The sequence below is a fragment of the Janthinobacterium sp. ROICE36 genome (genome assembly GCF_002869965.1).
Lineage (GTDB): Bacteria > Pseudomonadota > Gammaproteobacteria > Burkholderiales > Burkholderiaceae_D > Janthinobacterium.
In genome coordinates, this window is record NZ_PEBS01000008.1 from 56006 (window position 1) to 113676 (window position 57671).

General features: G+C 61.9%; 47 protein-coding genes and 1 pseudogene (2 of these 48 running past the window's edge). 16 read left to right on the plus strand and 32 right to left on the minus strand.

Annotated features, from left to right (window positions below):
* From CSZ94_RS05260 to CSZ94_RS05315, 12 genes are all read right to left on the minus strand, one after another.
* Positions 1-127 carry the 5' portion of a TonB-dependent receptor family protein gene (locus CSZ94_RS05260; RefSeq protein ID WP_258000787.1) on the minus strand. Its footprint begins 1985 nt before the window's first position, so the window shows 127 of its 2112 coding nt (coding positions 1-127); the start codon lies at positions 125-127; its stop codon lies off the left edge, out of view.
* Positions 128-204: 77 nt separating this feature from the next.
* A complete protein-coding gene (locus CSZ94_RS05265; protein WP_258000788.1) occupies positions 205-606 on the minus strand; it encodes a DUF2946 domain-containing protein in 402 nt (133 codons plus the stop codon).
* A gap of 47 nt (positions 607-653) precedes the next feature.
* Positions 654-1259: a PqiC family protein gene (locus CSZ94_RS05270; protein ID WP_258000789.1), complete on the minus strand. Its 606-nt coding sequence runs from the start codon at positions 1257-1259 to the stop codon at positions 654-656.
* Positions 1256-2884, minus strand: a complete 1629-nt coding sequence (locus CSZ94_RS05275; RefSeq protein ID WP_102120542.1) for a PqiB family protein — start codon at positions 2882-2884, stop codon at positions 1256-1258. The genes CSZ94_RS05270 and CSZ94_RS05275 overlap by 4 nt, the downstream gene beginning before the upstream one ends.
* Positions 2877-4208 (minus strand): paraquat-inducible protein A, encoded by a 1332-nt coding sequence (locus CSZ94_RS05280; protein WP_102120599.1) that lies wholly within the window; start codon positions 4206-4208, stop codon positions 2877-2879. Before CSZ94_RS05280 ends, CSZ94_RS05275 begins: the two co-directional genes overlap by 8 nt.
* 92 nt (positions 4209-4300) lie before the next feature.
* On the minus strand, positions 4301-5653 hold the full coding sequence (locus CSZ94_RS05285; RefSeq protein ID WP_102120543.1) for an amidase: 1353 nt from the start codon (positions 5651-5653) through the stop codon (positions 4301-4303).
* Between the two features lie 4 nt (positions 5654-5657).
* Positions 5658-6335, minus strand: a complete 678-nt coding sequence (locus CSZ94_RS05290; protein WP_102120544.1) for a DUF2848 domain-containing protein — start codon at positions 6333-6335, stop codon at positions 5658-5660.
* A 4-nt stretch (positions 6336-6339) separates the two neighbouring features.
* A complete protein-coding gene (locus CSZ94_RS05295; RefSeq protein WP_102120545.1) occupies positions 6340-7674 on the minus strand; it encodes an MFS transporter in 1335 nt (444 codons plus the stop codon).
* A 108-nt stretch (positions 7675-7782) separates the two neighbouring features.
* Positions 7783-8457 carry a DUF4286 family protein gene (locus CSZ94_RS05300; RefSeq protein WP_102120546.1) on the minus strand — a complete coding sequence of 225 codons (675 nt, stop codon included), beginning with the start codon at positions 8455-8457 and terminating at the stop codon, positions 7783-7785.
* A 132-nt stretch (positions 8458-8589) separates the two neighbouring features.
* Positions 8590-9516 (minus strand): LysR family transcriptional regulator, encoded by a 927-nt coding sequence (locus CSZ94_RS05305; protein ID WP_102120547.1) that lies wholly within the window; start codon positions 9514-9516, stop codon positions 8590-8592.
* An 86-nt stretch (positions 9517-9602) separates the two neighbouring features.
* Complete coding sequence (locus CSZ94_RS05310) at positions 9603-10838, minus strand: M20/M25/M40 family metallo-hydrolase (RefSeq protein WP_102120548.1); 1236 nt, start codon at positions 10836-10838, stop codon at positions 9603-9605.
* Entirely contained in the window at positions 10835-12061 is a 1227-nt protein-coding gene (locus CSZ94_RS05315; RefSeq protein WP_102120549.1) for a urate hydroxylase PuuD, read from the minus strand. Before CSZ94_RS05315 ends, CSZ94_RS05310 begins: the two co-directional genes overlap by 4 nt.
* 131 nt (positions 12062-12192) lie before the next feature.
* On the opposite strand from CSZ94_RS05315, the gene CSZ94_RS05320 reads away from it, so the two are divergent.
* Complete coding sequence (locus CSZ94_RS05320; RefSeq protein WP_102120550.1) at positions 12193-13131, plus strand: LysR family transcriptional regulator; 939 nt, start codon at positions 12193-12195, stop codon at positions 13129-13131.
* Between the two features lie 73 nt (positions 13132-13204).
* The gene (locus tag CSZ94_RS05325) at positions 13205-14959 is read left to right on the plus strand and encodes an allantoate amidohydrolase (RefSeq protein ID WP_102120551.1); all 1755 of its coding nucleotides are present in this window, start codon (positions 13205-13207) and stop codon (positions 14957-14959) included.
* Between the two features lie 22 nt (positions 14960-14981).
* Here the strand turns inward: CSZ94_RS05325 and CSZ94_RS05330 are convergent, their stop codons facing one another.
* From CSZ94_RS05330 to CSZ94_RS05360, 7 genes are all read right to left on the minus strand, one after another.
* Positions 14982-16229: a Zn-dependent hydrolase gene (locus CSZ94_RS05330; protein WP_102120552.1), complete on the minus strand. Its 1248-nt coding sequence runs from the start codon at positions 16227-16229 to the stop codon at positions 14982-14984.
* 15 nt (positions 16230-16244) lie between these two features.
* Positions 16245-17636 (minus strand): dihydropyrimidinase, encoded by a 1392-nt coding sequence (gene hydA / locus CSZ94_RS05335; protein ID WP_102120553.1) that lies wholly within the window; start codon positions 17634-17636, stop codon positions 16245-16247.
* Positions 17637-17657: 21 nt separating this feature from the next.
* The gene (locus tag CSZ94_RS05340; protein WP_102120554.1) at positions 17658-19142 is read right to left on the minus strand and encodes an NCS1 family nucleobase:cation symporter-1; all 1485 of its coding nucleotides are present in this window, start codon (positions 19140-19142) and stop codon (positions 17658-17660) included.
* 123 nt (positions 19143-19265) lie between these two features.
* Positions 19266-20546 carry an NAD-dependent dihydropyrimidine dehydrogenase subunit PreA gene (gene preA / locus CSZ94_RS05345; protein WP_219725974.1) on the minus strand — a complete coding sequence of 427 codons (1281 nt, stop codon included), beginning with the start codon at positions 20544-20546 and terminating at the stop codon, positions 19266-19268.
* Positions 20546-21913: an NAD(P)-dependent oxidoreductase gene (locus tag CSZ94_RS05350; RefSeq protein WP_102120556.1), complete on the minus strand. Its 1368-nt coding sequence runs from the start codon at positions 21911-21913 to the stop codon at positions 20546-20548. Before CSZ94_RS05350 ends, preA begins: the two co-directional genes overlap by 1 nt.
* Before the next feature lie 47 nt (positions 21914-21960).
* On the minus strand, positions 21961-23463 hold the full coding sequence (locus CSZ94_RS05355) for a CoA-acylating methylmalonate-semialdehyde dehydrogenase (protein WP_102120557.1): 1503 nt from the start codon (positions 23461-23463) through the stop codon (positions 21961-21963).
* 9 nt (positions 23464-23472) lie between these two features.
* On the minus strand, positions 23473-24789 hold the full coding sequence (locus CSZ94_RS05360) for an aspartate aminotransferase family protein (RefSeq protein ID WP_102120558.1): 1317 nt from the start codon (positions 24787-24789) through the stop codon (positions 23473-23475).
* A 199-nt stretch (positions 24790-24988) separates the two neighbouring features.
* Here CSZ94_RS05360 and CSZ94_RS05365 point away from each other — a divergent pair, with 199 nt between their 5' ends.
* The 6 genes from CSZ94_RS05365 to CSZ94_RS05390 all read left to right on the plus strand — a co-directional run bounded on the left by CSZ94_RS05365 (position 24989) and on the right by CSZ94_RS05390 (position 29906).
* A complete protein-coding gene (locus CSZ94_RS05365; protein ID WP_102120559.1) occupies positions 24989-26446 on the plus strand; it encodes an aminotransferase-like domain-containing protein in 1458 nt (485 codons plus the stop codon).
* A gap of 10 nt (positions 26447-26456) precedes the next feature.
* The gene (locus CSZ94_RS05370) at positions 26457-27134 is read left to right on the plus strand and encodes a TetR/AcrR family transcriptional regulator (protein ID WP_102120560.1); all 678 of its coding nucleotides are present in this window, start codon (positions 26457-26459) and stop codon (positions 27132-27134) included.
* A 91-nt stretch (positions 27135-27225) separates the two neighbouring features.
* Positions 27226-27741, plus strand: a complete 516-nt coding sequence (locus CSZ94_RS05375) for a hypothetical protein (protein WP_102120561.1) — start codon at positions 27226-27228, stop codon at positions 27739-27741.
* Positions 27742-27878: 137 nt separating this feature from the next.
* Positions 27879-28148: a hypothetical protein gene (locus tag CSZ94_RS05380; protein WP_102120562.1), complete on the plus strand. Its 270-nt coding sequence runs from the start codon at positions 27879-27881 to the stop codon at positions 28146-28148.
* Positions 28149-28308: 160 nt separating this feature from the next.
* Positions 28309-28731: a VOC family protein gene (locus CSZ94_RS05385; protein ID WP_102120563.1), complete on the plus strand. Its 423-nt coding sequence runs from the start codon at positions 28309-28311 to the stop codon at positions 28729-28731.
* An 11-nt stretch (positions 28732-28742) separates the two neighbouring features.
* Positions 28743-29906 (plus strand): dipeptidase, encoded by a 1164-nt coding sequence (locus tag CSZ94_RS05390; protein ID WP_102120564.1) that lies wholly within the window; start codon positions 28743-28745, stop codon positions 29904-29906.
* Between the two features lies 1 nt (position 29907).
* Here the strand turns inward: CSZ94_RS05390 and CSZ94_RS05395 are convergent, their stop codons facing one another.
* The 7 genes from CSZ94_RS05395 to xapA all read right to left on the minus strand — a co-directional run bounded on the left by CSZ94_RS05395 (position 29908) and on the right by xapA (position 38519).
* A complete protein-coding gene (locus CSZ94_RS05395; RefSeq protein WP_102120565.1) occupies positions 29908-31119 on the minus strand; it encodes a nucleoside deaminase in 1212 nt (403 codons plus the stop codon).
* A 10-nt stretch (positions 31120-31129) separates the two neighbouring features.
* Entirely contained in the window at positions 31130-31537 is a 408-nt protein-coding gene (locus CSZ94_RS05400; protein WP_102120566.1) for a cytidine deaminase, read from the minus strand.
* An 82-nt stretch (positions 31538-31619) separates the two neighbouring features.
* Positions 31620-32942, minus strand: a complete 1323-nt coding sequence (gene deoA, locus CSZ94_RS05405; RefSeq protein WP_102120567.1) for a thymidine phosphorylase — start codon at positions 32940-32942, stop codon at positions 31620-31622.
* A 75-nt stretch (positions 32943-33017) separates the two neighbouring features.
* Positions 33018-35399: an aldehyde dehydrogenase family protein gene (locus CSZ94_RS05410; protein WP_374703559.1), complete on the minus strand. Its 2382-nt coding sequence runs from the start codon at positions 35397-35399 to the stop codon at positions 33018-33020.
* Positions 35400-35411: 12 nt separating this feature from the next.
* On the minus strand, positions 35412-36371 hold the full coding sequence (deoC, locus tag CSZ94_RS05415; RefSeq protein WP_046685481.1) for a deoxyribose-phosphate aldolase: 960 nt from the start codon (positions 36369-36371) through the stop codon (positions 35412-35414).
* Positions 36368-37561, minus strand: coding sequence for a phosphopentomutase (locus CSZ94_RS05420; RefSeq protein WP_102120569.1), 1194 nt, complete (start codon positions 37559-37561; stop codon positions 36368-36370). Before CSZ94_RS05420 ends, deoC begins: the two co-directional genes overlap by 4 nt.
* Before the next feature lie 118 nt (positions 37562-37679).
* Complete coding sequence (gene xapA / locus CSZ94_RS05425; protein ID WP_102120570.1) at positions 37680-38519, minus strand: xanthosine phosphorylase; 840 nt, start codon at positions 38517-38519, stop codon at positions 37680-37682.
* Between the two features lie 389 nt (positions 38520-38908).
* On the opposite strand from xapA, the gene CSZ94_RS05430 reads away from it, so the two are divergent.
* The 7 genes from CSZ94_RS05430 (at position 38909) to CSZ94_RS05460 (ending at position 47041) form a co-directional block, all read left to right on the plus strand.
* Positions 38909-40066 carry a carbohydrate kinase gene (locus CSZ94_RS05430; protein WP_102120571.1) on the plus strand — a complete coding sequence of 386 codons (1158 nt, stop codon included), beginning with the start codon at positions 38909-38911 and terminating at the stop codon, positions 40064-40066.
* Positions 40067-40069: 3 nt separating this feature from the next.
* Positions 40070-40999, plus strand: coding sequence for a pseudouridine-5'-phosphate glycosidase (locus CSZ94_RS05435; RefSeq protein ID WP_102120572.1), 930 nt, complete (start codon positions 40070-40072; stop codon positions 40997-40999).
* 85 nt (positions 41000-41084) lie between these two features.
* Positions 41085-41987 (plus strand): LysR family transcriptional regulator, encoded by a 903-nt coding sequence (locus tag CSZ94_RS05440; protein WP_102120573.1) that lies wholly within the window; start codon positions 41085-41087, stop codon positions 41985-41987.
* 395 nt (positions 41988-42382) lie between these two features.
* A complete protein-coding gene (locus CSZ94_RS05445) occupies positions 42383-43378 on the plus strand; it encodes a BMP family lipoprotein (RefSeq protein ID WP_102120574.1) in 996 nt (331 codons plus the stop codon).
* An 81-nt stretch (positions 43379-43459) separates the two neighbouring features.
* On the plus strand, positions 43460-44989 hold the full coding sequence (locus tag CSZ94_RS05450) for an ABC transporter ATP-binding protein (RefSeq protein ID WP_102120575.1): 1530 nt from the start codon (positions 43460-43462) through the stop codon (positions 44987-44989).
* Positions 44986-46065 (plus strand): ABC transporter permease, encoded by a 1080-nt coding sequence (locus tag CSZ94_RS05455; RefSeq protein ID WP_102120576.1) that lies wholly within the window; start codon positions 44986-44988, stop codon positions 46063-46065. The genes CSZ94_RS05450 and CSZ94_RS05455 overlap by 4 nt, the downstream gene beginning before the upstream one ends.
* Before the next feature lie 4 nt (positions 46066-46069).
* Positions 46070-47041 carry an ABC transporter permease gene (locus CSZ94_RS05460; RefSeq protein WP_086145100.1) on the plus strand — a complete coding sequence of 324 codons (972 nt, stop codon included), beginning with the start codon at positions 46070-46072 and terminating at the stop codon, positions 47039-47041.
* Between the two features lie 420 nt (positions 47042-47461).
* On the opposite strand, the pseudogene CSZ94_RS29250 reads toward CSZ94_RS05460, so the two are convergent.
* Positions 47462-48046, minus strand: a pseudogene (locus CSZ94_RS29250) (NUDIX domain-containing protein); the annotation flags it as partial.
* Positions 48047-48121: 75 nt separating this feature from the next.
* Between CSZ94_RS29250 and CSZ94_RS05470 the strand changes: the two are divergent.
* On the plus strand, positions 48122-48886 hold the full coding sequence (locus CSZ94_RS05470) for a DeoR/GlpR family DNA-binding transcription regulator (RefSeq protein ID WP_102120578.1): 765 nt from the start codon (positions 48122-48124) through the stop codon (positions 48884-48886).
* A 36-nt stretch (positions 48887-48922) separates the two neighbouring features.
* Here CSZ94_RS05470 and CSZ94_RS05475 read toward each other — a convergent pair whose 3' ends face one another.
* The 5 genes from CSZ94_RS05475 to CSZ94_RS05495 all read right to left on the minus strand — a co-directional run.
* Positions 48923-49990, minus strand: a complete 1068-nt coding sequence (locus tag CSZ94_RS05475; protein WP_102120579.1) for a S1/P1 nuclease — start codon at positions 49988-49990, stop codon at positions 48923-48925.
* A gap of 14 nt (positions 49991-50004) precedes the next feature.
* Positions 50005-51234 carry a phospholipase D-like domain-containing protein gene (locus CSZ94_RS05480; protein WP_102120580.1) on the minus strand — a complete coding sequence of 410 codons (1230 nt, stop codon included), beginning with the start codon at positions 51232-51234 and terminating at the stop codon, positions 50005-50007.
* 18 nt (positions 51235-51252) lie between these two features.
* On the minus strand, positions 51253-52962 hold the full coding sequence (locus CSZ94_RS05485) for a bifunctional metallophosphatase/5'-nucleotidase (RefSeq protein WP_258000790.1): 1710 nt from the start codon (positions 52960-52962) through the stop codon (positions 51253-51255).
* A 114-nt stretch (positions 52963-53076) separates the two neighbouring features.
* Positions 53077-56487, minus strand: a complete 3411-nt coding sequence (locus CSZ94_RS05490; protein WP_102120581.1) for a TonB-dependent receptor — start codon at positions 56485-56487, stop codon at positions 53077-53079.
* 789 nt (positions 56488-57276) lie between these two features.
* Positions 57277-57671 carry the 3' portion of an adenosine deaminase family protein gene (locus tag CSZ94_RS05495; RefSeq protein ID WP_102120582.1) on the minus strand. Its footprint extends 1093 nt past the window's final position, so the window shows 395 of its 1488 coding nt (coding positions 1094-1488); the start codon falls outside the window, past its right edge; its stop codon occupies positions 57277-57279.

Sequence of the window (57671 nt, forward strand, 5' to 3'; positions counted from 1 at the left end):
CGGACAACCACGCTTGCGCGCGTGAGCCGGAAACGACGACGGTGTCGATGGCATGATCGGATTGCGCCTGCGCGCAGGGATAGGCCAGGGTGATGGCCACGGCCAGCACCAATAATTTCTTGTTCATGTGATTCTCGTTTAAGTGTGCGGATGCCGCCCGTCATGCCGCAAGGCAAACAGGGCAGGCATATAAAATGCAAAAACTTAAATGAGGGTGGGCGGCGCGCGCGACTGCGCTGTGGACCAGATGAACAGTGGGGATGGCGACTGGTAGTACAGGGCCGGAAAAATGGCCGTGCCGCTGGCGACGGGCAGCGGCAGCACGGGACTGGCCGGCGGCAGGCCGACGGAACCCGCATGCGTGGAACAGAAGGCGCAATGCTCCATCTGCATGGCCTTGCCGCCGGACTTGCCATCGGCGGCACCATCATCGTCAACCTGGACGAAACGGATGCCGGCCACCGAACAGATTTCGGCCCAGCCGGAGCCGGACTCCTGCTTGGCATTGGCGACGGCCTGGGAAATCGATGGCGCGAGCGCCGCCAGCAGGATCGCGAAACAGGCGATCCAGGCGGCAAAGCGGCGCGTGAACAAGGTCATTCCCATGGCCGCATTTTACCAGCGGCCGTCGGGACTGGGTAGCGAAAAGGGGCTCAGGCGGCCGGACAGGCAGCGTTGCCGTTGTCAAAAGCACGCACCACACTCGCCGTATCGGCGGCGATGCGGCCGACGGCGCGGCGGTGGCCGAGTACCAATTCATCGTAGCCTGCGCCCACCTTTTCATTGGCAACAGTGCGGCAAGTGACCACCTTGTTGCTGGCCAGCTGGCGCACGCTCCACACGGCATCGATCAGCGCATACTGGCCCATCACGGACTCGAAGCGCTGCACATTGGTGCTGATGCGGTACACGGGCAGCTTGTCCGGATGCGGCGTGCGGAACACATCGATGGCGCCCAGGTCGTTCGTCACTGCCGTCGACAGGGCCTGGCCAATCTCGCCGGCCAGCGGCCCCGCCCAGCGCTGCTGCTCCAGCAATTCGATGCGTCCCGACGGCGCCGTCACAACAAACTGGTTGCGGCTTACCTGTTGCGGCACGCTGACGGCCAGCACCTCGACATAATATTTGACGGGTTTGAGCGGCTGCGCGTCGGCACCGCCGCTGAGCGTATAGAAATGCTCGGGCTGGGGCGTGGAGCAGGCGCCCAGCAGGACGGTCGCCAGCAGCGCGGCGAAGGTTGCAAGGACAGTCTTCATCATTTTTCATCTCCTTTTTTACCGCGGATGAGGGACTCGGGATGACGTTCCAGGTAATCCGACAGGGCATTCAACGATTGCAGGGTTTGCGTCAGCTGCTGCAAGGCCTGGCGCACGTCAGACTGCAGCGGCGAATCCTTTTGCAGCACCTGTTCGGCCGTGCCGAAGGTCTGTTTCGCCGCAGTCAGGGTATCGCGCATTTCCGGCACCACCTGGCCATCGAGCTGCTTGAACAGGGTATTGGCCTGCTTGATGGTGGCGTTCAAATTGTTGCCGATCTCCGCGTACGGCACTTGATCGAGCTTGCGGGCGATGCTGGCGATCTGCGTCTGCAGTTCATCCAGGGTATTGGGCACGGTGGGCACTTCCAGCGGATATCTGTTCAAGTCCAGCACCACCTTCGGCGCTTTCGGGAAGAAGTCCAGCGCGATATACAGCTGGCTGGTGAGCAGGTTGCCCGTACGTAGCTGGGCGCGCAAGCCACGGCTGACCATGCGTTCGAGCAGCTGGTGGCCAGCCGAGCCTTCCGCATCGTCGATGGCCGTCTTGAAGCGCATGCCCAGGCGGGCAGGATACAGACTGACGGTGACGGGCATGCGGAAGTTCTTTTTCACGGGGTCGAACTCGATACCCACCGAGCGCACCTCGCCCAACACGATGCCGCGGAAATCCACCGTGGCGCCAGGCTGCAATCCGCGCAGGGACTGGTCGAAATAGAACACGGTGGTAATGGCTTCCCCATCGGGCTCGCGCATGGCGCTGGCCTCGTCGGCCGCCAAACGGAAATTGGTATCGGCCGGCGCAGGCTCCTCGAGCTTGCGGCCATTTTCCGCCTCGAAGGCGATACCGCCCACCAGCATGGCGGCCAGCGACTGCGTGTTCAGCTTGAAGCCGTTGGAATCGAGGCGCACGTCGACGCCGCTGGCATGCCACCAGCGCGCATTCTTGCCGACGAATTGGTCATACGGCGCATTCACGAACACCGACATGGTGATGCCATTGCCATCCTTGTCCAGCGCGAAGCTGACCACCTTGCCCACGCGCAAGCGGTGGAAAAACAGGGGAGAACCTACGTCGACGGAACCGAGGCTGTCCGCATGCAGGGTGTACAGCTTGCCCTTCTGGTCACCCGCCACGGCGGGCGGATTCTCCATGCCGACGAAGTTGTCCTTCTTCTGCTCCGACTTGCCCGTATCGACGCCGATGTAGGCGCCCGACAGCAAGGTACCCAGGCCCGTCACGCCACTGGCGCCGATCTGCGGACGCACCACCCAGAAGCGCGATTCGGCGGTGGCGAAACGGCGCGCCTCCTTGCTCATGTCGATCGTCACCAGCACCTTGCTCAAGTCGTCGCCGAGGGTGATGGCACGCACCTGGCCGATGTCGACATCCTTGTACTTGACCTTGGTCTTGCCCGGCTCCAGACCTTCGGCGCTCTTGAAGCTGACCGTTACCGTGGGGCCCTGGTCGAGGACGGACTTGGCCGCCAGGCCGGCGCCGATCAGCGCGGCCAGCAGCGGAATGAGCCACACCAGCGATGGCAGCCAACGGCTACCCTGTTCCACATCGGGTTCCGGCAATGGACGGCCACCCGTTTCGGCAAGGTCGCCTGCTTCTTTGTCAGACATGCTGTTCTCCAATCACTGTATTGTTTCCGGTATTTGCCACCACCACGGGTTCTTCCTCTCCCGGCACCTGCTCATCGACGGGGTCCCAGATCAGGCGCGGATCAAACTGCATCGCCGCCAGCATGGTCAGCACCACCACGGCGCCGAAGGCCAGCGCGCCGGGGCCTGCCGTGATCACGGCCAGCGACTTGAAACGCACCAGCGCGACCGTCAGGGTAACGACAAAGATGTCGAGCATGGACCAGCGGCCGATGAATTCGACCATGCGGTACAAGATGGTGCGCTGGCGCGGCCGCCAGCGCGAACGCCGCTGCGCGGTAAAGGCCAGCAGCGCCAGCACGCCCAGCTTGAGCATGGGCACGACCACGCTGGCGATGAAAATGATGATGGCCAGGCCTTTCGAGCCGCTGGTCCAGAACAGCACCACGCCGCTCATGATGGTGTCATTTTGCGCGCCAAACAGCGTGTACGTGACCATCACGGGCAGCAGGTTGGCGGGAATGTAGAGGATCATGGCGGCGATCAGCAAGGCCCAGGTGCGGTTGATGCTGTCCGGTTTGCGTACGTGCAGGGCCGTGCCGCAGCGCACGCACGCCAGGTGCTTGCCCTTGCCCAGAGGCGGCGCCACCAAGCCGCAAGCGTGACAGGGCACCACCTTCTCGCCGGGCGCGAAGGCCTTGTAGCGGATGCCGGGCAGCGCTTGACGGGTCAGGTCGTCGCCCAGGTTCCACAGGGCCTTGGGATCGAACGAAACGACGATGGCCAGCATCAGGGTCAGCGCGCCAAACGCGAACAGGCCCGGTTGCGGCAGCACCGTGGCAAGGCTGGTCATCTTCACGACGGTGATCAGGATGCCGATCATCAGCACCTCGGTCATGCCCCACTCGCGCGCCGTCTGCACGGCGCGCAGCACGCGGTTAAAGCCGGGCACCTTGACGCCGCCACGCAGGCCCAGCGCCACATACAGCAGGGAGCCCAGTTCGATGGCCGGGAAGAGGATGGTAAACAGGAACACCATGGTCGCCACCACCTGCATCTGCTCGGACCACAGCACGCGGATGGCGCCGAGCAGGGTGGCGCTGGAAGTGAGACCATTGACGTCGAGTTCGACGATGGGAAAAAACTGCGCGATCAGGAAGACCAGGGCGGCGCCCAGGGTCAGGGCAACCACCTTGGTCAGTTCGGCCGATGCGCCTCGCGCGTGGGCAGCCCGGTATAGCACCGAGCGGCAACGCAGGCAGCGCGCCTTCTCGCGGGGGCGCAGCGGACGTTTGCGGTACAGCACGCCGCAGTCGTGACAACTAATCAGCTCGTATCGGTGCACAGTGTGAAGTTTGCCGGCGCGCAAGCCCGACTATCCCATATTAATGCTAGCAATCATGACAGAGTTGGCATTTTCCTGCACCGTGGCACTATTTATTGTTGAGCGCCCAATAAGGCCTCGACCGCCCGGCCAATTTGCAGCACCCTGACATCCGCGTCCGCCAGGCCGCAAACGCCCAGTCCCACGGGCAATACGCCCTCGGCGTGGCAGGGCAGCGACAGCGCGCAGCCATTGAGAAAGTTGATCACGCTGGCATTGCGCAACACCAGGCCATTCGTGGCGAAGAAGGTGGCGTCGTCCGCTTCCAGCGGGGCGACTTCCGGTGCGAGAATAGCCACGCTGGGCATCAGCCACGCGTCGTATGGCGCCAGACGCCGCTCGGCAACGGCGATCAGGCGCGCGCGCGCATCGAGCAAGTCGAGGTAGTCCGCCGCGCCCTGCTGCTGGCCACGGCGGATGCGCGCCGCCACGCGCTGGTCGTATTGCGCGCCCTTCTCTTCAAGCAACACCCTGTGCCAGTGCCACGCTTCCGCCGCCACCAGGCCACCACCGCCATTGATACCCGGCAGCTCCAGCAATTCGGGGAAATCGAACTGCTCTACCCAGGCGCCAGCTTGCCGCAGCTTGTCCAGCGCGGCATCGAAAGCCTGCTGCACCTGCGGCTCCAGGTGCGTGCCGACGTAGTCAAGGGTAAAACCGAAGCGCAAGCCTTTCAGGGCTGGCGCCTGCGCGCCGATGTCATGGCCAGACAGCGCTGCGTACAGAATGGCGCAGCAATCGACGCTGTGGGCAATGGGCCCGGCCGAGTCGAGAGAGCGCGACAAAGGCAGCGCGCCGGCCAGCGACACGGAAGCGGCCGTCGGCTTGAACCCGGTCAAACCGCAAAAGGCGGACGGGATGCGGATCGAGCCGCCCGTGTCCGTGCCCAGCGCGCCGGCCGCCATCGTCAAGGCCACCGTCACGGCGCCGCCCGAGGTGGAGCCGCCCGCCACGCGTGCGCGGTCGTGCGGGTTGCGCGGCGTGCCGTAATGGGGATTCAAGCCCAGGCCGGAAAACGCGAATTCGCTCATGTTGGTGCGACCCAGCAGGATGGCGCCGGCCGCGCGCAGGCGCGCCACGGCACCGGCATCCGCATCGGCGGGCGGCGTGTCGGCCATCGCCAGCGAGGCGGCGCTGCTGACCTGCCCCCTGACGTCGAACAAGTCCTTGATCGAGATGGGTACGCCGGCCAGTGGCGAAGGCACCCAGCCGGCCGCGCGCGCAGCGTCGCTGGCACGCGCCTCCATCAGCGCCTGTTCGCCATCGAGGCTGACATAGGCATGGCCGCCCTGCACCCGGTGCGCCTCGGCGCGTGCCAGCATGCGCTGCGTCAGTTCCACGCTGGTGATGCGGCCGGCGGCCAGGTCGGCCGCCAGTTCGCGGATGGTCTTGCTCAGCTTGCTCATTGTCTTATCCTTCCACGGGCAGGGTTTGCACGGCATAGCGGTGCTGCAGGCGGCGCTGCAAGGCTGGATCATACAGCTCCAACTCGAACGCGTCGCCATGGCCCATCTCGCCGATGATCGGCTGCGTGCCGCAGAACATGGCGCTGCCCACGGGCAGGGTCGCTTGCCCCGTGTAGCGCAGGATCAGCTCTTGCGGCGACAGCATGCGGGTCACGGGGCCGTCCTGGTACAGGGCAGGCACGCCATCGCGCTCGCGCCAGGAACGCATCTGCAGCTGATCCCAGTGGCCGGCCACGTCGGCATAGCGCCACAGGGTATCGCCCACGGGCTTGCCGCACATCTGCTTGGACACCGTCACGCCATAGCTTTCCAGCTTGCGGTCCGTATGGTCGGAACCTATCCCCACCAGCAAGCCGTATTCGGTGGAAAACAGCACGAATTCGGCCTCGCCGGACGAATCCGTGCCCGGCACTTCGATGGCGGCATCGCTGGACAGCAGCGCCGCCGCCACGCGGTAAAACGTCGGCACGCTTTTCGGTCGCGCCACGCCGATGGCTTCCAGTTCGGCGATATGGTGTTCGACCATCGCCATGTCGCGGCCCGTCCAGCCGGCGATGATGAGGTGATCGATGTCGAAGGTAACGGGGCCGTGGCCTGCCAGTTGAAAACGCAATGTCGTCATGATGTTATTCCTCAAGGGGGCTGCGGCCTGTTTCGCGCGCCGCAAAGACTGCCGCGCCGGTGTTCAAGAGAGCTACCGCCACATATAGCGAGACGGCCATGGTGCTGTTGTACGAGCGGTACAGGCTGGCGATGACGAGGGGCGCGAAGCCGCCGCCGATGACGCCGGCCAGGGTGTAGGCCAGCGAGGACCCCGCATAGCGCACCTTGGTGGGGAATTGCTCGATGACGAAAGCCGCTTGCGGGCCATACATGATGGCGTGGATGACCAGACCCACGACGACGGCCGTGACGATGGCGGCAGGGCTGGCCGTATCCAACAAGGTGAAGAAGGCAAACGCCCATACGAGACCCAGGATGGCGCCCAGCGCATACACGGGGCGACGGCCAATCTTGTCCGACAGGGCGCCAAACAAGGGCACCGACAGCGCATTGCAAGCCGTGCCGATCATGATGGCGGTAAGCGCCAGGGTCGAGGACAGGTGCAGCACGGTGGTCACATAGGTGAGGGTGAACACCACCACCAGCGCATACAGCACGTCCGAGCCGATGCGCACGCCGCCGGCGATCAACAGACGGCGCCAATAGATGCGCAGCACGTCGCCGATCGGCGCTTCGGCCTTCGCATCCTGCTGGTCAAGCTCCTTGAACAGCGGGGTTTCCTCGATGCCGCTGCGTATCCACATGCCGAAGGCCACCAGCAGCAGGCTGGCGATGAATGGCATGCGCCAGCCCCAGTCCATGAACGCCTCATGCGGCAGCAGATAGGTGATCAGGCCGATGCAGCCCGTCGCCAGCAGGGTGCCGAACGACGGCCCCACCTGCGTCCACGAGGCGTTGCGTCCACGCTTGTCGGGCGCGCCGTGTTCGACGGAGATCAGCACGGCGCCTGCCCATTCGCCACCCAGCGCGATGCCCTGCACGAAGCGCAGCGCCACCAGCAGGACCGGGCTCCAGATGCCGGCCGTGGCATATGTGGGCAAGAGGCCCATCAGGCCCGTCGTCACGCCCATCAGCATCAGGGTAACCACCAGCACCCAGCGGCGTCCCAGCTTGTCGCCCAGGTGGCCGAAGATCACGCCGCCGATGGGGCGCGAGATATAACCGACCGCATACGTGGAAAAGGCCAGGATGGTGCCCGTTAGCGGATCGAATGAGGGGAAGAACAGATGGTTGAAGATCAGGGCGGCCATGGTGTTGTAGACGGTGAAGTCATACCATTCCAGGGTCGTGCCAACCATGCTGGCCGTGGCCAGGCGGCCCGTCTTGGGTTTTTCGGCCGGTGCGTCCGCGTGCGCGCTGATGTGCGTACGACCTTGCGCGTTGGTGTGTGTAGTCATTGTCTACCTCTCTCGTCAGTTTTTTTTCAGGCCCGGCGCAGGATGCTATGCCCTGCGCCGTGGCCCGTGTCTCGTGTTATCCGTGCCGGCAAGATGCGCGTGCCCGCCTCAGGCGGCGTGCAGGTCCGCCTCGCGCAGTTGCCAGGACAGCTGCAAGATGGCCGCCTGTTTCCCGTCGAGCCCCAGTGCCGCGCTGGCGGCATTGGCGGCCGCCACGGCGGCGCTTTCGGACGAGGCATCGATCAGGAAGATCGGATCGAGCACGCGCCCCTCCTTCTGTTCCGCCGGCAGGGGGCTGGACAGCTTCGCGTCGGGCGTCAGCAAGCGCGTGGCAATCACGCCGTCGATCTGCAGCAATGTCGTCCCCAGCGCCGCCAGGCCAGCTACCGCCTGCGCGTCCTGGCCGATGGCTTGCCCCCCCAGGCGCAGCACGGCCAGCCAGGCGCCCGTGCCCATGCCCGTTTCCGCCTCGATGGCGCAGACGCGGCGCATCGGGTCGAGCATGCGCTGCAGATTCGTCACCGACCATGGCGTCTGCTGGCCGAAGGCCTTGAAGTAGTCTGGTGTCTGGAAGGCGCCCAGCGAGTCGGTGCGGTACAGGCCCAGGTATTTACGCGGACCGCGCACGCGCTGATAGCGCGTGCCGCTGACAAAACCGGGAATGCGCACGCGCTCTTCCACATGTTCGCGGTCGTACCAGCGGTTGAAATCGAGTTCGTGCTCCGGGTCGGCGCTGGTCCAGACAAACAGGATGCCGGGCAAAGTGGTGGTGGACGTCGTCATGATGGTTCCGTTTGCGTTGTAAGTGGGTGCCAACCCAGAATAGGTGGCACGCCATCACTTGGCAAACGGGTTATTCTGAACGCGACTGATAAGTTTTTCTTGTGGGTCGCGGTGACAACGGCAATTTAATTGTCACGTGCGCGCACCGGCGCCATATTCCTCGCCCAAGCCCACGGTAAACCTGGCCGCTTCCTCGCACGCCAGCATGGCCACCAGCTGGATCGCCTCCGTGGTGATGTCTTCGCTGTAGCTGATGACGATGCGCTGCGGTGCCAGGGCGCTGGCGCAGGGTATCAGGGCGATGTTGCCCTGCTCGATTTCCTCGCGCAGGGGCGCCAGCGGCAGCACGGCGATGCCGAAGCCCTCTTTTACCAGGCGCACGATGGCGGAGATCGAGCTGACGCAGTGCACCCTGCCCAACTGCACGCCCTCGTCTTGGCACAGCGCCTTCAATGCGGAATGCGGCTGCGAGCCACGGTTCATGGTGATGATCGGGTGTTGCGCCAGTTGCGCCACCGTGAACGGCACACCCGTGTCGGGCCAGTCGGCCTTTCTGCCCGCCCAGCCCATGGCGATGGCGCCGCTGCCCGTGCTGCGGATATGGTCGCCCGTCAGCATGTCCGTCTGCAGCGCGATATCGAGCTCGCCCTGCCGCAGCTGTTCGTGCAGGCGGCGCGTCGATTCCGACGTCAATTGAATCTCGATGCCCGGATAGCGCTCCTGCACGCGCTGCAGGAACGGGATCAGCCAGGTATGCACGATGGTTTCGATGACGCCGATGCGCACCTCGCCCGTGATCTGCGCGGGCGAGGAATTGGCCGCATACATATCGCGGCACAGTTCCAGCATGCGTTCGGCGTACAAGAGCAGGTTGCGCCCGGCGAAAGTCAGGCGAATTTCACGCGCGTCGCGGTCGAACAAACGCTTGCCGAAATCCTGCTCCAGCGAGGCGATGCGGTTGGAAATGGCCGCCTGCGTGATATGCAGCTTGTCGGCCGCCGTGCGGAAGCTGCCCAGCCGCGCAGCCCAGACAAACGCTTCGAGAAAACGGGTATTCAATTTGGCTCTTCAATCAATGGGGACTCTTCTTCACAATTTCATGTCCGTCCCATTGTAAGCCAAAGCGCCCGGCCCTATTTTTCGCTTTATTTCTCGCCCAGGAAGTCCAGCAGGGTCAGTGCGACGATCTTGCTGGCCTTGCGCAAGTCGTCCAGCGCCAGGCGCTCATCGGCCTTCTTCGCGTTCGACTCGGGCACCGTGCGCGGGCCGGCGCCATACAGCACGGCAGGGATACCCCGTTCACCATACAGGCGCGCATCCGCATACAGGGGCGTGCCGACGGCGGGAATCGTCTCGCCCAGAATCGCTTGCGCATTCTTTTGCAGGCTCACGACCAGCTGCTCGGAGCCGGGCAAGGGCCGCAGCGCGTGCGACAGCAGCAGGCGGCGGATCTCGATGCGGATGCCAGGTTCGCCCCGCACGGCGTCTTCGATCAGCGCGCGCACCTGCGCTTCCACCGCCACCGGGTCTTCTTCCGGGATCATGCGGCGATCCATCTTCATGACCACCTTGCCCGGCACCACATTGGTATTCGTGCCACCATCGATACGCCCCACCAGCATGGTGGGCGAGTCGATGCCGGCCACTTTGGACTTGATCTTTTTCAGCTCCGGCAACTGGCCATAGATGGCGTTGAGGATCTTGTTGGCCGCCTGCAGGGCATCATGCCCCGTCTCCGGCATGGAACCGTGGCCCGACTTGCCGTGCACGGTGATTTCCAGCTGCAGGCAGGCGTTGTGCGCGGTGACGATGCCGTAGCTGAAACCGGCGGCAATGACGAAATCGGGCTTCGTCAGATTTTGCTCCAGCAGCCAGCCCGGTCCCAGCAAGCCGCCGAATTCTTCGTCATACGTAAAGTGCAGTTCCAGCTGGCCTTTCAAGGGAACACCCAGCGCTTCGAGCGCGCGCACGGCAAATACATAGGTGGCGAAATCGCCTTTTGAGACGGCCGTCGCGCGGCCATACATATAGCCGCCGTCGATCTGGCCGCCATACGGCGGATAGGTCCAGTTATCGCCAGGCGGCACCACGTCGCCATGCGCATTCAGCGCCACCGTCGGCCCGCCCGCCGCATACGGCCGGCGCACGATCAGGTTGGTGATGCTCTGCATGCCGTACGCTTGCACCTGATCGTTTGGGACCGCGTGTTTTTCCGCCTGCCAGCCATATGCCTGCAACAGCTGCGCCACCAGCTCCGCATGGGGCGCGTTGTTGCCGGGTGGCGTATCCGTCGGCTGCTGCACCACCTTCTGTAAGAATGCCACTTCCTCGTCGAAGTGATCGTCGATCCAGGCCGTGAGCCGTTCTGCGTGCCTTGTCATTTTGCTCCTTGCATGGTCTGTTGTAGCCAGGCGCCCAGTTCACTGCGCTCGGCGTCGGTCATATTGGTCAGGTTCCCGATCGGCATGGCTTTGAGCTCGATGGCCTGCTTGTAGATTTGCGCCGCGTGCTGGCGAATTTCCGTTTCATTATCCAGCATCATGCCGGCCGGCGCCGTGGCGAAGCCCGGTTGCGTGGGCTGTGCCGAATGGCACGTGGCGCAGCGCTGGGCGATGATGGCATGCGCGCGCTGGAACTGCGCGGCAGGGTCCACCGCAGGCGCGGCCGCCACGGGCGCTTTCGGCGCGATGGCCACTGCGACGGCCAGCAGCAGGGCCACGCCGATGGCCGGATAGCGCCACTCGACCCGGCCATTGTGGCGCAGATTGAAGAAGTGGCGAATGAAGACGCCGGCCGCCATGATCAGCGCCAGCACCAGCCAGGCATGGTCGTTGCGGTAGGTCATCGCATAGTGGTTGCTGATCATGATGAACAGCACGGGCAAGGTAAAGTAATTGTTATGCACGCTGCGCTGCTTGGCCTTCAGGCCGTGCCTGGGGTCGGGCAGCTTGCCGGCCGCCATGGCTTCGACCATCTTGCGCTGGCCGGGAATGATCAGCATCAGCACATTGGCCACCATGATGGTACCTATCATGGCACCCACGTGGATGTAGGCGGCGCGCCCGCTGAGCAAATGCGTGAGCACATACGCGGCGCCGACGATCAGCGCGAACACCGTCACGCCGAACCACAGCTCATATTGGGCCAGCTTGGAGCGGCACAGCAGGTCGTACACGGTCCAGCCGATGACGAGGGTGGCGATGCCGATGCCGACGGCCTGCCCGCTGCTGATGTCAGCCACGGCCTTGTCGATCATCATGGCCTGGGCATTGAAATAATACGCGATGGTCAAGAGCGCAAAACCGGACAACCAGGTCGAATATGCTTCCCACTTGAACCAGTGCAGTACCTTTGGCAGTTCGGCGGGCGCCACCAGGTATTTTTGCGGGTTGTAGAAGCCGCCGCCATGCACGGCCCACAATTGCCCCGAGACGCCCTTCTTCTCCAGCTCGGAGCCAGGCGCGGGCGGGCGGATCGAGTTGTCGAGCCAGACAAAATAAAAGGAAGCACCAATCCAGGCGATGCCCGTGATGACGTGCAGCCAGCGGACGATCAGGTTCAGCCACTCCAGGCCGTACGGAATCAAGTAGGCAAATACTTCCATAAATTTCCTCTAGTCAGACCGAACCCATATTCGTGCCAATCTACACAAGATAAACGGATTTATCGCCCATCACATGAAAAATATCGTATATTTGACATATTCAAATCGATATACAACAGAGCCGCCGCCACATGTCCAGCCTGCCACAACACCTCGACCTGCACCTGATCCGCATCCTCTATCTGCTGCTGGTGGAAAAGAATGTCTCGCGCGTGGCGCTCAAACTCAATCAGCCGCAACCCTCGATTTCCGCCTCCCTGCGCAAGCTGCGCGAACTGACGGGCGACCCGCTGCTGGTGCGCGGCGCGCGCGGCATGGTGCCCACCCAGCATGGCGAAAGCCTGCTCAATCCGGCCAAGCGCATCCTCGACCAGACGGAAAGCCTGTTCGTCAAGAAGACGCCGTTCGTGGCGCAGGAAGAGGCGCGCACCTTCCATATCGCCGCGCCCGACTACCTGGACAGCCAGTTCCTGCCCAATGTGGTGGCCCAGCTGCGCCGCGGTTCGCCGAAGAGCCGCGTTGTGCTGCATAGCCTGGGACCGGGCATCGACCATATCCGCCAACTCTCCGATGAAGGGCTGGACCTGGTCATCGCCAACTGGGACGAGCCGCCCGCCCACCTGCACATCTCGAAACTGTTCGAAGACCCCATCATCTGCGCCATGCATGCGGAAAACGCCTATGCGCGGCGCACGGCCAGCGACGCCATGACCCTCGACGATTATCTGAGCCTGCCCCACGTGGCGCCGTCGCAGATGATGCCCGGCTACCACGGCGTGATCGATTCCTTCCTCGAAAGGAAAAACCTGCAGCGCAACGTGGTGGTCGAATCGGCGTATTTCGGCCTGATCCCCTACATGCTGACACAAACGGACCTGGTGCTCACCACGGGTCGGCAGTTCATGCGCTTCTATGAAAAAACCCTACCGCTGAAAACGTATACCGTGCCCTTGAAATTCCCGCCCATGCGCTTTTACCAGCTGTGGCACCAGCGCGTGCACCAGGCGCCCGAACACAAATGGCTGCGCGACCAGGTCAGCGCGGCTGCCAAGGCGCTGGTGCAGCGATAGCCGCTATCAGCACGCGCATATAATGGAGGCAGGCACGGGGCGCTATCATCACCGCTTGCATGATCGGAAAACCATGACCACCCTTTCAGACCTGAACGCCGGCAGCCAGGCCGATTTTATCGCGCACCTGCACGGCATCTATGAACACTCGCCCTGGATCGCCCAGCGCGCGGCCCCCGCCCGGCCGTTCGGCAGCCTGACGGCACTCAAGGCGGAACTGCAGCGCGTGCTGGCGCAAGCCTCGCCCGAAGAGCAGCTGGGGTTGATACGCGCCCACCCGGAGCTGGCCGGCAAGGCCGCTGTCGCGGGACAGCTGACGGCCGAGTCGACGCGCGAACAGGCCAAGTCCGGCCTGAACCTGTGCAGTCCTGATGAATTTATCACGCTGCAGCGCCTCAACAGCGAGTACAACGCCAAATTCGGCTTTCCCTTCATCCTGGCCGTCAAGGGCCCGACGGGCGAAGGCCTGACGCGCCAGGACATCATCGCCACGTTTGCCCGGCGCCTGAAAAACCGCCACGCCGATGAAGTGGCCGAATCGCTGCGCCAGATCAAGCGCATCGCCGAGCTGCGCCTGAACGAGCTGTTCGATGTGCGCCTGGACTTCGGCCCGACCATCATGCAGCAGGCCGAAACCTTGGCTGACTGGAGCGACAGCGATTACAACCTGACCTGCGCCTACCTGACGCCGGCGCACCGGAAAACGGCCGCGCAGCTGGCCAACTGGATGCGGGAGGCGGGCATGCAGGTGCACATCGATGCCGTCGGCAATGTCGTCGGCCGTTATTTGTCTGACGTACCCGACGCGAAAACCCTGATGACGGGATCGCATTACGACACGGTGCGCAACGGTGGCAAGTACGACGGCCGCCTGGGCATCGTGCTGCCGATCGCCGTCGTTCGCCATCTGCACGAACGGGGCGAAAAGCTGCCCTTCCACGTCGAAATCGTCGGCTTCGCCGAAGAGGAAGGCGTGCGCTTCAAGAGCACCTTCCTGGGCAGCACGGCCGTCACGGGCAAGTTCGACTTGTCGCTGCTGGAACAATGCGACACAGATGGCGTGAGCATGCGCGAGGCGCTGGCCGCCGCCGGCCATGAAGCTGCTGCCATCGGCGCCATCGCGCGCGATCCCGCCGACTTGCTCGGTTATGTGGAAGTGCATATCGAGCAGGGCCCCGTACTGCTGGAGCGCGACCTGCCGCTGGGGATCGTCACGGCAATTGCCGGCAGCTCGCGTTACCTGGTGACTCTTGGCGGCGTGGCCAGCCATGCGGGCACCACACCCATGAATATGCGCAAGGATGCCGCCAGCGCGGCGGCCGAAATCATCCTGTTGGTGGAGCAGCGCTGCAACCAGGGCGTAGCGCTGGTGGGCACCGTGGGCCAGCTGCAGGTGCCCAACGGTTCCGTCAACGTGATCGCCGGCGCCTGCACCCTGTCGCTCGACATCCGCGCAGCCAGCGATGCGGTACGCCAGGCCGCCGTCGACGACATCCTCGATGGCATCGCCGGCATCTGCGCGCGGCGCCAGATCGACTACCAGCTGGAACTGCTGCTGTCGGCGATTGCGGCGCCGTGCGCTCCATGGCTGATGGCGCAGCTGGCGCAGGCCGTGGAATCCGTCGGCATCGAACCATACGCGCTGCTGTCGGGCGCCGGCCACGACGCCATGGCCATGGCCGCCATCACCGACGTGGCCATGCTGTTTACCCGCTGCGGCAATGGCGGCATCAGCCACAACCCGCTGGAAACCATGACGGCAGACGACGCCGACATCGCGGCGCGCGCGCTGCTGGCGTTTTTGCGCAACTTCCAGCCCAAGCCCTGAGTGAGGGACGTGGGCTGGTGACCTATACGGCCACGGCCCGTTCCAGCATCGCGTGCAACAGCACATTGCAGCCCGCTTCCAGGTGCTCGGGCTTGGCGTCTTCGATTTCATTGTGGCTGATGCCGTCCTTGCACGGCACGAAGATCATGCCGGCCGGCGCCAACCGGGCCGCGTAGATGGCGTCGTGACCGGCGCCGGAGACCACATCCATCACGGAATAACCAAGCTTTGCGGTGGCATTGCGCACGGCGCCAACGCAGTCGGGGTGGAACGGGCATGGCGGGTAATAGGAAACCCGTTCAAGAGATATCTCCAGTCCTGTGCCGGTGCGCGTGGCGTCGATGAAAGCCGTGATCTCGCCATGCATGGTGTTGAGCAGTTCATCGTTCACATTGCGCAGGTCGATGCTGAACTTGACTTCACCAGGAATCACGTTGCGGCTGTTCGGGAAAACCTGCACCATGCCCACCGTGCCGCGCCCATACGGCGGATAGCGGTTGGCGATGGCGACGACCTCCTGCATGATGGTGGTGGCCACCTGCAGCGCATCCTTGCGCAGGCCCATGGGCGTGGGTCCCGCATGCGCTTCCATGCCCGTCACCACGCAGTCGTACCACGACAACCCCATGACAGCCGGCACCACGCCGATGACCTTGTCGGCATCTTCCAGCACGGGGCCCTGCTCGATATGCGTTTCAAAGTAGGCGCCGATGGGATGCTCGCCCGGCACCTGATCGCCCTTGTATCCGATGCGCGCCAGCTCCTCGCCCACCGTTTTTCCTTCCGTATCCTTGGCCGCATACGCGGTTTCGAGCGAGAAGGCGCCACAAAAGACGCCCGAGCCCATCATCACGGGCACGAAGCGCGAACCTTCCTCGTTGGTCCAGAAGGCCACCTCGATGGGCGATCGCGTCTTGATATTGAGGTCGTTCAGGGTGCGCACCACTTCCAGGCCCGCCAGCACACCGTAATTGCCATCGAACTTGCCGCCCGTAGGTTGCGTGTCGATATGACTGCCCGTCATCACGGGCGGCAGGGTATTGTCTACGCCGTCGCGGCGCATGAAGACATTGCCGATCTGGTCGATGGTGATGCTCATTCCCGCGTCCGTGCCCCAACGCACCACCAGGTCGCGGCCCTGTTTGTCCAGGTCCGTCAGGGCCAGGCGCTCGACGCCGCCTTTCACTGTCGCGCCGATCTGTGCCAGCTCCATCAGGGCTGCCCACAGTCGTTCGCCATTGATGCGTAGATCATCCCGTATATCATCCATTACTGTCTCCTGACTTCATGCGGTGGTGGCGGAAAAGGCGGGCCGTTCGATATAACGCCCGGACCCTTCGACAGCCATCAGCTGGCCCTGGTGGAACACCACCTTGCCGGCGGCAATCGTGGTGCGGGGGATGCCGCGCACGGTGCGCCCTTCGAAGACATTGAAGCCCCCTTTGGCGAACTGCGTGGCGGCGGAAATGGTGCGCGTGGCCTGCGGGTCCCACAGCACGATGTCGGCATCGCTGCCTGCGGCGATGAGGCCCTTGCGCGGATATATATTGAAGATCTGCGCCGCATTGGTCGACGATACCTTGACAAATTCGGAGGGTGTCAGCATGCCGGAATTAACGCCCGCATCCCACACCACGGCCATGCGCTCCTCGACGCCGCCGCAGCCGTTCGGGATACGCGTGAAGTCGTCCTTGCCTGCCGCCTTCTGCTCCGCGCAAAAGGTGCAATGGTCGGTGGCCGTCGTATGCAGGTTGCCGCTTTGCAGACCGTGCCATAGCGCCGCCTGATGGTGCTTGCCACGAAACGGCGGGCTCATGACGTGGCCCGCCACATAACCGAAATCATCGCTCTGGTAGACGCTGTCGTCGATCACCAGATGGCCCGCCAGCGCTTCGCCATACACGCGCTGGCCATTCGCGCGCGCCCGCGTGATGGCGTCCAGCGACTCGGCGCACGAGACGTGCACGATGTACACGGGGGTATTCAAAACATTGGCGATGGCGATGGCGCGGTTGGCCGCTTCCGCCTCCACGGCGGGAGGACGCGACAAGGGATGCGCCTGCGGCCCGGTAATGCCCTTCTTCAGCAAGGCTTGCTGCAATTGAAAAACCAGCTCGCCGTTTTCCGCATGCACGGTGGGCAACGCGCCCAGCTCCAGCGAGCGGGAAAAGCTTTTCACCAGCGTTTCATCATCGGCCATGATGGCGTTTTTATACGCCATGAAGTGCTTGAAGCTGTTCACGCCATGTTCGCGCACGAGGATGCCCATCTCTTCATGTACCTGTTCGCTCCACCAGGTGATCGCCACGTGGAAGGTGTAGTCGCCGGCCGCCTTGAGCGACCACTCTCGCCACTGGTGATAGGCCTCGATCAGCGACTGCTTGGGTGCCGGAATGACGAAGTCCATGATGGTGGTGGTGCCACCCGCCAGTCCCGCCGCCGTCCCCGTGAAAAAATCGTCGGACGTGACGGTACCCATGAAGGGCAAATTCATGTGCGTGTGCGTATCGATCCCGCCCGGCATCACGTACAGACCACCCGCGTCGATCACGGTGGCGCCGACCGGTACCAAAAGATTCTCGCCGACGGCGGCGATGGTGTCGCCCTCGATCAGCACATCGGCGCGGAACGCGCGGTCGGCGTTGACGACGGTACCGCCACGTATCAATGTAGTCATCTTGTCTCCTCCTCGAAAAGATCAGGACTGCGGTGCCTGCTGCATGTGCGCCACCGCCTTGCCCTTCATCATGACGCCGTAGACGACTGCGGCGATGGCCACGCCCACGAACCAGGCGTAGGTGTAAATGGTTTTAAAGCCTTCGGCCACGCCGGGAAACGCCGTGGGAAAGGCCGCGTTCAGGAAACCCGGGATATTCGGCAGCACCGCGATAACAAAGGCGATCAGCGCCGCCATGTTCCAGCCATTGCCATACGAGTAGACGCCATCGTCGCGGTACAGTTGTTTGACGTCGAGCTGCGTCTTGCGCACAAAATAATAGTCGACGATGAGGATGCCGGCGATGGGGCCCAGCAAGGCCGAGTAGCCGATCAGCCACGTGAATATATAGCCCTGCGTCGATTCGAGCACCTTCCACGGCATCATGACGATGGCGATGAAGGCTGTGATATAGCCGCCCATCTTGTACGAAATCTGCTTCGGCGCCAGCGAGGAAAAGTCGTAGGCCGGCCCCACCAGGTTGGCCGCCAGGTTGACGCTGACCGTGTCGATCAGCAGGATGATCAGGGCGATCAGCACGGCGGCGCCCGTCATGCGGCTGGCCAGGTCGACCGGGTCCCAGATGGCCTTGCCGTACATGACCACGGAGCCTGCAGTGACGATGACAGCCAGCATGGCGAGCAATCCCATGGGCACGGGCAAGCCGATGGACTGGCCGATCACCTGGTCGCGCTGCGTCTTGGCGAAGCGCGTGAAGTCGGGGATGTTCAAGGCCAGGGTGGCCCAGAAACCCACCATGGCCGTCAACGATGGCCAGAAGACGCTCCAGAACTGGCCCGCTTTTTTGCCACCCGCGATGAATTGCGATGGCTGGTCCAGCAGGCTGGCCACGCCGCCAGCCTTGCTGTGCACCCAGTACAGCAGCACGAAGCAGATGAGGATTTTCAGCGGCGCCGTATAGGTTTCGAGTTTGCGAATCGACTCCATGCCGTGCAGGATGTAATAGAACTGGATGGCCCAGAAAGCCAGGAAGCACAGCAACTGGCTGCCGTTGATGCCCAGGCCCGCGATCTTCTCGCCGCCCAGTTCATGCCCCATCAACACGCCCATCAGGGTATAGATCATCTGCCCGCCGAACCAAGTCTGGATGCCGTACCAGCCGCAGGCGACGATGGCGCGCATCAGTGCCGGCAAGCGCGCGCCCATGGTGCCGAACGAGGCGCGCGCCAGCACCGCATACGGAATGCCGTACTTGGTGCCCGCATGGCCGATCAGCAGCATGGGCAAGAGCACGATGGCGTTGGCGAGAAATACCGTGAGTACGGCCTGGTAACCGGACATGCCACTATCGATCAGGCTGGCCGACAGGGTGTAGGCGGGAATGCACATCACCATGCCCACCCATAGCGCGGCGAAGTGATACCAACGCCAGGTGCGCTGCGCCGCAGTGGTGGGCGCAAGGTCTTCATTCCAGAGTTGCGTGTTGCCTGAATAGTCGTGGTTCACAGGTATGCTCCATCGGTTGGGAGGGGATCGGTTTTATGGAAACGGCGGCAGCCTAGCTTACCGCAAAGGCCCGCCGCTGTTTGCAAAATAAACACACGCAAGATACATGCCTTGATGCGTGCCCTAAACCGTCTCCGCCAATGCCCGTGGATTCCTGGGATCCTGCGTCCAGTTCATGTAGGGCTTGCCCGTGACCTGCGGCACCATCGTGATGCAGCCCTGCACCGGACAGGTGATTTCGCACAGATTGCAACCCACGCATTCCTCCTTGATCACCTCATATGTGCGGGTTCCGGCAGCGTCGATCAGTTGCGCAATCGACTGGTGCGAGGTGTCTTCGCAAGCCACATAACACTTGCCGCATTTGATGCAGTCGTCCTGATTAATGTGCGCGATGACCTGGTAATTCATGTCCAGATATTTCCAGTCCGTCGTGTTGGCCACGGCCTTGCCGGAAAAATCGCTGATGCGTGCATAGCCCTTTTCATCCATCCAGCGCGACAGGCCATCCTTCATCTCTTCGACGATGCGGAAACCATGCAGCATGGCGGCGGTGCACACCTGCACGCAGCCGGCGCCCAGGGCGATGAATTCGGCGGCGTCGCGCCAGTTGCCGATGCCGCCGATGCCGGAAATGGGCAGACCGCGCGTCTGCCGATCGCGGGCGATTTCCGCCACCATGTTCAGGGCGATCGGTTTCACCGCAGACCCGCAATAGCCGCCGTGCGTGCTGGCGCCACCCACGATGGGCAAGGCCACCATGCGGTCAAGATCCAGCGAGGTGATCGAGTTGATGGTGTTGATCAGCGAGACGGCATCGGCGCCGCCAGCCTTGGCCGCGCGCGCCGGCATGCGCACGTCCGTGATGTTGGGCGTGAGCTTGACGATGACGGGTAATTTGCTGTGTTTCTTGCACCAGGCGGTGACCATCTGCACATACTCGGGAACCTGGCCAACGGCCGCGCCCATGCCCCGCTCCGGCATGCCATGCGGGCAGCCGAAATTGAGTTCGATGCCATCCGCTCCTGTCGCTTCCACCTTCGGCAAAATGTCGGCCCAATAGTGTTCTTCGCACGGCAGCATCAGGGAGACGATCATGGCGCGGTCCGGCCAGTCCTTTTTCACCTGCGTGATTTCGCGCAGATTGATCTCCAGCGAGCGGTCGGTAATGAGCTCGATGTTATTGAAGCCCACCACTTCGCGGTTCTTGCCATACAGGGCGGAATAACGCGACGAAACGTTGACGGCGGCCGGGTCTTCGCCCAGGGTTTTCCACACCACGCCGCCCCACCCCGCTTCGAATGCGCGCACCACGTTATAGGCCTTGTCGGTGGGTGGCGCAGAGGCCAGCCAAAAAGGATTCGGCGCCTTGATGCCGCAAAATTCGATGCTGAGATCAGCCATTATGCAGCCTCCACTTTATTCAAAAAATCGGAATGGATGGCCAGTGCGGCCAGCTTGCCATGCTGAACGGCTTGCACCGTCAAGTCCTGTCCCTGCGCCACGCAGTCGCCACCCGCGTAGATGCCCGGCAGCACGGTGCGAAAGCCCGCATCGACGGCGATCTTGTCGCCTTCGCGTTTCAACAGTGACGCCATCGGGTCAAGCAGCACGTCGGTATCGAGGCTCTGGCCGATGGCCTTGAAGATGGCGTCGGCCGCCACGTCGAACGTTTCACCCGTCCCCGCCAGCTGCGTGCCCTGCATGCGCGTTTTCTCGAAGCGCATGCCGGCCACCTTGCCTGCCGTATCCAGCAGCACCTGCTGTGGCTGGGCCCACGTCAGCATGCGTACCTGATTCGCCTTGGCGATCTCCTGTTCGTGCTGGGTGGCCGTCATGGCGTCGAAACCACGCCGGTACACGAGGGTGACTTCCTCGGCGCCCAAACGGCCAATCTGCACGGCCATGTCGATGGCCGTATTGCCGGCGCCGATGACGATGGCGCGCTTGGGCACGGGCAGCGCGGCCAGGTCGTCCGCCTGGCGCAGCGCGCTGATATAGTCGACCGCGGCCAGCAAGCCCGGTGCATCCTCACCCGTCAGGCCCAGCTTGCGGCTGGCGCCCAGGCCCAGGCCGAGGAAGACGGCATCGTACTGCGCGTGCAAGTCGCGCAGTTGCAGGTTCTCGCCCAACACCTGGCGACATCGGATTTCAATGCCGCCTATGTCCAACAAAAATTCGACCTCCTTCTGGGCGAAATCGTCCGTCAGCTTGTACTTGGCGATGCCGTATTCATTCAGGCCGCCGGCCTTGCCTTCCTTTTCAAAGATCACCACGTCGTGGCCCAGCATGGCCAGACGGTGCGCGCACGACAGGCCCGCCGGCCCCGCGCCGACGATGGCTATCGTCTTGCCTGTGCTTGCCGCCCGTTTGAACGGATGTTGTGCGAAATGCATGTGGTCGACGGCGTAGCGCTGCAAGAGGCCGATTTTCACCGGCTGGCCTTCGGCGTCGTGGTTGCGCACGCAGACATCCTCGCACAGGATTTCCGTGGGGCAGACGCGGGCGCAGCTGCCGCCCAGGATATTCTGTTTCAGGATGCCTGCGGCGGCACCGTTGATGTTCTTGTCGTGGATATTGCGGATGAAGCTGGCCACGTCGATTTCCGACGGACAGATGCGGCTGCACGGCGCGTCGTAGCAATACAGGCAGCGGGCGCTTTCGATGGCTGCCTGGCGCGCCGTCAGGGGCGGCGCCAGGTCCGTGAAATGGCCCGCCAGCTCCTCGCTGGGCAGGGTGGCATGCGGCAAAAAATTCAATGACTCGATCATCGCGTTTTCCTTCTTTTATGCTGCGGTGGACTTTGTGTGAGAAACCGTCACTTCATCTGGGGAAAAGCAAATTCCACACCAGCGCTAGCCGTATTCGGCCAGCGCTGCATCACGGCCTTGTGGCGCGTGTAGAAACGCACGCCTTCGGGGCCATAAGCGTGGTGGTCGCCGAACATGCTGCGCTTCCAGCCGCCAAAGCTGTTGAAGGCCATCGGCACGGGCAAGGGAATGTTGACGCCCACCATGCCGACCTGGATCTGGCGCACGAATTCGCGCGCCACGCCGCCGTCGCGCGTGTAAATGGCCACGCCGTTGCCATACTCGTTGGCGTTGATCAGTTCCACCGCATGCACCACGTCGGGCGCGCGCATGATGCACAGCACGGGGCCGAAAATCTCTTCCTTGTAGATGCTCATGTCGCGTGTCACGTGGTCGAACAAGGTACCGCCGACAAAGAAGCCGTTCTCGCGGCCTGCCACCACATGGTTGCGGCCATCGACCACTAAAGTCGCGCCCTGTTCCACGCCCGAGGCGATCAGTTTCTCAATGCGCTGCTTGGCGGCCAGCGACACGACGGGTCCCATTTCCGCACCATCTTCCATACCGTCGCGCACTTTCAGTGCAGCCGTGCGCGTTGCCAGTGCATCGATCAGTTTGTCGCCCGCGTCGCCCACGGCCACCACCACCGAGATGGCCATGCAGCGCTCACCCGCCGAACCGTAGGCGGCGCCGATCAAGGCATCGACCGTCATGTCCATGTCCGCGTCGGGCATCACCACCATATGATTCTTCGCGCCACCCAGCGCTTGCACGCGCTTGCCGCTGGCGCTGCCGCGCGCATAGATGTATTCGGCAATCGGCGTCGAGCCGACAAAACTGATCGCCTGCACGACAGGATGGTCGAGAAGGGCATCGACCGTCACCTTGTCTCCCTGTACCACGTTGAAGACGCCGTCGGGCAAGCCCGCTTCCTTCAGCAATTTTGCGTGCAGCAAGGAGGCCGACGGATCGCGCTCGGACGGTTTCAGGACGAAGGTATTGCCGCAGGCGATGGCGACGGGGAACATCCACATCGGCACCATCACGGGAAAATTGAATGGCGTAATGCCGGCCACCACGCCCAGCGCCTGGCGCATGGACCAGGCATCGATGCCGCGCGAAATCTGGTCCGTGAATTCGCCTTTCAACAATTGCGGAATGCCGACGGCAAATTCCACCATCTCGATGCCGCGCGCCACTTCGCCCTGGGCATCGGCAAAGGTCTTGCCATGCTCACGCGTGAGCATGGCGGCAAAGTCGTCCGTGTGCTGCTGGCACAGCTGCAGGTAGCGGAACAGCACGCGGGCGCGGGTCAACGGCGGCGTGGCCGACCACGCGGGAAAGGCGGCGGCGGCGGCCTGCACCGCCGCGTCGACATCTTCCACGGTGCCCAGCGCAACCCTGGCGACAGGTTCGCCCAGGGCCGGGTTATACACGTCGCCGTAACGGCCACTCTGGGTGTCGACCTTGGCGCCGTTGATGTAGTGGGTAATCGTATCGAGATCAGTCATGGGGCTTCCTTAATCGAGGTTTTTCAGCACGCTCGCCAGCTTGCCAAACAGCTCGTCGACATGCTGTTTTTCCAGCACCAGCGGCGGCGACAGGGCGATGATGTCGCCTGTCGTGCGTATCAGCACGCCGTCGGCGAAGGCTTGCTTGAAGGCGTTGAAGGCGCGCGTGCCGGGCTTGCCGGCGATGGGATCGAGTTCGATGCCGGCGATCAGGCCGATGCTGCGCAAGTCGATCACGTGCGGCAAGCCTTTCAGCGAATGCACGGCGTCGCTCCAATACGCCTGCATCGCTTTAGCGTGGCCCAGGATGTCCTGTTCCTCGAATACTTGCAGGGTGGCCAGCGAGGCGGCGCAAGCGAGCGGATGGCCGGAGTAGGTATAGCCGTGGAATAGCTCGATGCCCGGTGGCGCGTCCATGAAGGCGTCGTGGATATACTGTTTGCTGAACACGGCGCCCATCGGCACCATGCCGTTGGTCAGGCCCTTGGCCGTCGTCATCAAATCCGGTTCGACGTCGAAATAGTCCGCGGCAAACGGCGTCGTCATGCGACCGAAACCCGTGATCACTTCATCGAAGATGAGCAGGATGCCATGCTTGGTGCACAGCTCGCGCAAGCGTTTCAAATAGCCTTTCGGCGGGATCAGCACGCCCGTGGAGCCGGCCACCGGTTCGACGATGACGGCGGCAATCGTCGAGGCATCGTGCAGCGCAACGATGCGTTCCAGTTCATCGGCCAGGTGGGTGCCGTATTCGGGTTCGCCCACCGTGTAGGCATTTTTGTCCAGATTATGCGTGTGCGGCAGGTGGTCCACGCCGGGAAGCAAGGGGCCGAAGGTCTTGCGGTTGCCGCCGATGCCGCCCACGGAAATGCCGCCGAAGCCCACGCCGTGGTAACCGCGTTCGCGGCCGATCAGGCGCGTACGTGCGCCCTCGCCACGTGCGCGGTGGTAGGCCAGGGCGATTTTCAGGGCCGTGTCGACAGCTTCGGAACCGGAGTTGGTGTAGAAGACGTGGCCGAACTTGTGTCCCGTGTACTCCATCAGTTTTTCCGCCAGGTCGAAGGCGGCCGGATGGCCCATCTGGAAGGTAGGTGCGAAGTCGAGCTGGCCCACCATCTCGCGGATGGCGCTCACGATTCTTGGCTGCGCATGGCCGCACGGCACGCACCATAGGCCGGCCGTGCCATCGAGGATGGCGTTGCCATCGACATCCTTGTAGTACATGCCTTCGGCCGACACCAGCAAGCGCGGATGGGCCTTGAAATCGCGGTTATTCGTAAACGGCATCCAGAATGCCGACATCGATTCTGGCCTGGTTTCGTTCATGACCTTCTCCTTGGGATGAGCTGCCGCGGCGCCAAGATCGTTTTTGACGAAGCGTAAAATAATTTACCAGTTGGCAAAAAGCTGATGTAATAATAGTCAGGCCATCCTCAATGGCACAGATACACAAACGGCAAAGTATCCCAACCGTACAGGCCGAAAAACCACTACAGTTTTGTGCAGGGCAGCATAAGGAGACACCGTGAAGCACAGCGACAGCACAGACGATGCCCCCGAGCAAGGCAGTGGCTGGCCCGTGCTGGACATCGACCGCCAGAAAAAGGGCGGACTGGTCGAACAGATTGTCATCGCCATCAGCGTCATGGTGGGTAGCCGCGTGCTGCGCATCGGCACGCGGATGCCGTCCGTGCGCCAGTTCGCCCGCTGCAATGGCGTATCGACTTTCACCGTCGTCGAAGCGTATGACCGCCTGGTCAACCTGGGTTTGCTGTCGTCACGACGCGGTTCCGGCTATTTCGTTGCGCGCCACGATATCGCCGCCTCGCCGCAATTGGCCCTGCACGCCAGCCCCACCGCCATCGATGCCCTCACACCGGACCTGTATTCGGGCGTGTCCGATGCCCTGCCCGTGGGTGCGGGCTGGCTGCCGCCCGAGATGTATAGCGAAGCGACCGTGCTCGATGCCGTGCGCCAGGCCATGCGCATTCCCGCCAGCCGCCTGCGCGGCTACGGCCACCCGCTGGGCTTTCCCTCGCTGCGCCAGCACCTGGCCAGCAGCCTGTCGGAAGAGCTGTTCCAGGTGGAGCCGGACCAGGTCTTGCTGACGCATGGCGCCACACACGCCTTCGATTTGATCCTGCGCAGCCTGACCAAGCCGGGCGACACGGTGCTGGTGGAAGACCCCGGCTACAGCAATCTGCAGTCGCTGATACGCCACCACGGCTGCATCCCCGTCGGCATTGCGCGCAGCGAAGCGGGGCTGGACCTCGATGCGCTGGCCAGCGAGGCCACGCGCACCCAGCCCAAGCTGATGTTTGTCAATACAGCACTGCAAAATCCACTGGGCACCTCGCTCAGCCAGGCACAGACGCACCGCCTGCTGGCGCTGGCCGAGCAGTTCGATTTCTGGCTGGTGGAAGACGATATCTACCGCGAACTGGCGGCGCGCGGCGACGCCTCGCTGGCGGCCATGGACGGCTTGCGCCGCGTGATCCGCGTGGGCAGTTTTTCCAAGACCCTGTCACCCGTGTTGCGCGTCGGTTCCATCTGTGCCTCGCCATCGCTGGTGGCCGAACTGGTGCGCGTGAAAATGCTGGCGGGACTGACGACGTCGGAAATCAACGAGCGCGCCGTCTACCACGCCATCTCCGCGCGGCCCTACAAGCGCATGATCGAACGCCTGGTGGCGCAGCTCGAAGCGGCCCGCGAACGCAGCATCGACTGCCTGGCGCAGGCGGGCTTAGCGCCCGTGGCGCGGCCCCGCGGCGGCATGTTCGTCAGCGCAGGCTGGCCCGACCTGCAGACGCCGGAATGGAATGGCAAGATCATCGCCGACATGGCCTTGAAGGCCGGCATCCTGCTGTCGCCAAACGAATTTTTCATGCTGCGCCCGCCCGAGACGGTGTGGTTCCGTTTCAACGTGGCCTACACCGACAACCCCGTGCTGCAAGCCTTCCTGCAATCGATACGCCCACGCTAAAGAATCCGCCATGGCCAGCGAAAAATCCCCTGCCCTTCCCGTGAAAAATGCCGGCGGCCGGCGCCGGCAAAACCGCGACCGCCTCGAAGCGGACATCCTGGAACAGGCCGTGCGCGCATTCGCCGAAAGCGGCTATGAAGGCGCCTCGATCGCCACCATCGCCGAGCGGGCCGGCCTGTCGAAGCAAAACCTGATGTATTACTTCCCGTCCAAGCAACTGCTGTACCAGCGCGTGCTCGACGATGTCCTCGACGATTGGCTGGCGCGCATGGAGTCGCTGGCCAATGAACACGACGAGCCGCGCGACGTGCTGCGCGCGTATATCGGCGCCAAGCTGCGTTTTTCGCGCGAACAGCCATGGGCCTCGCGCGTGTATGCACTGGAAGTGATCAATGGCGCGCCCCTGTACGGCGCGCAGATACGCGACAGGGTCGTGCCCTTGCTGCGCAAGGATATCGCCGTCTTCGAAGCCTGGATCGCCGCCGGCAGGATCGCGCCCGTCAATGCCACGCACCTGATGTTCGCCATCTGGGCCATGACGCAATCGTATGCGGACTTTTCAGCGCAGATGGCCCTGGTGCTGGAACGCAAGCAGCTCACGCGCAAGGATTACGAGGATGCTGAAATCCTGCTCACGCACATGGTGCAGGCGGCGATCGCCCTGCCTGCGGCAGCGCCCCGCACGTGATGAAAGTTCCAATGAACAATCCAGCAGTGATAGCATGGCGCGCTGGAGCGTTTGCAATAGCGACGCCACATCGACAGGATAAGGAACAGGCATGAAACAATGGTCATCGGCGCGCACGGCGTCATTGCTGGGCAAAGCTGCCTGCGCGGCGCTGCTGGCATTGGCGTGCGCGGCACAGGCGCAGACAGTGGGCCTGATAGTGAATCAGCCGCTCAGCGAAACCTGGCTCAACGCAGGCTTTTATTCGTATCACTTTCAGCGCGATAAAAATCTGAACGACAGCAATCCTGGCCTGGGCGCCGAATACCGCTTTTCCACGGTCGCGTCGGCCACGGCCGGGCGCTTCTACAATAGCGACCGCGCCTACTCGAACTACGTGGGCGTGTACTACCAGCCCATCAAGGTAGGCCCGCTGCGCGTCGGCGCCGTCGTTGGCGGCTTCAGCGGCTATCCGAAGATGCGCGATGGCGGCTGGTTCCCGGCCCTGGTTCCCACCATCAGCTATGAATACCAGCGCGTGGGCGTGAATATCGCCATCGTGCCGTCCTACAAGGACCGCCTGTATGGCGCCCTCAGTTTCCAGCTGAAACTCAAGGTATTTGAATAACCGTTTGTCCCGGCCTGTCGCCGTTCGCGCCGCCATTCCTGCCATTCGTCGCATACGCGATGTTCGACAGCAAGGTTTTGCCTATAGTGGATTCATCGCCAGCCTGCATATGGCAGCGGCAACCACAGGAGAACGGCATGAAAGACATCAATTCGGCACCGGGCAGCACTTCCTTCAGCGCTTTCTGGAGCGAACTGTGCGCTTACGCGCACCAGGGCATGGCCGCCCTGCGCGCCATGTCCTGGCCCATGCTGCTGGGGTGCTGCCTGGGACTGGCGTTCCTGATCACCATCTTGCCGCTAGCCATCATGCTGTTTGCCCTCGTCATGCTGCTGAGGTGGGCAAGCAACAGCGACGACACGGGAACAGACACGAAGACAGAAAATTCTCCGCAGTCAACGCAATAAAAATTTGCGTCGTGGCAAGAGTGCAATGATTGTTCTATGGCACTATGGGTGCGCGCAGCATTGACGGGCATCAAGCCCATTCCGATGGATGGGCTTGAGACGGAACATTATGCAGTGTCAACGATCAAAGCTACTCCCCCTCAGCCATAGGAGTTTTCTGATGACCACGACAGCAAAAGCTACAGCAGCTACGACCATTCCCTGCCTGCGCTACCGCGATGCCCCCGCCGCCATCGAATGGCTGTGCAACGCACTCGGTTTTGAAAAACAATTGATCGTGCCTGACGGCAACGGCGGCGTCGCCCATGCGCAACTGAGCTTTGGCAATGGCATGGTCATGGTGGCACCGGCCCTCGACAGCGACTATGGCCGCCTGATGAAACTGCCTGGCGACCTCGGTGGCGCCAACACGCAAAGCTGCTACCTGGTCGTCAGCGATGCCGACGCCGTCTACCGCAGCGCGCGCGAGGCCGGTGCCGAGATCGTGCTCGACATCAAGGATGAAGATTACGGCGGACGGGGCTTTACCTGCCGCGACCCGGAAGGCCATATCTGGAGCCTGGGCACCTACGATCCATGGTAAAACGGAGAACAATGATTATCAGTACCCTCGCCGCCGCCAGCCTTGCGCTGATCGGCGGTTTCCTGTCCGCTCCCGTCCTCGTTGACGAGCACCTCAACCGCGTCCATCCTCGGTCCGGCAAGTCGCCATCGACAGCCACTGCGGCCCTGCACCAGAGCCTGTGGATCGCCGACCTGCACGCGGACAGCCTGCTGTGGCAACGCAATCTGAACCACGACAGCCAGCGCGGGCATGTCGACTTTCCCCGCCTGCAGCGGGCCAACGTGGCGCTGCAAGCCTTTTCCGTCGTCACCAAGACGCCGCGCAAGATGAATATCGAGCGCAATGGCAGCGACACGGACAACATCACGGCACTGGTGGTGGCGCAAGGCTTGCCGCCCGCCACCTGGAACAGCCTGCTGGCGCGCGCCACCTACCAGGCAGATGAATTGCGCCAGCAAGCGGGCAAGAGCCATGGCAAGGTCCGGGTCATCGGCAGCCGCGCCCAGCTGCGCAGTTTCATCGCCGCGCGCGAAAAGTATCCCGCCCTGCTGGGCGGCTGGCTGACACTGGAAGGCGCGCATGCGCTCGAAGGCAAGCTGGACAACCTCGATACCTTGTATCGGGCGGGCTTCCGCATGGCCGCGCCCACGCATTTCTTCGACACGGAACTGTCCGGCTCCCAGCACGGCCTGAAAAAAGGCGGCCTGACGCCGCTGGGCAAGCAGTGGCTGCGCGCCATGGAGCAGCGCAAGATGATAGTCGACCTGGCGCATGCCTCGCCGGCCGCCATCGACGACGTCCTGAGCATGGCGACGCGTCCCGTGATGGTGTCGCACACGGGCGTGCGCGGCACCTGCGCCAACGGGCGCAACCTGAGCGACAGCCAGTTGAAACGCATCGCCGCCCAGGGTGGCCTGGTGGGCATCGGCTTCTGGAATACGGCCGTCTGCGGCAAGGATGTGGCGTCCATTGCGCGCGCCATCGGCTACACGGTCAAGCTGATCGGCGCGGAACATGTAGCCTATGGCTCGGACTTCGACGGCGCCGTTACCACCGCCATCGACGCGGCGGGCTTGCCGCGATTGACGCAGGCGCTGCTCGATGCGGGCCTATCGGAGGCGCAAATCCGCCGCGTGGCGGGAGAAAACGTGCGCGACTTTTTACTCAAGAACCTGCCCGACGACGATGCCTAGGCTAGCCTAGCGCCTGAACCAGCGCCTGGTCCGCCACCTGGCGTGGCCGGATGCGTATCAGCTTGCGGTACAGCGGTGGCATGGCGTTGCACAGCGCCAGCAGCGCGTCCTGCGCCATGGCCGGGCGCACGTACTGGAATTGTGCCGGATTATTCTCCGGCAGCGCCCCTTCCATGGTGGAACCGTAGGCACCCAGAGTCATGAAACTGGCGGCGCTGTCGTCCGGGCCGATGGCCAGCACGAAGGTGCCATGCTTGGGGTGGCTCAGATAGCTTTTGATTTCATCCTGCAGCGCCGGCTCCGCATTCGCCATCAATTCAAAACGCAGCTGCGCGTACTGGCGCGTGCATTCCATGAACGGCGTGCGGATGGCCGATTGCGCCAATTTTCCCGACATGCACAGCAGAAGGTTGCCAAAAGAATCGAGCAAGGCGGCTGCGTCGCCCTGGCCGCCATCGCGCACATCCTGCTCCATGGCCGCCTGCAGGAATGGCGCCAGGCCAGCATCGGGCGCATGCGGGTCGCAGCGATAGGTCAGGGCATCGGGATAGCGGCGCCGCAAGGCGCGCACCACGGCATGCTCGGTCGGCAAGGTGGCGGGATCGCGCAGGTGCACGTCGTCGCCAGCGTTCAGCAACTGCATCACCTGCGCCGATGTCGCTTCGAACACCAGCGAGCACAGTGCCTGCGTCGCCTCGTGGATGCTCTTGCCGATGAAAAAAGATTTGGGCGCGGCGCCGGAAGGCAGACGCGCATACTCGGTGGCACCGCGCACGGCCGGATAGCAAAAGCTGCGGCCGGCCTGCGCCAGCAGCGGCGCCGGCAAGGCGGCAAACGTGGCACTCCCATCGTAATTGATGCCGGCCTTGACGTCGGGCGCGGCCGCCACCACGTTGAAACCGGCCGTCAGGATGGCACCCGTGCACATGCAGCAGGGGTCGAGCGAAGTGACGATGGTCAGTTCGCCCGGCTGAGGCAAGGGTGTGCCCTTGGCCCGCTCGGCGAAATACCAGTCCACCAGCTGGCGCTCGCCATGCGCGGTGGGGTCGAACACCAGGCCCTGGCGCACGACGTTGTTGTGCATCGATTGCAGCACATTGCCAGCGCCGTCGAGCAGCACGCCGCCCACGCCGAACGTGCCCTGCGTCTTGGCGGCCATGGCTTCGGCCGCGGCGATGGCCACGGCGGCCTGGATGTCGATCGTCTTGTTCAAGCGTATCCTGTTACTTCATGTCCAGGTCGGAATTGCCGAAGCCGTGCGGCAGCAGCCAGCCCGCCGTCACTTCCATGACATCGTTTTTCAGGTTCGTCAGGATCACCGGCAAATCGGCGCCGCCCAGCTCGAACATCACCTGGCGGCAGGCACCGCATGGAGAGATCGGTTCCGCCGTGTCACCCGTGACGGCCAGCTTGGCGAAGTCGCCCGGCTTGCAGCCATGCGCGACGGCGCTGAAAAACGCCGTGCGTTCGGCGCAGTTGCACAGGCCATACGCGGCGTTTTCCACGTTACAGCCACGAAAGACGCGGCCATCCTTGCACAGCAGCGCCGCGCCCACCTTGAAACGCGAGTATGGCGCGTAGGCCATTTCGCGCCCGGCATTGGCTTCGGCGATCAGTTCTTGGTTATTCATTTGCTTCTCTATCTGTAAAACCCGCGAAAGGCCGGGGTCAGACCCTCAGGGTCTGACCCCAGATTTTGCTTGTAGGGCTAAGTTATGGACGAATCGTACGGTAAATCACCGGATTGGCCGTCAGCGCCACTGCGCTGATTGCATACGCTTCCTGGATTTCCTTGACAGCTTGCTGCGCCGCCGCTTCCGTGCGCGCATGCACCATGGCCAGCGGCTGGCCAACGGCCACTTGCTCGCCCAGGCCCACCAGGTCGGTCAGGCCGACAGCGAAGTCGATGCTGTCGGTCGGACGGCGGCGGCCACCACCCAATGCCACCACGGCCAGGCCGATGCCGCGGCAATCGCGCACATTGGCAAAGCCGGCGGTGAGTGCTGGCGCCGGCACGACGAACGGCGCTTTTTCCAGATGCTTGTCCGGATTCTCGACCAGATCGGCCGGGCCGCCCAGGGCGGACACCATGCGCGAGAAACGCTCGGCCGCTTCGCCCGAATCGAGGGCCGCCATCAATTTCGCGCGCGCTTCCTCCTCCGTGGCGGCAAGGCCGCCCAGCACCAGCATCTCGGCGCACAGCGCCAGCGTCACTTCATGCAGACGCGCAGGACGCGAACGGCCCGTCAGGTAATCCATCGCGCCGCGCACTTCCAGCGCATTGCCGGCGTACGGCGCCAGCGACTCGTTCATGTCCGTCAAAATGGCCGACGTCTGCATGCCCGCGCCATTGCCGACGGCGACGATACTCTCGGCCAGCTCCACCGATTTGTCGTAGGTCGGCATGAAGGCGCCCGAGCCCACTTTGACGTCCATCACCAGCGCGTCCAGGCCGGCAGACAGTTTCTTCGACAGGATGGAGCCGGTGATCATGGCCACCGATTCCACCGTGGCGGTGACGTCGCGGATGCTGTAAAAACGCTTGTCGGCCGGCGCCAGCTGCGCCGTCTGGCCGATGATGGCCACGCCGATGTCCTGCACCACCTTGCGGAACAATTCATTGTCCGGCACCGTGCAATAGCCGGGAATGGCGTCGAACTTGTCCAGCGTGCCACCCGTATGGCCCAGGCCGCGGCCCGAGATCATCGGCACGTAGCCGCCGCACGCGGCGACCATGGGGCCCAGCAGCAGGGAAACCACGTCGCCGACGCCGCCCGTCGAATGCTTGTCGACGACAGGGCCCGGCAGGCTCAGCGCACGCCAGTCCAGCACGTGGCCGGAATCGCGCATGGCCAGGGTAAACGCGACGCGCTCGTCCATGTTCATGTCGTTGAAAAAGACGGCCATGCCCAGCGCCGCGATCTGACCTTCGCTGACGCTGCCGTCAGTGATCCCGCGCACAAAAAACTGGATTTCCTCGGCGCTCAAGACACCCTTGTCGCGCTTCTTGCGGATGATTTCTTGGGTTAAAAACATGGATTAACTCCGATCATGATATCTGGGGTCAGAACCAACGGCTCTGACCCCAGCTTTGCCAGCATTACTTATCGATTAGACGCCGTAAGGTATCCACACGTTTTTCACTTGCGACGCATGCGCCAGCACGGCACGGCCACCGCTTTGGACGGCGCTGTACCAATCGCGGCCTTTGGCGCCACCGACCCAGGTGCGCTTCAGGGTGCCAGCAGACAGGCGCTCGACTTCCGCGCAGCCTTCGGCCGAACCGTCATGGCGCCAGACGGCGTCGATGTCGGCGTGCGTGGCCAGGGTGCGCGCCAGTTCATCGGCGCTGCCGCTGATGATGTTGACGACACCGCCCGGCAAGTCGGAAGTGTCGAACACCTGGTACAGGTCCAGCGCGGACAAGGGATGCGCTTCCGACGGCACCACCACCACGCGGTTGCCCAGCGCGATAGCCGGCGCCACCAGCGAAATAAAGCCGAGCAACGGCGCTTCATTCGGACAAACGATGCCGATCACGCCAACCGCTTCGTTCAGCGCCACGGTGATGCCCTTGGTGGGCGGCTGGTGCGCCAGGCCGTCGTATTTGTCGGCCCAGGCAGCGTAGTAGAACAGGCGTTCGATCGACGCCTGCACTTCCTTCTCAGGATTTTTACTGCCCGTCATGGCGGCGATGCGGGCGGCAAATTCGTCGGCGCGCGCCGCCAGGTTTTCGGCGATGTAGTACAGCACTTGCGCGCGGTTATGCGCCGTGGCGCTGCTCCAGCCAGACGCTTTATGCGCCGCTTCGACCGCGTTGCGGATATCCTTGCGGCTGCCTACGCCCACTTCGGCCAGCAGGGCGCCATTCGCGCCGAATACGGGCGCGCTATACGCGCTGTCAGGGCGCGCCTGCTTGCCGCCGATGTACATCTTGGCAGTGCGGTCGATGGCGAACGGATCGGCTGTCGCCGGCTTCACATTGCCTTTGGCCTTGGCTTGCACCACCGGCAAGGCCGGGCGCGCATCTTCGGCCAGGGCCGTCATGTATTCCAGCATGCCTTCGCGGCCGCCTTCACGACCGAAGCCCGATTCGCGGTAGCCGCCGAAGCCGCACGCGGCGTCGAACTGGTTCGCGCTGTTGATCCACACCACGCCAGCCTTGATGGCGGGAGCGATGTCCAACGCGAGGCTGATCGACTCGGTCCACACGCTGGCGGCCAGGCCGTACACCGTATTGTTCGCCAGTTGCACCGCTTCTGGCGGTGTACGGAAGCTCATCGCCACCAGCACGGGGCCGAAGATTTCAGCCTGCGCCACTGCGGCCGAGGTCGATGCGCCCGTGATCAGGGTGGGTGGGAACCACGAGCCGTCTGCCGGCAGTTCGCACGCCGGCTGCCACACGTCGCAGCCTTCGGCACGGGCGGTATCGACCAGCGCGGCGATGCGCTGGCGCTGCACCGGGTCGACCAGCGCGCCCACATCCATCGATTTGTCCAGGGGAGAACCAAGGCGCAAGTTTTCCATGCGCGCGCGCACCTTGTTCAGGAAGCGCTCCTGGATCGATTCCTGCACCAGCAGGCGCGAACCGGCGCAGCACACTTGCCCCTGGTTGAACCAGATCGAGTCGACCAGGCCTTCCACGGCGCCATCCAGGTCCGCGTCTTCAAAGACGATGAACGGCGACTTGCCGCCCAGTTCCAGCGACAGCTTCTTGCCGCTGCCGGCCGTCGCCACACGAATCAAACGGCCCACTTCCGTCGACCCTGTAAACGCGATCTTGTCGACGCCAGGGTGGTTGACGATGGCCGAACCCACGCGGCCGTCGCCGGTGACGATATTGACCACGCCGGCCGGCACGCCCGCCTGCAGGCACAATTCGGCGAACAGCATGGCGGTCAGCGACGTGAATTCGGCCGGCTTGAAGACCACCGTGTTACCGGCCGCCAGCGCTGGGGCGATTTTCCACGACAGCATCAGCAGGGGGAAATTCCACGGCACGATCTGGCCCACCACGCCCACGGCGCGATAGTCGGCGAATTCTTCCGATTGCAGCTGCGCCCAGCCGGCGTGATGGTAGAAGTGACGCGCGGCCAGCGGCAGGTCGATATCGCGCGTTTCGCGGATGGTCTTGCCGTTGTCCAGGGTTTCGAGCACGGCGAACAGGCGCGAGTGCTTTTGCAGCAAGCGTGCCAGCGCGTACATGACTTTCGCGCGGCCGTGGCCACCCATGCCCTGCCATACGGGCAGCGCGCGGCGCGCCGCTTCCACGGCGCGTTCCACGTCTGCATCGGTAGCTTGCGTCAGTTCCGCCAGTTGCGTGCCATCGGCCGGATTGGTCGAGGCGAACAGCTCGGCCGGCTCGCTCCAGGCATTGTCGATGAACAAACCGAATTTGCGCTGGTGGCCGTCGAGCCACGCCTGTGCTTCTTTTTGACTTTCGGGAGCGGGGCCGTAGTCCATAGTAGTGAGAATCTCGTTAATTGTAGGCATGACGAATGTTCTTTAAGGTTGTGCGTGACGATGATTGGCCGAGTAGCTACCGGTGACGTAGTGCTCGAGTTGGCGCTCGATGTCGGTCAGCAGGCTGGAAGCGCCGATGCGGAACAGGTGCGGCTGCAACCATTCGTTGCCCAGTTCTTCCTTCATCAGGGTCAGGTATTGCAGTGCGCTCTTGGCCGAGCTGACGCCGCCGGCCGGCTTGAAGCCCACCTGAAAGCCCGTCTGCTCGTGGTATTCGCGGATCGTGCGCACCATCGTCAGGGCCACCGGGATGGTGGCGTTCACGCCCTCTTTACCGGTGGAAGTCTTGATGAAATCGGCGCCTGCCATCATGCAGACCCACGAAGCCTTGGCCACGTTTTCCATGGTCAGCAAGTCGCCCGTGGCGAGAATCGCCTTCACGTGCGCTTCGCCGCACGCCTTGCGGTAAGCCAGCATTTCGTCGTACAGCACTTGCCAGTTGCCGTTCAGGACGTGCTGGCGCGTGATGACGATATCGATCTCGGAAGCGCCGGCGGCAACCGACAGCTCGATCTCGCGCAGCTTCGTTTCCATGCTCGTCAGGCCAGCCGGGAAACCCGTCGACACGGCGGCGATGGGCAGGCGGCCCTGGATGACTTTCACGGCCGGTTGAATCATCTCGTGATACACGCACACGGCGCCGGTGCTCAACTCCGTCAAGCCCAGGGCATCCATCAGGTCGGCGCGCAGCGGGCGCATGGCCTTCATGCACAGGCGTTCCACGCGGCCCGGCGTATCGTCGCCGCCCAGGGTGGTCAGGTCGATCATCTGGATGGCTTTCACCAGCCAGGCGGCCTGGTATTCCTTTTTCACCGTGCGGCGGTTCGCCAGGCTGGCCGCGCGGCGGTCGGTCGCGGCACGATTGACGCGGATCTGGTTGATCCAGCCCAGGTCGAGGCCAACGGCCTCGTTACGCTTGAATTCGGGGTGCATGAGTGTCATAACAAGCTGCTTCCATTAGCAAGTGGTGGTACGCCAAGGTGCTTGGCGAGGGTTTGGCCAATATCGGAGAACGTCTCGGAAATACCCAGTGCGCGCGGGGCGACGCCGGGACCGAAGAAGATCATCGGAATGTGTTCACGGGTGTGGTCGGAGCCGTGCCAGGTGGGGTCGCAGCCATGGTCGGCGGTGATCACGACCAGGTCGCCTTCCTTGAGCTTGGCCATGAATTCCGGCAGGCGCGCATCCATTTCGCGCAACGCATCGGCATAGCCCTCGACGTTGCGGCGGTGGCCGAAAGCCTGGTCGAAATCGACGAAGTTCACAAAAGTGAGCGACTTGTCCTGCACTTCATCGGCCGTTTTCAGCAGCGCTTCAAACAGCGCCATATTGTCGACGCCCTTCACGACTCTGGAAATACCCTGGGTGGCGAAAATGTCGCTGATCTTGCCCAGGCCGACGACTTCGCCGCCCGCATCCTTGACGTGATCGAGCAGGGTCTTGCTTGGCGGTGCCACCGCATAATCGTGGCGATTGGAAGTGCGCGTGTAGTTGCCATTGCTGCCCGTGAACGGGCGGGCGATGACGCGGCCGATGTTGTACGGTTCGACCAGCTTGAAGGCCATTTCGCACACTGCGTACAGGCGTTCGAGGCCGAACGATTCTTCATGCGCGGCGATCTGCATCACCGAGTCGCCCGACGTATAAATAATCAGCTTGCCGGTGGCGACGTGTTCATCGCCATGCTTGTTGATGATGTCCGTGCCCGAGGCATGGCAGTCGCCCAGGAAGCCTGGCACGCCCGACATGGCTTTCAGCTTGTCGGTCAGGTCGGCCGGGAACGATGGCGTGGTGCGCGGGAAGTAGCCCCAGTCGAATTCGACGGGCACGCCGGCGATTTCCCAGTGGCCGCTCTGCGTGTCCTTGCCGGTGGAGCGCTCGCGCGCCGCGCCGTAGGCGCCGGTGAAGCCGTCGCGCTGGTCGAAGCCCGTCGCCCATTCGCCGCTAGCCAGGTGCGCCGCAGCGCCCAGTCCCAGGCGCTCCATGTTCGGGAGTTTCAAGGTCTTGCCGCTTTTGGCGACAGTGCTGGCAATGTGGCCAAAGGTATTGGCACCTGCGTCGCCATACTTGGCGGCGTCTGGCGTCGCGCCAAGGCCGAAGGAATCAAGCAGGAGGATAAATGCGCGTGACATGATAAGGCTCGCTTTATGGAATGATGCGAAGATGATGCGGACAGTGTAGGCCGGATTTTCCCGGCCTGCCGCGCGGCAGCGCCGGTGGCCGGCGCGCCGCTACTGCGTCAAAAAGTACTTAGGCTTGCGGTTTTTCAGCGATTTTGGAGAGGAAAGCCAGGATCAGCTTGACCAGGTCTTTCGCGCCGATGGCCGCGTATTTCAGCGTTTGTTCGTGCGACAGGGCGAATGGCGACATGCCTTCGGCCAGGTTGGTGATGACGGACACGCCCACCACTTTCAGGTCGCAATGGCGGGCCGACACCACTTCCGGCACCACCGACATGCCGACCGTATCGGCGCCCAGGCGGGCCATCATGCGAATTTCGGCGGCTGTTTCGAAGTTCGGGCCAGGGTAGGCGACGAACACGCCCTCGTGCAGGGTGATGCCGCTGGCGGCCGCCGTGTCCTTGACTTGCTGGCGCAGTTCGGCATCATAGGCGTTGGCCATGCTGAAGAAGCGCGGGCCGAAGCGGTCGTCGTTCGGGCCGACCATCGGCGTGCCTGGCAACAGGTTGATATGGTCGCTGATGGCCACCAGGCTGCCGGCGTCCACTTCAGGGCGCAGGGAACCGGCGGCGTTGGTGACGAACAGCATTTCGCAGCCCAGCAGTTTCAGGGTGCGGATGGCGCTCGTCATCACGCCCATGCCATAGCCTTCATAGAAGTGGCCACGGCCCTTCATGCAGACGACGGCGACGCCCGACAGGGTACCTACCACCAGTTCGCCGGCATGGCCGTGCACGGTGCTGATCGGGAAACCTGGCAATTCGTCAAAGCTGATGCTGACGGCATCCGTCATCTGCTCGGCCAACACACCCAGGCCTGAGCCGAGGATCATCGCCACGCGCGGCTTGAAATTTTCAGGAGCGCGGGCACGAATGATTTCGGCGGCGTGGAAAGGGGTGTTGTTCGACATGGTTATCCTCTGATTGACTAATGATGATGGTTGCTGCCTGCGCTGCCGTGCCCAGAGAGGGACTGCGGCCCAGGTAGCGGGTATATAGGGTGTTACAGGTATATCGAAATGCGTATTGCTACTATTTGCCGCCACTATGCATCAAACGGAATATGTATGGCAAATACCATTTTTCTTACCCATTTATACAATTCAAATATAAATGGCCGATATTATAGTCGAGGCGAGCGTACACCTGCCAGCGGCCGCCCCGCCCCGGCGACGCCCGGGAAATGCATGCATACAAGCTGCATACGAATACCTTGCGCGCACGCTTGAGACGTGCTTGACACTAAACGGACATATGTTTACAGTCGAAGACAAATGTTTAAACCTTCAGCGAACACCTTGTGACCGATATCAATAAAAAAGACCAGTTGTACACGCTGATCCGCAACAACCCCTTCATCTCGCAGCAAGACCTGGCGAGCGAACTGGGCTTGTCGCGCTCGGCCGTGGCCGGCCACATCGCCGGCCTGATCCGAGAGCGGCGCCTGCTGGGACGCGCCTATGTGCTGCCCGACAGCCGCCCCGTGCTGTGCATAGGCGCCGCCAACCTCGACCGCAAGATGCGCACCCTGGCGACCCTGCAGATGGGCACCTCGAATCCCGTGCGCTCGGAAGAAGTGTTTGGCGGCGTGGGCCGCAACATCGCGGAAAACCTGGCCCGCCTGGCCATTCCCGTGGCCCTGCTGACGGCGCTGGGCGACGATGCAGCCGGCCACGCCCTGCAGACGCACGCGGAAGAGGCGGGCATCGACATGCGCGGCAGCTTGCATCTGAGCAACACCAGCAGCGGCACCTATACGGCCGTGCTCGACGAGCATGGCGAAATGCTGCTGGCGATGGCCAATATGCAACTCTACGAACAGCTGACGCCGGCCTTCTTGCACAGCCGCCAGCCGCAGCGCGCCGCCGCCGCCCTCACCGTCTGCGACCTGAACCTGGGCCACGACAGCGTGCAGGCACTGCTGGCCGACGCCCGCCAGGACGCTGCCCACGCCACGCCACTGGTCATCGTCGCCGTCTCGCAGCCGAAGATGGCGCACTTGCCGCAAGACCTGACGGGCTTGCATTTGCTGATACTCAACCGGGGCGAACTGGAAACGCGCGTGGCGCGGGCCTTGCCAACGGCGTTTGATGTGCGCGCCGCCTGCCGCGAAGTGCAGCGCCAGGGTGCGCGCCAGGTAATCGTCACCTGCGGCGGCGAAGGCGTGTACTTCACCGATGGCGACAGCCAGGACGCGCCGGTCGTGCACCTGGCCGCGCGCGAAGTGGCCGCCGTCGACGTGACGGGCGCCGGCGACGCGTTTTCCGCCGCCGTCTGCTGGTCGCTCTACCACGACAGCAGCGATTTGAAACTGGCGTGCCGGCGCGGCCTGAAGTTGGCCGCCATGACCCTGGAATCGGCTGCCACTGTCTCTCCCCAAATTTCCGCCGGCGCGCTCGACGACATCGACGATGCCGACCTGGCGCCGCCTCCCCCTACCCTCTTTCAACAGGATTGACACATGACCCAATTACAGAATTTCCTCTTGTTCTCGCAAGAAGTGCTAGCCTCGCGCGCCGCCGGCAAGGCCATCGTGGCGCTGGAATCGACCATCATTTCGCACGGCATGCCGTATCCGCAAAACGTGGAAATGGCGCGCGAAGTGGAACAGATCATCCGTGACGGCGGCGCCGTGCCGGCCACCATCGCCATCATCGACGGCAAGATCTGCGTCGGCCTGTCGCCGGAACAGCTGGAATTGCTGGGCACCTCGCCCGACGCCATGAAAGTCAGCCGCCGCGACCTGCCGTTCGTCCTGTCGCAACGCAAACTGGGCGCCACCACCGTGGCCGCCACCATGATCTGCGCGGAACTGGCCGGCATTACCGTGTTCGTCACGGGCGGCATCGGCGGCGTGCACCGCGGCGCAGAAACCAGCTTCGACATTTCCGCCGACTTGCAGGAACTGGCGCAAACCTCGGTCGCCGTCGTCTGCGCGGGCGTCAAATCCATCCTCGACATCGGCCTGACTCTGGAATACCTGGAAACGCATGGCGTGCCCGTCATCAGCGTGGGCCAGGAAGGTTTTCCTGCCTTCTTCACGCGCGAAAGCGGCTTCAAGGCCGATTTCCGCCTCGACACGGCCGCCGAGCAGGCCGCCTTCATCGGCACCAAGTGGCAGCTGGGCTTGAAAGGCGGCGTGATCGTCAGCAACCCGGTGCCGGCCGCGCAAGCGATGCCCAAGGAAGAAATCGACGCGATCACCACGCAAGCGCTGCAGGAAGCGGACGCTGGCGGCGTGAAGGGCAAGCAAGTCACGCCATTCCTGTTGTCGCGCATCAAACAGTTGACGGACGGGCGCAGCCTGACGACGAATATCGCGCTGGTCAAGCACAATGCCCAGGTGGGCACCGCGCTGGCCATTGCCATGCAGGCAGTCGTGGCACGATAATAGGACCGCTGTAAAGAAAGCGCGCGCGCCTTCACGGGTTCGCGCGCTGTTCCATCGCCTAGCAAGACGCAACGCCAAGGAAAGCATGTCCATCGATCTGAAACAGTTAAAGTATTTTCTTGCCGTTGCCGAGGAGAAAAGCTTCAGCCGCGCCGCCGAGCGCCTGCATATCTCGCAGCCGCCCCTGAGCCAGCAGATCATGAAACTGGAAAGCGAACTGGGCGTGCGCCTGTTTGCGCGCACCACGCGCACCTTCGAGCTGACCGTGGCGGGCAAGGCGCTGATGAACGAGGCAGCCGACCTGTTGGCCAAGATGCGCATGACCATCGACACCATCCGCCAGATCGACCGCGGCGAAGTAGGACGCTTGCGCGTGGGCATCGTCGGCTCGGCCATGTGGGGTCCCATCCCCAGCCTGCTGGAAGAATTCCAGACCAAATTTCCCCGCGTCAGCTGGACCATCCATGAGTTCGGTCCCACGGTGCAATACGAAGCCTTGCGCGCCAAGCAGATCGACGTGGGTTTCTGGCGCGAACCCAAGCTCAACGACGACGACTTGCGTCACGATAATTTACGCCAGGAACTGTGCTTCCGCGAAAACGTCTGCGTGGCCGTCAATGAACACCATGCGCTGGCGAAAAACACGGCCATCGAACTGATCGACATCGCCCACGAGCCGATGCTCAGCCTGAACCTCGATAAATCCGCGTTTCCCCGCTACCTGCTGCAATGCTGCATCAATGCCGGTTTCGAACCCGTGATTTTCCAGGAAGCGAGCGAACCGCAAACCCTGCTGGCCATGGTGGGCGCGGGCCTGGGCGTGACCCTGGTGCCGGAAACGACGAGCCGCATCGGCTGGCCCGGCGTCGTCTTCCTGCCGATCAAGACCAATCCGCCATCGGCCAATCTGTATATCAGCTACACCACGCTCGACGACGCTCCCGTCGTGCGGGCCTTCCTGAATATCATCAATCCCCCGTCAGTCTGACGCGGCCCAGTCTGACCACGGCCAATTTATATGACTTTCATATAAATAGTTAAAAAAAAACGTATTTGTCATACATATCTGGCATGATGCATAGTGATTCGGACGCCCATCGTGGCGCCGGTTCCGCGCCTGCCCTGCCCGTCCATTGACGGCGCATCCCAGCCCATTCCGGCAGCCCATTCGATGTTGTAACGATAAAAGAGACGGGGCGCGACTGTTGCATGAGCATCACACTGACGACATAAAAGCAGACAAGGCCAGCAATGATCTTGTGTAATACAGTGCAATGTTGATAAGGAATCATCACCTCGTGCATCAAAAACAGGCTAAATCGGCCCCAAATTATATGTTTCACCTATAAAAAATATACAATATCGATCTTCCAGGAGCCACTCATGAAACTTACACAATTTAGTTTGACGATCGCAGCCGTATTTTTGACTGCTCAAGCGTCCGCGGCTACCCCAAAACTGGGTGTCGTGTATGACGCGGGCGGCAAGTTCGACAAGTCGTTCAACCAATCCGCTTTCGAAGGCGCATCGCGCTTCAAAAAAGACACAGGCATTTCCTTCATCGAAGTCCAGGCATCGAGCGATACGCAAGCCGAACAAGTCATGCGCGGCCTGGCCCGCAAGAAACTCGACATGATCGCCGCCATCGGCTTTGCGCAAACGCAAGCCGTACAAAAGGTCGCCAAGGAATTCCCGAATGTGAAATTCGTGCTGATCGACGGCCAGGCCGCCGGCAGCAACGTCAATTCCGTCGTCTTCAAGGAAGAAGAAGGCTCCTATCTGGTGGGCGTGGCTGCGGCCATGGCCAGCAAGAGCAAGAAAGTCGGCTTCATCGGCGGCATCGATATTCCCCTGATCCGCAACTTCGCCTGCGGCTACGCGCAAGGCGTCAAAGCCGTCAATCCGAAAGCGGAAATCACGCAAAACATGGTCGGCACCACGTCCGGCGCCTGGAATGACCCGGCCAAGGGTGGCGAACTGGCCCGCTCGCAATTCGAGCGCGGCGTCGATGTCGTCTTCGCCGTGGCCGGCGGCAGCGGCATGGGCACCTTGCAAATGGCCAAGGAAAAAGGCAAGCTGGCGATCGGCGTCGATTCGAACCAGAATGGCTTGTACCCGGGCAGTATCTTGACCTCGATGGTCAAGCGCGTCGACAACACCGTGTATGACAGCTTCATGCAAGTCAAGAACGGCACCTGGAAGGGCGGCGTCAGCTATAAAGGCTTGAAAGAAGGCGGCGTGGATTGGGCGCTCGATGCGAACAACCGCAAGCTGATTACGCCGGAAATCGAAAAGCGCGTGTTGGGTGCGCGTAAGGACATTATCGATGGCAAGATCAAAGTGATCGATTACCGCATCGGCAGCAGCTGCCCGGTCTAATTTTTCTCCGTATCTTCTAGCGCGCCGCCGGGGCCTGTCTCCGCGCGGCGCGTTTCCATGAAACTATCCAGTTATGAACCTATGCAGCCAGCAGTAGAATTTCGCAGCATTTCCAAGCAGTTTGGACATGTGAAGGCGAACGCCGACGTCAGCTTCTCCATCGCCAAGGGCAGTATCCATGGCCTGGTGGGGGAAAACGGCGCCGGCAAATCGACCTTGATGAGCATCCTGTACGGGTATTACCGTGCCGACGGCGGAGAAATCTTGCTAGACGGGAAAGTACAGCCTATCCGCAACAGCCAGGAAGCGATCAATCTCGGCATCGGCATGGTGCACCAGCATTTCATGCTGGTCGAGAACTTCACCGTTCTCGACAATATCATGCTGGGCACGGAAGGCGGTTTTCGCCTGGCCAGCCACCGCACCGAAGCGGAAGCCAAATTGCGCGACATTTGCGCGCGCTACCGCCTCGACGTCGACCCGCTGGCGAAGATCGAAGACCTCTCCGTCGGCGCGCAGCAGCGCGTGGAAATCCTCAAGCAGATTTACCGCAGCGCCAATATCCTGATCCTCGACGAGCCGACGGCCGTGCTGACGGCGCAGGAAACGGCGTCGCTGTTTGAAATCCTGCGCCTGTTCAAGGAGCAGGGCAAGACCATCATCCTGATCACGCACAAACTGCAAGAGATCCTGGAAATCACAGACAACGTCACCGTCATGCGCGGCGGCACGGTGGTGGGCGCCGTTGCCACTGCGACCACCTCGAAAGAGGAACTGGCCAGTATGATGGTGGGCCGCCCCATCCAGAGCCACTTGCCCCGCGCGCCCTACAATCCGGGCGCCACGGTGCTGGAAGTTGATGGTTTGCAACTGGTCGACGCGCAACAAGTCAAACTGCTGGCCGACATCGGCTTCAACTTGCGCGCCGGCGAAATCGTCGCCATCGCGGGGGTTTCCGGCAATGGTCAGAGCGAACTGCTGGAAATCCTGTCGGGCATGCGTTTGCCCACCTCGGGCAAGCTGCGCTTCCTGGACAAGGACTTGCCGTTTGCCAAGCGCACTGACGCCGACGGCTTGCCGCTGGCCTTCCGCGAGCTGGGCATCGCCCACATTCCGGAAGACCGCTTGCGCGATGGCGTGGTGAAAAATTTTTCCGTCATGCAAAACACCATACTCGGCTACCAGGACCACCTGAAAAACCGCTGGGGCTTGTTCAACTTCAAGGCCATCGGCGCGCGCTGCGCGCAATTGCTGAAAACCTTCGACGTGCGCCCGGCCAATCCGGACTTGCGCATCGGCTTGTTGTCTGGCGGTAACCAGCAAAAGGTGGTGATCGCGCGCGAAGTGCTGGCCAAGCCGAAACTGATGCTGGTGGGCCAGCCCACGCGCGGCGTCGACATCGGCACCATCGAAAGCATCCATACGCAATTGCTGGCCCTGCGCGACGCGGGCGTGGCGATCCTGCTGGTGTCTGTCGAACTGGAAGAAGTGCGGGCGCTGGCCGACCGCATTCTCGTCATGTGCGGCGGACGCATCACCGGCGAACTGAAAATTGAAGAATTCGATACCACCCGCATCGGTCTGTTGATGGGGGGAATGCATAAATCATGAATAACGACTTGCCACGCTGGGCGACAGCCTTTGTCATGCCCATGTTAAACCTGCTGTCGGCCATGCTGGTCGCAGCCCTGGTCATTTATATGCTGGGCGAAGACCCGGCCGAATCGCTGGGTATCCTCTTCAACAGCGCCATCCTCAACCCGGAAGGCTTGAGCTACACGCTGTTCTACGCCAGTACCTTCATTTTCACGGGCCTGTCGGTCTCCGTGGCGATGCAGGCCGGCCTGTTCAATATCGGTTCCGAAGGCCAGATGTATATCGGCGGCCTGGGCTTGACGGTGGCCATGCTGGCCTTCGACCAGACCCTGCCCGCCTGGCTGCTGATTCCTGCTGCCATGATAGGCGCGGCCCTGTTCGGCGCGCTGTGGGGTTTCCTGCCCGGCTACCTGCAAGCGAAGCGCGGCAGCCACATCGTCGTCACCACCATCATGTTCAACTTCATCGCCGCCAGCCTGATGAACTTCGTGATCGTGAAATATCTGATACCGCCGGGCGAGCAGAACACGGCCAGCCGCGTGTTTGCGGAAAGCGGCGAAATGCCGCGCCTCTCCACCTGGTTCCCGTCGCTGGGCGATACGCCGCTGAACATCAGTTTTATCCTGGCGATTGCCGCGCTGATCATCTATGGCGTGATGGTCTGGCGCTCGTCGTGGGGTTTCAAGCTGCGCGCCACGGGCCTCAACAAGCATGCGGCCCACTACGCGGGCGTGTCGATCAGCAAGATGATCATCATCGTCATGCTCATTTCCGGCGCGCTGGCGGGCTTGGGTTCCGTCAATTCCATCATGGGTTCGACGCATTATCTGTCGCTCAATTTCGTGGGCGGCGCCGGCTTCATCGGCATCGCCATCGCCCTGATGGGCCGCCAGCATCCGGTCGGCATCTTTTTGTCAGCCGTGCTGTTCGGCGCGCTGATCCAGGGTGGCTTCGACCTGTCGCTGGAAAAACCGAACATCCCGACGGAAACCTTCATTTTCATCCAGGGCTTGATCATCCTGTTCTGCGGCGCCATGGAAAACTTCTACGCACCGGCCATTTCCGCCCTGCTCAAGCGCACCAAAGGCTAACACCATGACACTCGACGACTTTCATTTCGCCAGCATCCTGGTATCGACCGTGCGCAATGCGCCCGTCCTGATCTTTGCCGCCATGGCCGGCCTGTTTGCCGAACGCAGCGGCATGATCGACATCGGCCTGGAAGGCAAGATCCTGGCCAGCGCCTTCGCTTCCGCCGCCGTGGCCTACACGACGCAAAACCCGTATTACGGCATGGCTGCCGGCATGCTCGTGTGCGTCGCCCTGGCCCTGCTGCAGGCGTATGTCAGCATCACGCAAAAGGGCAATCAGCTGGTGGCCGGCATGGCCATCAATATCGCCATGAGCGGGCTGACGTTCGTGCTGGCGCAGTTCTTCTTCCAGCAAGGCGGCCGCACGCCCGACCTCGGTTCAGCGCGGCTGTTCGACGTCGTCTTGCCGGGCACGCAATACGTGGAACACATTCCCTTCATCGGCTGGGTGTATGCCCATTTGATCGGCGGCCACTCCATCCTCGTCTACGTAGCCTTCCTGCTGATTCCGCTCGTGCACTGGCTGCTGTACCACACGCGCTTCGGCCTGCGCCTGCGCGCCTGCGGCGAAAACCCGCATGCGGCCGACTCGGCCGGCGTGAGCGTGGAAGCGACGCGCTACCTGGCCATGCTGGTGGCAGGCATTCTGTGCTCGTTCTCGGGCGCCTACCTGGCCATCGTGCAAAGCGGCTTCTTCCTGCGCGACATGTCGGCCGGCGCCGGCTACCTTGCCCTGACGGCCATGGTGTTCGGCAACTGGCGACCCGTCTACACTTTCCTGGGCTGTCTGATGTTCGGCTTCTTCGCCGCCATCCAGATTCAAATTGAAGGCGTGGACTTGCCGGTCGTGGGCCGCATCCCCGGCTCGCTGATCCAGATGGTGCCGTACGTGGTCACCGTGATCGTGCTGGCGGGCTTGATGGCGAAATCTATCGCGCCAAAGGCCATCGGCATTCCCTTCGTGAAGTCCCGTTAAGAAACTGTGACGTCATCAAAAAAGCGAAGCCTGCGGGCTTCGCTTTTTTTACGCCGGTGGAATCGCGTCCAGCGACAGATAGACCGGCAGCCCCAGACCATGCGCCACATCCACCATCTGCTCGGCGCCCTGGGACGCGCCGCCGATGCGCAGCACGGCATCGCAATGGCTGAGCAGGCGCGTCGCATGCGCGTGAAATAGTTCCTCATACACGGCATCGCCCACCCGGCTTGAACCGGCCAGCGCCAGCATGGGCAGGGCCAGCCATTCACCGAGCACGGGCATGTGTCCCTTGGCATACAGGGGAAGACAAACGGCTTGCATGGCCGCGACATTCGCCGCCATCAATGCGGGATCGTCGCCCGTGCCGGAGCGGTAGGGGCCGGCAATGAGGATTTGCAGTCCAAGTTTGCGCGGCATCAAGTGCAGCTGCGCATGCTGCAGCAACATGATGGTCTTGCCATCGCAGATGCGGCCATCGGCCACCATCTGCAGCGCTTGCGCCAAGGGCAATTCCAGCACTTCGATATCTTCGCCCTCGTGCGCCAGGCCACCGCCATCGCCGATGCGGCTGGCAGGATCGTATTCGGCCACAAAGAAATGCAAACGCTCCGTCACGGAACCGGGGCTCATGAAGGCATCGAAGACCTTGTGCACGGCAGCCACCGCATAGCCCGTTTCCTCCTCCACTTCGGCGCGGATGCGTTGCTCCGCACTGGCCTCTTCCAGCAAGCCGGCCGCTGCTTCGATCAGGAAACCATCGTGGCCCTTGCGATACGTGGGAAAGCGGAACTGGCGGATCAGAATCACCGTGCGTTTGACTTTGTTGTAGAGCAGGATGGTGGCGCCATCGCCGCGGTCATAGGTTTCCCGCGTCTGCGTCTGCCATTCGCCATCGTGGCGCAGATAGTCAAACGTGGTTTTCTGCAATAAATACCAGTCGTGCGACAGGGTTACCACGCCCTGTATGCGTACCCGTTGTTGCTCAGCATTTTCTTCGCGCATAGTGTCTCCTTGTGCTTGCATTGGTCGACTTTATCATGCAAACTCGTGCAATATCAAGATTTAACAAGATAAATCATGCTGACACAGCAACGCAAACAATACCTGTTGGACTTGCTCCAGCGCGAAGGGCAGCTCGTCGCCAGGGCCGTCAGTGATGCCTTGGGCTTGTCGGAAGACACGATACGGCGCGACCTGCGCGAGCTGGCAAAAGAAGGCTTATTGGAACGCGTGCACGGCGGCGCCCTGCCCTTGTTGCCGCGCTCGCCCGCGCTGGCGCCGTTTGCGGGGCGCGAACAGATTTCGCCACAAGCCAAGCCCGCCATCGGCCGCGCGGCGGGCGCCATGATACAAACGGGACAAGTGGTGTTTCTCGACGGCGGCACCACCGCCGTGCAACTGGCACGCCAGCTGCCGCGCGAATTGCACGCCACCATCGTCACGCACAGCCCGTCGATTGCCGTCGAGCTGGTGAATCACCCTGGCATCGAGGTGCTGATGCTGGGCGGGCGCCTGTACAAGCACTCGATCGTGGGTGTCGGTGCGGCCACCGTGGAAGCGATCGGCCGCATCCGTGCCGACCTGTATTTCATGGGCGTGTCCAGCCTGCATCCGCAAGCGGGCATCACCACCGGCGATTACGAAGAAGCGTGCGTGAAACGCGCGCTCAGTGAGGCGTCAAGCCGCACCATCGTGCTGGCCTCGCCGGAAAAATTCAATACGTCTTCGCCGTTCCAAATCGTGCCCTTGAGCCAGATCAACGATATCATCGTGCACCGCGACGTGGACGATGCCCAGGTCGCCCCCTACCGCGAGATGGGAATTAGCATCACCCTGGCATGAAAAGGAGGCCCACAGGCCGCATTCGAATGACGCAATTTATTGTGGCCAAATCGATTGCAACACGGCGGCCAGGTGATAGCCTCCCTCGATCAACTGTTGCTTCGCCAGCGCCGAGCTGGGCACGGGATAATTGTCCGGCACCGTCAAGCTCCACACATTGTAGACCTCGCCCTTGCGGCTGGTCTGCTGGGTGGCGGGGCTGGCCACCACGTCCGTGAAAGCTAGCTTTGACGCCGCCAGCGCGGCATCGGCCCACTGATACGGCCAGCTGGCGGGGTCGCCGCTATTGGCGCTCACCACAGGCGCGCTGGCGATCACGGTGCGGGCAAACTGCTGCGGCGTGCGCGTGCTCAGGCGGCGCATGGCGTAATCGACCACGGTCGTATCCCAATACGTATGCAGGGGCTTGGTGGGCGACTTCGGATAGGCGGGAGCTTTTGTTGTCCCCTCTTCCGCCGGCAGCGGCGCGGGTATCACGGCGTCCGACAGCGCCGTCATCTTCGCATCGTCGAGCAGCAAGTCGTTGCCGCCCCGAGCGTTGAAAATGGCCACGTCGTCGATCTGCGCCTGCGTGGCGGGCACGAAAAACCGGCCATCCTTGCCGAGAAACGCATTGCCCACATGCAATGGCTGGTGGATATCGCCTACCAGGTGCGTGATCAGGATCAGTGCTTCGCGCTGGCTGAAGCCGTGCGGATTGCTGGCCGCATCCGCCTTGCCTTGCAACACCAGGATCGCCCGTTTCAAGGTTTGCACGATATCGTCGTCGGCCGTGCCCACGCCATGGTCATGGTAGTGCGCATTCTGGAATGGCACGTTCGTGTAATGGTATTCGCCATGTTTGGGGTTTGCCGCCACATACGTCAACATTTCCGGCGATTGCGGCCCGCAATACGTGCCCTTCACGCAATCGGGCCAGTTGGCGATCTTTTCCAGGCTCTCGCCAGGCAACAGCAATTGCGTGATGTGTGCCTGCGCCGCACTGCCCTTGAGCAATTGATCGGCGATGGCGCCCACGGCGCGGTGGCCGTCATTGCCCCAGGCCAGTACATTGCCGGAGGCAAAAGCGGCGCCCAGCGCCAGCACGCAGAGTAACTTCTTCATCGATGTTCTCACCATTACTCCTTGCCTTGCGGCGTGGCCTTGGCCGGCTTCGGATACTGCTTGTTGATATCGATAGGCTGCGCGTAGACCGAGCTCCACGTCTGCTCATGCAGCGCGGCAATACGCTGTGCCATGGCGTCATTGCGCAGCACCACTTCCAGGTTGCGCGACAAGTCGAAATAGCCGCCCGCCCAGTTGCTCGTGCCGACCCAGGCCAGCTTGCCATCGATGCTCATGGTCTTGCTGTGGATCACGCGTGCAAATGGAATGAAACCCGTCGAGGCGGCAGGAATCGTCACGATGCGGATTTCCACGTTCGGCACCAGGGCCAAACTTTTCAGGTAGGCAATGGCCGGCGCTTCCGTGTTCCAGGCGGACACCATCAGCTTGATTTTGACGCCACGCTGGGCGGCCGCACGCACGGCGTTGTCGATCACGGCGTAGTATGGCCGCGTGCGGTTCGGCCCGTAGGACAGCGGTGCGTAATCGAGCAACTGGATGCGCACTTCGCTTTTCGCTTCCGCCAGCAAGGCGGGCAAGCCCGTTTCCGAGTCGCCCACGCCGGCCGGGTTGTACGCATTCGGGCTGGCCAGCAAAAACGCGTTTTGCGCGTAATTGGCCGGCACCACCTTGCTGTTAAGCACTGTGGCGCGTCCGCCTTGCGACGTCAGCGCCTGGGCTTGCCAATCCTGCTCGAAAATGGCTTGCACCTGGCTCACCATGGCTGGTTCCGTGATCTTCAAGCCCGTTTCATGGATGTGCTCGAACGAGCGCCAGTCGAAATTCTGGCTGCCGATGTACGCCACCTGGCTATCGACGGCCAGGTATTTCGCGTGCACGATGCCGTTGCCCGTGACTTTATTGAAGTCGATGAGGCGCAAGTCCAGGTTTGGAATCGCCTTGATCCGGGCGATGGTCGCCGCTTCCGACAGGCCCACGCCCTTCTGGTCCAGCAGGAAGCGGATCTTCACGCCGCGCTGGCCAGCGGCCGTGAGGCTGGCCAGCACCTTTTCAAAGGCAGTGCCCGGCTTGCTGACGGCATAGAACTGGGCGATGACGATTTCTTTCTTGGCAGCATCAAACAACTCGCTCCACACGGCGACGGGCTCGCGCAGGTCGGGATTGGTCAAGGTGGTTTCCACGGGCGAAGTGTGCACCAGCTCAAAGCCGGGAATGGTGAATTCCGCGTGGGCCGTGCCTGCGAACAGGCTGGAGAGAAGAACGGAAACAAATAAACGACGCATGGTTTTTCCTTGAAATAGTTATTTGACGCGCACGATGCGCCCTGCCGCCGTAGCGCTGCCGGCCGGCTTGCCGGCGCGCGCGCGGGCTATCAGGTAATCGCTGAAGGCGTCGATGTCGCGCACGCCCGTGTCCAGGCGGCGCGTACCGGCCGCCAGCACGGTGAAGCGGTCGCCGCCACCGGCCAGGAAACTGTTGGCGGCGACACGGTATTGTTGACCATCATCAATGGCGACGCCATTCAGCAGGATGCTGCCCGGCAGCACGCGCTGGCCCTGTGGGCGCGTGCTGTCCCAGCGGTAGCTGAAACCTTCGGATACTTGCAGCAGATTGCCCTCTTCTGCTTCGGCACCCGGCCATTGCTGTTCGAGCAAGGTACGGATTTGTGCGCCGGAAAGACTGACGACGATCAGGGTATTGCCGAACGGCACCACTGCCTGGTTCTGGCCCACATTCGTCATCAGGTCGGCGCCCGCTTCCAGATCCTTGCGGATGCCGCCATTATTCATCAGGCCAATTTGGGCACCGGCAGCGCGCGCGCCGAACAGGGTGCTGTCGGCCACCAGGTCGCCTAGCGGGGAAGCGCCGCTGCCCTTGGTGCTGCGGCCAACCATGGGCACGGCGATGGCGGCCACGGGACGCGACAATTCGGCCGCGCTGCGCTGCTTCACCGATTCCAAGTAGGCTGCCACGGCCGGGTCCGGCTCATACATGCCTGGCAACATGACGACGTTGTGCGCGCTGGCATCAATCAGCGCATTCTTGACGGGATCGACCTTGAGCTTGATACGCATCAACATGTGTCCGCCCATCTGTGCCTGCGTCACCAGGCGGCCATCGACACGGCACAGATAACCCTGGTGCGAATGACCGCTGATGACCAATTGAATGGCCGGGTCGAGGCGTTTTACCACGTCGACCACTTCGCCCTTCAGGTGGCTGCAATCGGGCTGGTCGATGGCTTCCTTCGTCTCGCCGCCCTGGTGCAGCAGCACGACGAAGATGCCCACGCCTTGCGCGCGCAGCTGCGGCAAGGTGGCGTTGATGGCGTCGGCTTCATCGCCGAACTGCAGGCCGGCAATGCCGGCTGCCGTCACCACGGATGGCGTATCTTTCAGCACGGCACCGATCAAGCCCACCTTGACGCCATGCGCCTCTTCTATGCGGTAGGCCGGCAACAGCGACTTGCCCGTTTGCGCGTCGATCACATTCGCCGCCAGATAGGTGTAGTTGGCGCCCTTGAAGTCGGGCGCGAACTTGCACGCCTTGTCGGCGCGCGCGGAGTCGCAACCGCCGCGCTGCTGGCGCAGCAATTCCGCCTTGCCCTGGTCAAATTCATGGTTGCCAACGGAACTGGCCTTCATGCCCAGCATGTTCATGGCGACGATACTCGGTTCGTCCGCCCACAGCGCCGACATGGCGGGGCTGGCACCGACCAGGTCGCCATTGCCGACAAAAATCAGCTGCGCATCTTCGCGCCGCCACGCCGTCAGGGCGCCGGACAAGGTATCGATGCCGCCAGCCTGCACCGTCTTGCGCTCCGCATCGGCGAAGCTCGTATAGGTAAATTTGCTGCGCTCGAGATTGCCGTGGAAATCGTCCAGGGCGACCAGGTTCACTTCAATCGGGCCGCTGCGCGCGACCTGCGGCGCGGCAACGAAATTGCTGCAAGCGGACAGGGTGAGTATCAGGGCCGCGCTGGCGACCGGAGTGCGTAGGAAGTGAGACATGGAATGATATTTGTAAAAAAAAGGAAAGAGTAAACCATCTGGCCTATAAAAAAAAACGGCTGGTGTCGCCACCAGCCGTTTTTTAGCTTGCCAAACTACGAGGCAACTACGACATTAGAATTCGTATTTGACCGTTGCTTGCAGTGCCCATTGCGATTCGCCTTTGACTTGACGCGTTTCCAGGCTTTCCACCACAGGACGGGTGTTGTACACATACTTGCCGTTTTCCATACCGGCATAGTCAACGAAGCTGCGCACTTGGCCACCGGCGCCCTGGAAGCCCACTTCGTTGATGCGGCCCCATTTGCGATTCAGCAGGTTACCGACGTTCAGGATATCGAAGGTAAAGATACCCTTGTTACCCTTGAAGAAGCCCGGTACTTCCTGGCTCATGCGCACATCGAAGCTGTTGGTCCATTGAGAAAAGCTCTCGTTACGGCCGATCACGCCACCTTTGGCTTTGCGCAGGTCGCCATTGGCGTTGACCACTTTCCAGAACGCTGCCTCGTTGGCGGCGCGCGCTGCTGGCGTCCCACCGGCGAACACCACTTCGCCCGAACCTGGCGCGCTAGGGATGTACATCAGGTCGTTGCCGGCCAGACCGTCACCGTTCAAGTCATTGTTGATGGTCCAGCTGTATGGTTTGCCGCTACGGCCTTCATAGAACAGACCGAAAGTGGTCTTGTATTCACCGAAGAAGCGCTTTTGCCAGTTGACGTTTGCCGTGAAGCGATCCTTGACCATGTAGTTCGAGTTCGACGCGACATTCTCGTTCGGATTGAAGACGGCACGGCCGCCCCAGTTCGAGCTCGAGGTCGACGACGTCAGCGGCGACACTTCCGTAGCATCGCTGTAGGTGTACGACGTACCCCACGACAGGCCATCACGGGTCGGGCTGCGCACCGACAGGGTCAGCACGTTCGACTCGCCCTTGTCGGTATTTTTAGCCATCAGCACCTGGCCGAAAGAGGCGTTGCTGCCAGCCTTGGTCAAGGCGCTGCAATTGGCGCCGCCGATCAGGGCGCCATTTGCATTCCAGCAAGCCGTATTGTAGGCGTTAGGACCATAGTACATTGGACGGCCATCGCTACCGGTTGCCGTTGGCGCGCCCATGTTCAGCTCTTCGTAGTAAATCGCGCTCTTGGTCTGGAAACGCAGGTATTCCGCGCTGACAATCAGGCCCATCCATGGCAGCTCATGTTCGATGGCCAAGTTGGCTTTCCATACCGATGGTTGCGCCAGGTTCGGGCTCAGGGCATCGACCTTCATTGCCGGGATAACGGCTGGCACGCTCATTGGCTGCTTGGTTGGATCGGCATTGAAGAAGCCATCGGTGGTCGGGCAAGTGCCGGCCGACGAGGCGCACGTAATGTTCTGGGTTGCCATACCGGTGTTCTGGTATGGATTGCCCAGCCAGACGCTCATCGCCGCGCCTTGGAACAAGCCGAAGCCGCCGCGAATTTGCGTCGGACGCGCCGATTCCAGCTTGTAGTTGAAACCAAAACGTGGCTGATACAAGTTTTCGCCGTCGATGGTATGCGAGTTATCGATACCGAAACCGCCGGTCTGACGACCGTTAGGCGTGGTACGAGCGACAGTTGCCTGTGCTGCACGCGCATTGTAGATCGGCTTTTCACCGATGCGGGTGCCGTCGATACGCAGGCCGGCGGTCAACGTCAGCTGCTTGTTGACTTCCCAGGTATCTTGCAGGAACAGGCCGATGTTTTTCAGCGAGAACGTTGCCACGGCATCGTCCAGAGTACGGCCTGCTTGTGGCACCTGATAGGTGTACGAGCTAGGACGGCCACGGCTGAAGTTTTCCAGTACGGCAGCCTGCAATTGCGCCGCAGTGGCGGTGCCGCAATTGATCGCACCAAACGAATAGGCCACGGCTGCGCTGCTGTTAATACAGCCGAAGGTGTAGTTACCGTTGACGTTTTGCAGGAACGCATTATAGATGTCGTTCTTGCTGTAGTCGGTGCCGAACTTGACTTCATGGTCGCCCAGCGACCAGGTACCGGCTGCGTAGAAATCCTTGGTTTTGGTGCCAAGAATGTTACGCTGACGGCTCAGTTCAGTACCGAAGTTCAGGAAGCGGTTGCCGGTAGCCAGGCTCGAAGGTGCGCCAGCTGGCAGCGCGCCGCTGAACTGCAGGCCGATTGCCGGCAGATAAGCGTTGTTGCGCGGTACGCTGTCGTAGTCGCGCGATGACACTTTGACTTCGGTCGAGAAGGTCGGGGTCCACTCGGCGGTCCATTGACCAACCAGGGTTTCCAGGCTCTTGTTCTGGTCATACCAGTACGAGCTCAGCGAAAGGCCAGTGCCGGTAAAACCGGTGTAAATCGGCTCGGACTGTTCGGTCTTGGTGTAACGCAGCATCATGCGCTGGGTGTCGGTCAGATTCCAGTCCAGCTTGAGCAACTTTTCCGTCGCCGTGAATTCGGAACCCGCAGGAACTGCCGAAGTACCGGCATCGATACCGTATTTATCCTTGGCAATAGCAATCGCGCTATCGATGGCGCCTTGGGTAATGGCAACGTTGGTCTTTGCGCTGCCGACAGGACCGAATGCTGGCGCACCGCGCGAGCTGGTGGTTTTTTCGTAGTTAGCAAACAGAAACAGCTTGTCTTCGATCAGCGGGCCACCCATGGTAATACCCTTAGTGGTGTCTTTCGATTTTGGCGCTGCGTAGTAAGTGTCGTCGGTGCTGTTGTAACGGTCGCCCGCCATGGTGTCGTTACGGAAAACGTAGTAGACGCTGCCCTTGACCTTGTTGGTGCCCGATTTGGTCACCGCATTGACGTTCGCGCCGGTGTAGCCTTTTTGGGTGACATCATAGTTGGCAACGTTAACCTGCACCGACTGGATCGCTTCGATCGAAATCGGCTGCTTGCCGGTCGCGGTACCGGACGCTTCCAGGCCGAAGGTGTCGTTCACGGCCACGCCGTCAATCGTCATCGAGTTGTAGCGCGAGTTTTGACCGGCAACGGAGATTTCACCGCGCTCTTTATCGGTTTGAGACAGGCGTGGGTCGGCGCGGGCGTAGTCTTGCAGGCTGCGCGAGATCGATGCCTGGGTAGCCAGTTCGGTCGGGCCGATACTGGTGCCAGCGCCCATGTTGTTCCGGTTGAAAACCTGATTGCGAACAGCATTGGTGCTGACTTTCACCACTTGCATGTCGGCGCCCAGCGTGGCGTCGACGCTGGCCGTTTCGGCCAGGGCGATATACACGCCTTCGCGTTTTTCAACCACGCCATTCTTGGTAATCGTGATGGTGTATGGACCGCCGGCACGCAGGCCGCGCGCAACATAACGGCCTTCTGCATCGGTGGTCACGTTGCTGGCCGAACCGGACTCAACGTGAACGATATTGACTTGCGCACCAGCTGCCGGCTTGCCGTCGGTGGCCGAGATACGGCCGCCAATGGAAGACGTAGTGTTCTGTGCGAACGATGGTGCCGCTGCCAGTGCAATAGACAGGCTGAACGCGATTTGCGTCAGCCGAAGTCGCTTGTGATTGATCATCTTTAACCCCAGAAAAGACTATTATTTTTGAAAATCCTGGATTGCCCACCGTCCGGCTGCGCCGCACAGCAACACAAACACAAGATTTCCTCTTTACGATGCTGCAACTGTTACGCCGGCTGGACTGGCTGCGGTCCTGACAAGACCATCACAAAACGCCGCTCCACACATCACAACTAATCCTATCCAGACAATAACGGCGGAAAAACTGCCTCCGATCCGTACGACCCAGGGCGCTAGCACCTGTGTCATTCACCCGACATGCTTACCCGGCTAACATGGCAAGCCGCGAGTGTAATTGTTAAATATTTCAAGACTGTGACACGGCGGCAAAATACAGAAGAATGTCGTCATTTAGCTGCGCGACTGTTTGTTTCACTCTGCATCTCACCTTTATTTACTGCAAATACCCATCTTCATACGATATCGCCCATATGAATTGTGACTTTTTAATATCACCTTCATCCCACTATGCATCATCAAAAAATGGATGACAAATACGTTTTTTTTTACATATTTATATATTTAAAATATAAATAGCATGGGTAACTAGCTGGATTGATATCGTGCTGACAGCGTCCGGGCTTATGGCGCGAGATTATAAATGAGCAATATGTACTTGAAATTGATTCATCCAGGAAATTGGCTAAAGTCGTGCATCTGTCGTTAATTGTGTCGCATGGCCGCCACAAAATTAACAAAACAACATCGCAGTGTTTTGAAAGGGAGAATGAAAAACGGCCGGAAGAACCGGCCGTTTAAGAGTATCAGTTGCTAACGTCGTACAACTTACGGTTTTCCACTCTTGCCTGCCTTGTCGGCGGCAGCAATTTGCGCCTCAAAACGGGTGAAACGGACATCGAGCGCTTTCAGCAAACGTTGCTTGTCGGCTTCAGCCAAAAACGCATAACGCAGGCTGTTGTATGACAGCTTTTTGATTTCCGCATAATTAGTCTTGTACTGGCTGGCAAACAGCACGTATTCATTCGACAGGGTATTGCGCGAGACGCCTGCGTCATCGGTGGAAATGACGAAGGGCACGCCATACTTGCGGTACAGGGTGATCGGATGGGCCTGGCCCTTGATACCAAGAATGTAATCGTTGCTGGTCAGGTTCACTTCCACGGGAATATTGCGTTCGCGCATCTTCTGCATGGTGGCCAGCGCATTGTGTTCGTACGCGA

What these genes read in the sequence shown, in the direction of transcription:
- CSZ94_RS05265 (WP_258000788.1), bottom strand. Translation starts at nt 606, where the DNA reads ATGGGAATGACCTTGTTCACGCGCCGCTTTGCCGCCTGGATCGCCTGT.
- CSZ94_RS05270 (WP_258000789.1), bottom strand. Translation starts at nt 1,259, where the DNA reads ATGATGAAGACTGTCCTTGCAACCTTCGCCGCGCTGCTGGCGACCGTC.
- CSZ94_RS05275 (WP_102120542.1), bottom strand. Translation starts at nt 2,884, where the DNA reads ATGTCTGACAAAGAAGCAGGCGACCTTGCCGAAACGGGTGGCCGTCCA.
- CSZ94_RS05285 (WP_102120543.1), bottom strand. Translation starts at nt 5,653, where the DNA reads ATGAGCAAGCTGAGCAAGACCATCCGCGAACTGGCGGCCGACCTGGCC.
- CSZ94_RS05290 (WP_102120544.1), bottom strand. Translation starts at nt 6,335, where the DNA reads ATGACGACATTGCGTTTTCAACTGGCAGGCCACGGCCCCGTTACCTTC.
- CSZ94_RS05295 (WP_102120545.1), bottom strand. Translation starts at nt 7,674, where the DNA reads ATGACTACACACACCAACGCGCAAGGTCGTACGCACATCAGCGCGCAC.
- CSZ94_RS05300 (WP_102120546.1), bottom strand. Translation starts at nt 8,457, where the DNA reads ATGACGACGTCCACCACCACTTTGCCCGGCATCCTGTTTGTCTGGACC.
- CSZ94_RS05310 (WP_102120548.1), bottom strand. Translation starts at nt 10,838, where the DNA reads ATGACAAGGCACGCAGAACGGCTCACGGCCTGGATCGACGATCACTTC.
- CSZ94_RS05315 (WP_102120549.1), bottom strand. Translation starts at nt 12,061, where the DNA reads ATGGAAGTATTTGCCTACTTGATTCCGTACGGCCTGGAGTGGCTGAAC.
- CSZ94_RS05320 (WP_102120550.1), top strand. Translation starts at nt 12,193, where the DNA reads ATGTCCAGCCTGCCACAACACCTCGACCTGCACCTGATCCGCATCCTC.
- CSZ94_RS05325 (WP_102120551.1), top strand. Translation starts at nt 13,205, where the DNA reads ATGACCACCCTTTCAGACCTGAACGCCGGCAGCCAGGCCGATTTTATC.
- CSZ94_RS05330 (WP_102120552.1), bottom strand. Translation starts at nt 16,229, where the DNA reads ATGGATGATATACGGGATGATCTACGCATCAATGGCGAACGACTGTGG.
- hydA (WP_102120553.1), bottom strand. Translation starts at nt 17,636, where the DNA reads ATGACTACATTGATACGTGGCGGTACCGTCGTCAACGCCGACCGCGCG.
- preA (WP_219725974.1), bottom strand. Translation starts at nt 20,546, where the DNA reads ATGGCTGATCTCAGCATCGAATTTTGCGGCATCAAGGCGCCGAATCCT.
- CSZ94_RS05350 (WP_102120556.1), bottom strand. Translation starts at nt 21,913, where the DNA reads ATGATCGAGTCATTGAATTTTTTGCCGCATGCCACCCTGCCCAGCGAG.
- CSZ94_RS05355 (WP_102120557.1), bottom strand. Translation starts at nt 23,463, where the DNA reads ATGACTGATCTCGATACGATTACCCACTACATCAACGGCGCCAAGGTC.
- CSZ94_RS05360 (WP_102120558.1), bottom strand. Translation starts at nt 24,789, where the DNA reads ATGAACGAAACCAGGCCAGAATCGATGTCGGCATTCTGGATGCCGTTT.
- CSZ94_RS05370 (WP_102120560.1), top strand. Translation starts at nt 26,457, where the DNA reads ATGGCCAGCGAAAAATCCCCTGCCCTTCCCGTGAAAAATGCCGGCGGC.
- CSZ94_RS05375 (WP_102120561.1), top strand. Translation starts at nt 27,226, where the DNA reads ATGAAACAATGGTCATCGGCGCGCACGGCGTCATTGCTGGGCAAAGCT.
- CSZ94_RS05380 (WP_102120562.1), top strand. Translation starts at nt 27,879, where the DNA reads ATGAAAGACATCAATTCGGCACCGGGCAGCACTTCCTTCAGCGCTTTC.
- CSZ94_RS05385 (WP_102120563.1), top strand. Translation starts at nt 28,309, where the DNA reads ATGACCACGACAGCAAAAGCTACAGCAGCTACGACCATTCCCTGCCTG.
- CSZ94_RS05390 (WP_102120564.1), top strand. Translation starts at nt 28,743, where the DNA reads ATGATTATCAGTACCCTCGCCGCCGCCAGCCTTGCGCTGATCGGCGGT.
- CSZ94_RS05400 (WP_102120566.1), bottom strand. Translation starts at nt 31,537, where the DNA reads ATGAATAACCAAGAACTGATCGCCGAAGCCAATGCCGGGCGCGAAATG.
- deoA (WP_102120567.1), bottom strand. Translation starts at nt 32,942, where the DNA reads ATGTTTTTAACCCAAGAAATCATCCGCAAGAAGCGCGACAAGGGTGTC.
- CSZ94_RS05410 (WP_374703559.1), bottom strand. Translation starts at nt 35,399, where the DNA reads ATGCCTACAATTAACGAGATTCTCACTACTATGGACTACGGCCCCGCT.
- deoC (WP_046685481.1), bottom strand. Translation starts at nt 36,371, where the DNA reads ATGACACTCATGCACCCCGAATTCAAGCGTAACGAGGCCGTTGGCCTC.
- CSZ94_RS05420 (WP_102120569.1), bottom strand. Translation starts at nt 37,561, where the DNA reads ATGTCACGCGCATTTATCCTCCTGCTTGATTCCTTCGGCCTTGGCGCG.
- xapA (WP_102120570.1), bottom strand. Translation starts at nt 38,519, where the DNA reads ATGTCGAACAACACCCCTTTCCACGCCGCCGAAATCATTCGTGCCCGC.
- CSZ94_RS05435 (WP_102120572.1), top strand. Translation starts at nt 40,070, where the DNA reads ATGACCCAATTACAGAATTTCCTCTTGTTCTCGCAAGAAGTGCTAGCC.
- CSZ94_RS05440 (WP_102120573.1), top strand. Translation starts at nt 41,085, where the DNA reads ATGTCCATCGATCTGAAACAGTTAAAGTATTTTCTTGCCGTTGCCGAG.
- CSZ94_RS05445 (WP_102120574.1), top strand. Translation starts at nt 42,383, where the DNA reads ATGAAACTTACACAATTTAGTTTGACGATCGCAGCCGTATTTTTGACT.
- CSZ94_RS05450 (WP_102120575.1), top strand. Translation starts at nt 43,460, where the DNA reads ATGCAGCCAGCAGTAGAATTTCGCAGCATTTCCAAGCAGTTTGGACAT.
- CSZ94_RS05455 (WP_102120576.1), top strand. Translation starts at nt 44,986, where the DNA reads ATGAATAACGACTTGCCACGCTGGGCGACAGCCTTTGTCATGCCCATG.
- CSZ94_RS05460 (WP_086145100.1), top strand. Translation starts at nt 46,070, where the DNA reads ATGACACTCGACGACTTTCATTTCGCCAGCATCCTGGTATCGACCGTG.
- CSZ94_RS05470 (WP_102120578.1), top strand. Translation starts at nt 48,122, where the DNA reads ATGCTGACACAGCAACGCAAACAATACCTGTTGGACTTGCTCCAGCGC.
- CSZ94_RS05475 (WP_102120579.1), bottom strand. Translation starts at nt 49,990, where the DNA reads ATGAAGAAGTTACTCTGCGTGCTGGCGCTGGGCGCCGCTTTTGCCTCC.
- CSZ94_RS05480 (WP_102120580.1), bottom strand. Translation starts at nt 51,234, where the DNA reads ATGCGTCGTTTATTTGTTTCCGTTCTTCTCTCCAGCCTGTTCGCAGGC.
- CSZ94_RS05485 (WP_258000790.1), bottom strand. Translation starts at nt 52,962, where the DNA reads ATGTCTCACTTCCTACGCACTCCGGTCGCCAGCGCGGCCCTGATACTC.
- CSZ94_RS05490 (WP_102120581.1), bottom strand. Translation starts at nt 56,487, where the DNA reads ATGATCAATCACAAGCGACTTCGGCTGACGCAAATCGCGTTCAGCCTG.